The 56476-nt window shown below is 64.2% G+C and carries 55 protein-coding genes, 1 other RNA gene and 3 pseudogenes (2 of these 59 running past the window's edge); 40 read left to right on the top strand and 19 right to left on the bottom strand.

Annotation, left to right across the window (positions count from 1 at the left end):
- Positions 1-446, bottom strand: the 5' portion of a protein-coding gene (locus HND92_RS07900) for an MBL fold metallo-hydrolase (RefSeq protein WP_172206672.1). Its footprint begins 457 nt before the window's first position; only the first 446 of its 903 coding nucleotides appear in the window; its start codon is at positions 444-446; its stop codon lies beyond the left edge, outside the window.
- A 107-nt stretch (positions 447-553) separates the two neighbouring features.
- On the opposite strand from HND92_RS07900, the gene HND92_RS07895 reads away from it, so the two are divergent.
- The 4 genes from HND92_RS07895 (at position 554) to HND92_RS07880 (ending at position 2491) form a co-directional block, all read left to right on the top strand.
- A complete protein-coding gene (locus HND92_RS07895; RefSeq protein WP_047349308.1) occupies positions 554-877 on the top strand; it encodes a metalloregulator ArsR/SmtB family transcription factor in 324 nt (107 codons plus the stop codon).
- A gap of 4 nt (positions 878-881) precedes the next feature.
- Entirely contained in the window at positions 882-1325 is a 444-nt protein-coding gene (locus HND92_RS07890) for a YeeE/YedE family protein (RefSeq protein ID WP_011805641.1), read from the top strand.
- 22 nt (positions 1326-1347) lie between these two features.
- On the top strand, positions 1348-1770 hold the full coding sequence (locus HND92_RS07885; protein ID WP_088887017.1) for a YeeE/YedE family protein: 423 nt from the start codon (positions 1348-1350) through the stop codon (positions 1768-1770).
- Between the two features lie 103 nt (positions 1771-1873).
- Entirely contained in the window at positions 1874-2491 is a 618-nt protein-coding gene (locus tag HND92_RS07880; protein ID WP_253940121.1) for a DUF599 family protein, read from the top strand.
- 4 nt (positions 2492-2495) lie between these two features.
- On the opposite strand, the gene HND92_RS07875 is transcribed toward HND92_RS07880, so the two are convergent.
- From HND92_RS07875 to HND92_RS07865, 3 genes are all read right to left on the bottom strand, one after another.
- Positions 2496-3068 carry a hypothetical protein gene (locus HND92_RS07875; RefSeq protein WP_015913012.1) on the bottom strand — a complete coding sequence of 191 codons (573 nt, stop codon included), beginning with the start codon at positions 3066-3068 and terminating at the stop codon, positions 2496-2498.
- Between the two features lie 294 nt (positions 3069-3362).
- Complete coding sequence (locus HND92_RS07870; protein WP_231403305.1) at positions 3363-4481, bottom strand: IS630 family transposase; 1119 nt, start codon at positions 4479-4481, stop codon at positions 3363-3365.
- A gap of 52 nt (positions 4482-4533) precedes the next feature.
- A complete protein-coding gene (locus HND92_RS07865) occupies positions 4534-5391 on the bottom strand; it encodes a hypothetical protein (RefSeq protein ID WP_172206670.1) in 858 nt (285 codons plus the stop codon).
- Here HND92_RS07865 and istA point away from each other — a divergent pair.
- Positions 5385-6755, top strand: a pseudogene (istA, locus tag HND92_RS07860) (IS21 family transposase); the annotation flags it as partial. The gene HND92_RS07865 and the pseudogene istA sit on opposite strands and share 7 nt — an antisense overlap.
- Positions 6745-7549, top strand: a pseudogene (gene istB, locus HND92_RS07855) (IS21-like element ISThsp10 family helper ATPase IstB). The pseudogenes istA and istB, both read left to right, overlap by 11 nt.
- A 283-nt stretch (positions 7550-7832) precedes the next feature.
- Here istB and HND92_RS07850 read toward each other — a convergent pair.
- The 6 genes from HND92_RS07850 to HND92_RS07825 all read right to left on the bottom strand — a co-directional run bounded on the left by HND92_RS07850 (position 7833) and on the right by HND92_RS07825 (position 17938).
- The gene (locus HND92_RS07850; protein ID WP_135149796.1) at positions 7833-10196 is read right to left on the bottom strand and encodes a DEAD/DEAH box helicase family protein; all 2364 of its coding nucleotides are present in this window, start codon (positions 10194-10196) and stop codon (positions 7833-7835) included.
- Positions 10189-10743, bottom strand: coding sequence for a hypothetical protein (locus tag HND92_RS07845; protein ID WP_135149795.1), 555 nt, complete (start codon positions 10741-10743; stop codon positions 10189-10191). The genes HND92_RS07850 and HND92_RS07845 overlap by 8 nt, the downstream gene beginning before the upstream one ends.
- Before the next feature lie 109 nt (positions 10744-10852).
- The gene (locus HND92_RS07840; protein ID WP_135149794.1) at positions 10853-12577 is read right to left on the bottom strand and encodes a DUF262 domain-containing protein; all 1725 of its coding nucleotides are present in this window, start codon (positions 12575-12577) and stop codon (positions 10853-10855) included.
- A 15-nt stretch (positions 12578-12592) separates the two neighbouring features.
- Entirely contained in the window at positions 12593-15115 is a 2523-nt protein-coding gene (locus HND92_RS07835; RefSeq protein WP_172206669.1) for a DEAD/DEAH box helicase, read from the bottom strand.
- Positions 15112-17655 carry a site-specific DNA-methyltransferase gene (locus HND92_RS07830; protein WP_172206668.1) on the bottom strand — a complete coding sequence of 848 codons (2544 nt, stop codon included), beginning with the start codon at positions 17653-17655 and terminating at the stop codon, positions 15112-15114. The genes HND92_RS07835 and HND92_RS07830 overlap by 4 nt, the downstream gene beginning before the upstream one ends.
- A 76-nt stretch (positions 17656-17731) precedes the next feature.
- Entirely contained in the window at positions 17732-17938 is a 207-nt protein-coding gene (locus HND92_RS07825) for a helix-turn-helix domain-containing protein (RefSeq protein WP_009517698.1), read from the bottom strand.
- A 182-nt stretch (positions 17939-18120) separates the two neighbouring features.
- Between HND92_RS07825 and HND92_RS07820 the strand changes: the two genes are divergently transcribed.
- Positions 18121-18324 carry a hypothetical protein gene (locus tag HND92_RS07820; protein WP_151123374.1) on the top strand — a complete coding sequence of 68 codons (204 nt, stop codon included), beginning with the start codon at positions 18121-18123 and terminating at the stop codon, positions 18322-18324.
- An 11-nt stretch (positions 18325-18335) separates the two neighbouring features.
- On the top strand, positions 18336-18821 hold the full coding sequence (locus HND92_RS07815) for a DUF3489 domain-containing protein (protein WP_172206667.1): 486 nt from the start codon (positions 18336-18338) through the stop codon (positions 18819-18821).
- Positions 18822-19359: 538 nt separating this feature from the next.
- On the opposite strand, the gene HND92_RS07810 is transcribed toward HND92_RS07815, so the two are convergent.
- Positions 19360-19926, bottom strand: a complete 567-nt coding sequence (locus HND92_RS07810) for a hypothetical protein (protein ID WP_172206666.1) — start codon at positions 19924-19926, stop codon at positions 19360-19362.
- Between the two features lie 247 nt (positions 19927-20173).
- On the opposite strand from HND92_RS07810, the gene HND92_RS07805 reads away from it, so the two are divergent.
- The 16 genes and pseudogenes from HND92_RS07805 (at position 20174) to HND92_RS07730 (ending at position 30953) form a co-directional block, all read left to right on the top strand.
- Complete coding sequence (locus HND92_RS07805) at positions 20174-20911, top strand: hypothetical protein (protein WP_172206665.1); 738 nt, start codon at positions 20174-20176, stop codon at positions 20909-20911.
- A gap of 119 nt (positions 20912-21030) precedes the next feature.
- Positions 21031-21228, top strand: coding sequence for an AlpA family transcriptional regulator (locus tag HND92_RS07800; RefSeq protein WP_111868017.1), 198 nt, complete (start codon positions 21031-21033; stop codon positions 21226-21228).
- A 14-nt stretch (positions 21229-21242) separates the two neighbouring features.
- A complete protein-coding gene (locus HND92_RS07795; protein ID WP_253940120.1) occupies positions 21243-23054 on the top strand; it encodes a hypothetical protein in 1812 nt (603 codons plus the stop codon).
- Complete coding sequence (locus HND92_RS07790; RefSeq protein ID WP_172206664.1) at positions 23047-23316, top strand: hypothetical protein; 270 nt, start codon at positions 23047-23049, stop codon at positions 23314-23316. Before HND92_RS07795 ends, HND92_RS07790 begins: the two co-directional genes overlap by 8 nt.
- 38 nt (positions 23317-23354) lie before the next feature.
- Positions 23355-24200, top strand: coding sequence for a hypothetical protein (locus HND92_RS07785; RefSeq protein ID WP_172206663.1), 846 nt, complete (start codon positions 23355-23357; stop codon positions 24198-24200).
- Positions 24201-24366: 166 nt separating this feature from the next.
- The gene (locus tag HND92_RS07780; protein ID WP_135149788.1) at positions 24367-24810 is read left to right on the top strand and encodes a hypothetical protein; all 444 of its coding nucleotides are present in this window, start codon (positions 24367-24369) and stop codon (positions 24808-24810) included.
- 61 nt (positions 24811-24871) lie between these two features.
- Positions 24872-25120 (top strand): hypothetical protein, encoded by a 249-nt coding sequence (locus HND92_RS07775; RefSeq protein WP_135149787.1) that lies wholly within the window; start codon positions 24872-24874, stop codon positions 25118-25120.
- Positions 25121-25122: 2 nt separating this feature from the next.
- Positions 25123-25284 (top strand): annotated as a pseudogene (locus HND92_RS07770) (DUF2924 domain-containing protein); the annotation flags it as partial.
- Positions 25285-25335: 51 nt separating this feature from the next.
- A complete protein-coding gene (locus HND92_RS07765) occupies positions 25336-26454 on the top strand; it encodes an IS630 family transposase (protein WP_231403305.1) in 1119 nt (372 codons plus the stop codon).
- A gap of 141 nt (positions 26455-26595) precedes the next feature.
- Positions 26596-26685: a DUF2924 domain-containing protein gene (locus tag HND92_RS19320; protein WP_371814888.1), complete on the top strand. Its 90-nt coding sequence runs from the start codon at positions 26596-26598 to the stop codon at positions 26683-26685.
- Positions 26682-28031, top strand: coding sequence for a recombinase family protein (locus HND92_RS07755; protein WP_135149785.1), 1350 nt, complete (start codon positions 26682-26684; stop codon positions 28029-28031). Before HND92_RS19320 ends, HND92_RS07755 begins: the two co-directional genes overlap by 4 nt.
- Complete coding sequence (locus HND92_RS07750) at positions 28028-28201, top strand: hypothetical protein (protein ID WP_172204910.1); 174 nt, start codon at positions 28028-28030, stop codon at positions 28199-28201. The genes HND92_RS07755 and HND92_RS07750 overlap by 4 nt, the downstream gene beginning before the upstream one ends.
- 52 nt (positions 28202-28253) lie before the next feature.
- Positions 28254-28661, top strand: a complete 408-nt coding sequence (locus HND92_RS07745; protein WP_041835871.1) for a transposase — start codon at positions 28254-28256, stop codon at positions 28659-28661.
- Between the two features lie 20 nt (positions 28662-28681).
- On the top strand, positions 28682-28993 hold the full coding sequence (gene tnpB, locus HND92_RS07740; RefSeq protein ID WP_011804029.1) for an IS66 family insertion sequence element accessory protein TnpB: 312 nt from the start codon (positions 28682-28684) through the stop codon (positions 28991-28993).
- Between the two features lie 80 nt (positions 28994-29073).
- Entirely contained in the window at positions 29074-30588 is a 1515-nt protein-coding gene (locus HND92_RS07735; protein WP_011804030.1) for an IS66 family transposase, read from the top strand.
- Positions 30589-30617: 29 nt separating this feature from the next.
- Entirely contained in the window at positions 30618-30953 is a 336-nt protein-coding gene (locus tag HND92_RS07730) for a hypothetical protein (RefSeq protein ID WP_371814887.1), read from the top strand.
- 5 nt (positions 30954-30958) lie between these two features.
- On the opposite strand, the gene HND92_RS07725 is transcribed toward HND92_RS07730, so the two are convergent.
- The 7 genes from HND92_RS07725 to ompA form a co-directional block, all read right to left on the bottom strand.
- Positions 30959-31186 carry a hypothetical protein gene (locus tag HND92_RS07725; protein WP_135149733.1) on the bottom strand — a complete coding sequence of 76 codons (228 nt, stop codon included), beginning with the start codon at positions 31184-31186 and terminating at the stop codon, positions 30959-30961.
- 3 nt (positions 31187-31189) lie between these two features.
- The gene (locus HND92_RS07720; RefSeq protein ID WP_135149734.1) at positions 31190-31690 is read right to left on the bottom strand and encodes a GNAT family N-acetyltransferase; all 501 of its coding nucleotides are present in this window, start codon (positions 31688-31690) and stop codon (positions 31190-31192) included.
- On the bottom strand, positions 31687-31980 hold the full coding sequence (locus tag HND92_RS07715; RefSeq protein ID WP_135149735.1) for a DUF1778 domain-containing protein: 294 nt from the start codon (positions 31978-31980) through the stop codon (positions 31687-31689). The genes HND92_RS07720 and HND92_RS07715 overlap by 4 nt, the downstream gene beginning before the upstream one ends.
- 308 nt (positions 31981-32288) lie before the next feature.
- Positions 32289-32667: a transfer-messenger RNA gene (gene ssrA / locus HND92_RS07710) on the bottom strand.
- Positions 32668-32680: 13 nt separating this feature from the next.
- Complete coding sequence (locus HND92_RS07705) at positions 32681-33358, bottom strand: HAD family hydrolase (RefSeq protein ID WP_135149736.1); 678 nt, start codon at positions 33356-33358, stop codon at positions 32681-32683.
- On the bottom strand, positions 33355-34068 hold the full coding sequence (ubiG, locus tag HND92_RS07700) for a bifunctional 2-polyprenyl-6-hydroxyphenol methylase/3-demethylubiquinol 3-O-methyltransferase UbiG (protein WP_172206662.1): 714 nt from the start codon (positions 34066-34068) through the stop codon (positions 33355-33357). The genes HND92_RS07705 and ubiG overlap by 4 nt, the downstream gene beginning before the upstream one ends.
- A gap of 79 nt (positions 34069-34147) precedes the next feature.
- Entirely contained in the window at positions 34148-34804 is a 657-nt protein-coding gene (gene ompA, locus HND92_RS07695) for an outer membrane protein OmpA (RefSeq protein WP_011805663.1), read from the bottom strand.
- A gap of 226 nt (positions 34805-35030) precedes the next feature.
- On the opposite strand from ompA, the gene gyrA reads away from it, so the two are divergent.
- The 16 genes from gyrA (at position 35031) to HND92_RS07615 (ending at position 53538) form a co-directional block, all read left to right on the top strand.
- On the top strand, positions 35031-37664 hold the full coding sequence (gyrA, locus tag HND92_RS07690; protein ID WP_172206661.1) for a DNA gyrase subunit A: 2634 nt from the start codon (positions 35031-35033) through the stop codon (positions 37662-37664).
- A 69-nt stretch (positions 37665-37733) separates the two neighbouring features.
- Complete coding sequence (gene serC, locus HND92_RS07685; protein ID WP_135149741.1) at positions 37734-38843, top strand: 3-phosphoserine/phosphohydroxythreonine transaminase; 1110 nt, start codon at positions 37734-37736, stop codon at positions 38841-38843.
- A gap of 116 nt (positions 38844-38959) precedes the next feature.
- The gene (gene pheA / locus HND92_RS07680) at positions 38960-40075 is read left to right on the top strand and encodes a prephenate dehydratase (protein WP_011805666.1); all 1116 of its coding nucleotides are present in this window, start codon (positions 38960-38962) and stop codon (positions 40073-40075) included.
- A gap of 9 nt (positions 40076-40084) precedes the next feature.
- Positions 40085-40969: a prephenate dehydrogenase/arogenate dehydrogenase family protein gene (locus HND92_RS07675; protein ID WP_011805667.1), complete on the top strand. Its 885-nt coding sequence runs from the start codon at positions 40085-40087 to the stop codon at positions 40967-40969.
- Complete coding sequence (locus HND92_RS07670; RefSeq protein ID WP_172206660.1) at positions 40969-42990, top strand: bifunctional 3-phosphoshikimate 1-carboxyvinyltransferase/cytidylate kinase; 2022 nt, start codon at positions 40969-40971, stop codon at positions 42988-42990. The genes HND92_RS07675 and HND92_RS07670 overlap by 1 nt, the downstream gene beginning before the upstream one ends.
- A gap of 155 nt (positions 42991-43145) precedes the next feature.
- A complete protein-coding gene (gene rpsA, locus HND92_RS07665) occupies positions 43146-44849 on the top strand; it encodes a 30S ribosomal protein S1 (RefSeq protein WP_094766865.1) in 1704 nt (567 codons plus the stop codon).
- A gap of 121 nt (positions 44850-44970) precedes the next feature.
- Positions 44971-45282, top strand: coding sequence for an integration host factor subunit beta (locus tag HND92_RS07660; protein WP_011805670.1), 312 nt, complete (start codon positions 44971-44973; stop codon positions 45280-45282).
- Between the two features lie 122 nt (positions 45283-45404).
- Positions 45405-45743 carry a lipopolysaccharide assembly LapA domain-containing protein gene (locus HND92_RS07655; RefSeq protein WP_172206659.1) on the top strand — a complete coding sequence of 113 codons (339 nt, stop codon included), beginning with the start codon at positions 45405-45407 and terminating at the stop codon, positions 45741-45743.
- Positions 45733-46890 carry a lipopolysaccharide assembly protein LapB gene (gene lapB / locus HND92_RS07650; RefSeq protein WP_172206658.1) on the top strand — a complete coding sequence of 386 codons (1158 nt, stop codon included), beginning with the start codon at positions 45733-45735 and terminating at the stop codon, positions 46888-46890. Before HND92_RS07655 ends, lapB begins: the two co-directional genes overlap by 11 nt.
- Positions 46891-46898: 8 nt before the next feature.
- Positions 46899-47243 carry a helix-hairpin-helix domain-containing protein gene (locus tag HND92_RS07645; protein ID WP_172209201.1) on the top strand — a complete coding sequence of 115 codons (345 nt, stop codon included), beginning with the start codon at positions 46899-46901 and terminating at the stop codon, positions 47241-47243.
- A gap of 111 nt (positions 47244-47354) precedes the next feature.
- Positions 47355-50309: a monovalent cation/H+ antiporter subunit A gene (locus tag HND92_RS07640; RefSeq protein ID WP_172206657.1), complete on the top strand. Its 2955-nt coding sequence runs from the start codon at positions 47355-47357 to the stop codon at positions 50307-50309.
- Positions 50309-50674, top strand: coding sequence for a Na+/H+ antiporter subunit C (locus tag HND92_RS07635; protein WP_047349161.1), 366 nt, complete (start codon positions 50309-50311; stop codon positions 50672-50674). The genes HND92_RS07640 and HND92_RS07635 overlap by 1 nt, the downstream gene beginning before the upstream one ends.
- Positions 50671-52407 carry a monovalent cation/H+ antiporter subunit D gene (locus tag HND92_RS07630; protein ID WP_172206656.1) on the top strand — a complete coding sequence of 579 codons (1737 nt, stop codon included), beginning with the start codon at positions 50671-50673 and terminating at the stop codon, positions 52405-52407. The genes HND92_RS07635 and HND92_RS07630 overlap by 4 nt, the downstream gene beginning before the upstream one ends.
- Positions 52404-52895 carry a Na+/H+ antiporter subunit E gene (locus tag HND92_RS07625; protein ID WP_047349163.1) on the top strand — a complete coding sequence of 164 codons (492 nt, stop codon included), beginning with the start codon at positions 52404-52406 and terminating at the stop codon, positions 52893-52895. The genes HND92_RS07630 and HND92_RS07625 overlap by 4 nt, the downstream gene beginning before the upstream one ends.
- The gene (locus tag HND92_RS07620) at positions 52892-53173 is read left to right on the top strand and encodes a K+/H+ antiporter subunit F (protein WP_011805678.1); all 282 of its coding nucleotides are present in this window, start codon (positions 52892-52894) and stop codon (positions 53171-53173) included. Before HND92_RS07625 ends, HND92_RS07620 begins: the two co-directional genes overlap by 4 nt.
- A complete protein-coding gene (locus HND92_RS07615; RefSeq protein ID WP_011805679.1) occupies positions 53170-53538 on the top strand; it encodes a monovalent cation/H(+) antiporter subunit G in 369 nt (122 codons plus the stop codon). The genes HND92_RS07620 and HND92_RS07615 overlap by 4 nt, the downstream gene beginning before the upstream one ends.
- A 70-nt stretch (positions 53539-53608) precedes the next feature.
- Here HND92_RS07615 and HND92_RS07610 read toward each other — a convergent pair whose 3' ends face one another.
- On the bottom strand, positions 53609-56476 hold the 3' portion of the coding sequence (locus HND92_RS07610) for a hydantoinase B/oxoprolinase family protein (RefSeq protein ID WP_172206655.1). The gene runs 852 nt beyond the window's last position; only the last 2868 of its 3720 coding nucleotides appear in the window; its start codon lies beyond the right edge, outside the window; it ends in the stop codon at positions 53609-53611.

Genomic DNA, 56476 nt, shown 5'->3' with positions numbered 1-56476 from the left:
GTGTGGCCCGGCACATGCAGCGCCGTCAGCTCCAGGCCGCCAACATGGAAGGTCTCGCCGACCTCGAACAGGTGGTCGAACTGGCTGCCGTCGGGCAGGAAGCTGCGCTCGAAATGGAACACGCTGCGAAAGAGCTGCTGCACCGCGCGGATGTGCGCGCCGATGGCGACCTTGCCGCCGAGGTGGTGGCGTATGTGCTGCGCGCCCGAGAGATGGTCGGCGTGTGCGTGGGTTTCCAGGATCCACTGCACCTGCCAGCCCTGGCGGCGCACGTATTCAATGATGCGGTCCGATGAGGCGCTGGTCAGCGTGCCGGACTTCGGCTCGAAATCCAGCACGGGGTCGATCACGGCCGCTTGGCCGGCGTCGGTGTCTGCGAGCACATAGCTCACGGTGCCCGTCACGGGGTCGAAGAAGGGCTCGATATGCATGGAGGCGTGGGGCATGAAGGTCCTTTCGCAATGAAGACGGAAGTGCCGAAGCAGCACCACCAGCCAACAACAATTTATTTTTTGATATATTATATGAAAACATATTGTTTTGCACCTCCATCATGATTGACGACGCCACGACCCTGGACCTGCCCGCCATGCGCGCCCATGCGGGCGAAGCCGTGACCATGCTCAAGCTGCTGGGCAACGAAGACCGGCTCATGCTGCTGTGCCAGCTGACCGAAGGCGAGCGCACCGTGGGCGAGCTGGAGCAGCTCACCGGCATCGGCCAGCCCACGCTGTCACAGCAGTTGGGCGTATTGCGCCGCGACGGGCTGGTGCAAACCCGCCGTGAAGGCAAATTCATCTGGTACCAACTGGCGGACGACCGCGCACTGCAGCTGATGCAGGCCATCCATCGCCTTTTCTGCAAGCAAGGAGCTTGATCCCATGACCATCCTCTGGAATTCGTTCACCCCCTGGTCATCGCTGGCCGGCGGCATGCTGATCGGCCTGGCCGCGGCGCTGCTGATCGTGCTGCTGGGGCGCATCGCCGGCATCAGCGGCATCGTGGGCGCGCTGCTGCAGCGCAGCAGCTGGGCCAGCGTTGCCAACTGGGGCTGGCGTGCGGCCTTCGTGATCGGCATGGTGGCGGCGCCATTGGTCTGGCAGCTCATCGCCCCTCTGCCCCCCATGGAGATGCCCAGCAACCCGCTGGTCATCGTGCTGGCCGGCCTGCTGGTCGGTTTTGGCACCCGGCTGGGGTCGGGCTGTACCAGCGGCCATGGCGTGTGCGGGCTGTCGCGCCTGTCGCTGCGCTCCCTGGCCGCCACCCTGACCTTCATCGGTGCCGGCGCCGCCACGGTGTTCGTGGTGCGTCACGTGCTGGCCTGACCCCATCTCAAGGAGAAACACCATGGCTTCTGCCATCGCATCACTGCTCGCCGGCCTGGTCTTCGGACTGGGCCTGATCCTGTCGGGCATGGGCAATCCCGCAAAAGTACAGAACTTCCTGGACTTCTTCGGCGCATGGGACCCTTCGCTCGCCTTCGTCATGGGGGGCGCCATTCTTGTGGGCCTGGTGGCGTTCACCTGGGCCCGCAAGCGCAAGACCTCGCTGCTGGGAGACCCCATGCAGCTGCCCTCCTCCACCGCGGTGGACAAACGCCTGCTGACCGGCGCGGCGCTGTTCGGCATTGGCTGGGGCCTGGCGGGGTTCTGCCCCGGCCCGGCCGTGATGAACCTGGGGACGCTGCGCGGCGAGGTCTGGCTGTTCGTGGCCGCCATGCTGGCGGGGATGCAGCTGCAACACTTCTGGGATCGCCGCACGCGCTCCTGAAAAAATAGCTGGCAGCGCTTGTCATTGGCTGAATTCATTGCAGTAACGCATTGAAAACCAATACCAAAAAGCGCTATAAGCTCCTTAATTCATAGCGATGCACATGGACTCCCTGCTGTTTCTCCTCACCGCCGCGCTGCCGTTGCTGTACCTTGTGCGGCACTGGGCGTGGGCACCTTCCGCCACACGCGCCCATACACGGTTGCGGCAGGAATGGTTTGCGGCCATTGCGCAGCACAAGGGCACCGAAGTGCTGGGGGTCCAGACGCTACGCAACTCGCTCATGTCCTGCACCATGACGGCGACCACCGCCACCCTGGCCTTCATGGGCGGGCTCACGCTCACCCAGGGCCACTGGCCGTCGCAGTGGTGGCACCACGGTTTTCCACCGTTGGGCACCGACCAGGGGTTGGCCTTCTGGAACGCGTTCGCCGTGCTGGTGCTGCTGGCACTCGCATTTCTGACCTCGATGCTGGCGGCGCGCAACTACCACCACGCCGGTTTCGTGGCGGGCATGCCGGTGGAGTCCGCTGCGCGCCGGTCATGGCAGACCCTGGGCGAGCGCAGTCTGATGCGCGCGGGCCTGTACTACAGCCAGTCGCTGCGCCTCATGATCTGGGCGGTGCCGCTGGCGCTGTTCTACATCCACAGCCTGCTGGGCGCCGCCACTGCGGTGGCGCTGTTCGTGTCGATGTGGGGCTGGCTGGACGTGGACCGCTGATGCCCTATTTGCCGCCGCCCAGGCGGTCCATCAAGCCGCCGCGAGAGCTGTCGGGGTTGGCCACCTGGCCGCTGGCGGACTCCACGGCAGTGACAAAGTAGCTCATCGCCTCGACGGCCTTGCTGCGCTCCTCACCGCTGTTGAGCGTCTCATCCACGCTGCGCCCATCGGCGGTGTGAACCCGCACCCAGCTACGCGGCGTATAGGCGATCTGGTCCACCAGCCGCAAGGGCACATCGAACGCCGTGGCGGGGTAGCCCAGCGCAGCGGCCTCGGCGCGCGAACGCGACCGCACGCGCACCGCCTGCCCGCCCCCCAAATGGAAGTCCGCGCCCGTGACCTCCGCCGCCTGATGGGGCAGGCCCACGGTGAGCACCGCCTGCGCCGGCTTCGCCGCGCTCCACGCCGCCGCCAGCACGGGGCACTGGGGCCGGGAGCACGCGGCACTCGCGGGCGCCACCGTCACGGTCTTTTTCCCTTCAGATTCGCCTTGCTGAATCTGCGGCACCAGCGTTTGCTGGCTGGCACAGCCCGCCAACACCAACGCTCCAAACGCACCCGCCCGCCAGAATTTCATGGATTCACTCCCACATAGAAAACCGCATGGTGCCATGCCCGCGGGCGAGATGCGGCAACCCTCGGGATCCTTCATGGGCCCGCTCGCGGAATAAGGCATCCGTGCCGACCGGCTCCGGCGTCGCCATTGCACGCTCTGCGCCAACGCGACGGCACGCGATGCGGCGCGCGGCTTTCACCGAGGCGCGCAGGAGGCGATCCGCCACCACACTGCCGGGCATTACCGCCCCGGCAGGTCCGCTGACGGATTGCACCGCAGCCACCATGGCCGGGCTTACCACCAGTGCCCACCCTGCTAGTGTAGTGTTGCATTCTGTTTGGAACTTAATCGGCTATTGGCGCGGATGACCTTTTGCAGGATGTCGCGAGCGTTCTTGGTCCAGATGAACGGCTTGGGGTTGGTGTTGTGATGCGCGATGTACTCATCGATGGCCGAGACGAGTTCGGGCACGCTGGTGAACACCCCGCGGCGTAGCCGGTTCTCGGAGATGTCGCGAAAGAAGCGCTCGACCATGTTCAGCCACGATGCCGAGGTCGGCGTGAAGTGCATGTTGAATCTGGGGTGCTTGGCCAGCCACTCCTGCACAGCTGGATGCTTGTGCGTGGCGTAGTTGTCGGCGATCAGATGCAGCGTCTTGTCCTTGGGCGTCTCCCGATTGATTTGACGCAGGAACTTCAGCCACTCGATGTGGGTGTGGCGCTGCTGGCACTGGCCGATGACCTGACCGTTGAGCACGTTGAGCGCAGCGAACAAGGTGGTTGTGCCGTTGCGCTTGTAGTCGTGCGTCATGGTGGCCGCGCGCCCCTTCTTGAGCGGCAGCCCGGGCTGCGTTCGGTCCAGCGCCTGCACCTGGCTCTTTTCGTCGCAGCACAGCACCAGCGCATGCTCGGGCGGCGACATGTAAAGCCCCACGATGTCTTCGAGCTTTTGCACGAACTGCGGATCGCGCGAGACCTTGAAGCCGCGCACGATGTGAGGCTTGAGACCGTGGGCCTGCCAATGGCGCATCACGGTGCTGGCGCTGACGCCCAACTCAGCGGCCATCGTGCGCGTGCTCCAGTGCGTGGCCGCCTCGGGCTTGGTCTGTGTGGTTAGCTTCACAAGCTTGGCCACATCCACCTTCACCGGCGGTGCGCCGCGCGGCAAGTCGCGCTCGATACCTTGCAGCCCCAATTGCAGGTAGCGTTCACGCCAGCGCGCCACCTGCACGCGCCCAATGCCAAGCTGCTCGGCAATATCCTTGTTTTGCAGCCCCTGCGCGGCCAGCAGCACGATCTGGGCGCGCTGGGCCAATCTGACGCTGGTGCGCTTGGAGCGCGCCAGCCGGCTCAGCTCGCTTTCCTCTTCATCCGTCAACACAATCGTCGGGGCAACTCGCAATTTTTCACTCCAATGCAAACCGTAGTAGAGCATTGGAGCGTGGTTGCTCAATTAAGTTTCATTAAGAATCAAACACTACACTAGGTCAGGGCCTGGATCGTTTGCTGGCCAGCGCATCACCTGGCACGCAACGCACTGAGGCCCGCCACCCCGCTCCGCGCATGGCCGCAAGCCGGCCGGCCAAGGAGTTGCGGGTCACGATGTGGGGGACGTCGCCTCCCTCATGGCTTTGGCGAGCCCATGGTTGCCGCGGGACTCCAGTCCTTGAATCGCGCCCTCGCGGTCTTGCTCGCCGTGGTGCTGGTTCAGCTTGGCCTCCAAACCGGCGGGAGAGCGGGTCGCTGGCCTGCTGGTGTCGCGCCTCCTGGATGCCATCAAAGACCCCCATGCCCGCGCCGGTGATACCACCCAGCGCTGCTCCCATCGCCGCCGCGCCAGCAACACCCTTGCTCGGGTCGATGTTCGGGTCATAGGGCAGCGCCGCGCGCTGGCCCTCGTACTGGGTCACGCCCTCCTCGATGCCCTCCTGCAGCGCCTCGGACGCGCCAGTCTTGAGCGCGCGCGCAGCAGTGCCGCCGGCAAAACCCTTGGCGCCGGCCAGAAGCTTCTCGGCACCGAAGGCGCCGCCCACGCCGCCCACGATGGCCGGGATCACGCTCGCCTGCCGGCCCGCGGCCACCGCCTGCTCGTCTGTGGCGCCGGCCTGCGTCGCTAGATCATGCGCCGTGCCTGCCGCGTCACCGCCCGCCATCGCAGCACCCGCGGCAACGCCACCAGCACGCCCGGCGCGCGCGGCCGTCGTCGCGCCCTTCACGGCCAGGCCGGGCCCCACGAAGGAGCCGGCCGCCTGCGCCGCGGACAGTACCGGGTTGTTCACGATGTACCGCCCCACGGCGGCCACCTCGTCGCCCACGCCCTCGGCCGCGGCCAGATCGGAGTTCATCCAAGCTCGATCCTTTTGCCTTGAAGCTCTCGGGCTGGCTCAAGACGGAAGCTGGCCGATCCCGCAAGCAGCGGCGTACCGTCAAGCAGATGTACGCCGATCTGCAGGCGCTGGGCTATACCGGCTCCTACAACCGGGTCGCGGCCTTTGTCCGCCTCTGGCAAGAACAACGCCTGGTGGCCCAGCAGACCACCGGCCGCGGCACCTTTGTGCCGTTGGCCTTCGGCCCCGGCGAGGCGTTCCAATTCGACTGGAGCGAGGACTGGGCTGTCCTCGCTGGCGTGCGCACCAAGCTGCAGGTAGCCCACTTCAAGCTCAGCCACAGCCGAGCGTTCTACCTGCGCGCCTACCCCCTGCAGACGCACGAGATGCTGTTCGATGCCCACAACCATGCATTCGTAGTCCTGGGTGGCGTGCCCCGCCGTGGCATCTACGACAACATGCGCACCGCTGTAGACCGGGTGCGCCGTGGCAAGGAGCGCGACGTCAATGCGCGCTTTGCGGCCATGGTCAGCCACTTCCTGTTCGAGGCCGAGTTCTGCAATCCCGCATCGGGCTGGGAGAAGGGCCAGGTGGAGAAGAACGTGCGCGATGCCCGCCATCGCCTGTGGCAGGTGGTGCCGCCATTCCCAAGCCTGCCCGATCTCAATGCCTGGCTTGAGGAGCGCTGCGTGGCGCTGTGGCACGAGATCGAGCACGGCAAGCTGCCGGGCACCGTCGCGGATGTCTGGGCTCAAGAGAAGGCAACCTTGATGCCGATGCCCCGGCCCTTCGATGGCTTTGTGGAGCACACCAAGCGCGTCTCACCCACCTGCTTGGTCCACTTCGAGCGCAATCGCTACAGCGTGCCGGCACCGTATGCCAATCGGCCGGTGAGCCTGCGGGTCTACGCGGACCGCCTGGTGGTCGCCGCCGAGGGCCAGATCGTGTGCGAGCACCAGCGCCTGATCGATCGTAACCACCATGGTGCGGGTCAGACTGTGTACGACTGGCGCCACTACTTGGCGGTGCTGCAGCGCAAGCCCGGGGCCCTGCGCAATGGAGCTCCCTTCCTGGAGTTGCCGCCGGCCTTCAAGCGCCTGCAGGCCACCTTGCTCAAGCAAACCGGTGGCGACCGGGAGATGGTGGAGGTACTGGCACTGGTGCTGCACCACGACGAACAGGCTGTGCTCGCTGCAGTGGAGTTGGCACTGGAGTCAGGGGCTGCCAGCAAGACGCACATCCTGAACGTGCTGCACCGCCTGCTGAACGGCAAGCCCGCTCCAGCACCGGTCACATCGCCGCAGGCCCTCAAGCTGGAGGTGGAACCCCAAGCCAATGTGCTTCGCTACGACCAATTGAGGGAGGCACGCTATGCGTCATGACCCTGCCATCGCTTCCATCGTGATCATGCTGCGCGAGCTCAAGATGCACGGCATGGCTCAGGCGGTTGCGGAACTGGCTGAGCAAGGTGCACCGGCCTTCGACGCAGCGCAGCCCATCCTGTCCCAACTGCTCAAAGGCCGAGACCGCCGAGCGCGAAGTGCGCTCTGTGGCCTACCAGCTCAAGGTGGCCAGGTTCCCCGCGTATCGAGATCTGGCTGGCTTTGACTTCAACCACAGTGAAGTCAACGAAGCCCTGGTGCGCCAGTTGCACCGGTGCGAGTTCTTGGAAGATGCCAACAACGTGGTGTTGGTCGGAGGGCCAGGTACAGGTAAGACCCACATCGCCACAGCCTTGGGAGTGCAGGCCATTGAGCACCATCACCGCAGGGTGCGGTTCTTCTCCACGGTGGAGCTGGTCAATGCACTGGAAGAGGAGAAGGCCCAGGGCAAGCCGGGGCAGATCGCGCACCGCCTGGCCTACGCTGACCTGGTGATCCTGGATGAGCTGGGCTACCTGCCGTTCAGTACGTCAGGAGGAGCGTTGCTGTTCCACCTGCTGTCCAAGCTGTACGAGCGCACGAGCGTCGTGATCACCACCAACCTGAGCTTTAGCGAGTGGGCCAATGTGTTCGGAGATGCCAAGATGACCACGGCGCTGCTGGACCGACTCACGCATCACTGCCATATTCTGGAAACCGGCAACGACAGCTACAGGTTCAAGAACAGCTCCGCACAGCAACCACCACAGACCACCAAGAAGGAGAAGGCGACCAAGAACTTATCCACAACGTGAGCGTGAAGCTCACGAACCAGGGTGGGTCAAGATTCGATGGAAATGGTGGGTCAGCTTTGCGTGGAAATCAACAGCTGGCAGCCGGACTGTCGAAGTCCGCAAACCTACTCAGCGTTCCGCGCATGTTCGCGGGGTCTGGCGGGAGCACATAAGAAAAAACCCCAACCGAGAGTGGTTGGGGTTTGAATATTGGTGGCGGACGGTTGACCACCTGCTGACTGGCCTCCCGAGCTTATGAGCACTGGCGCGGGTTGCTGCGGGTTTGAGAGGAAATTTGCAGCCGTCATTCAGTCACAGCCATGTCACGACCCAATCGGTATCCCATCGCCTTGTAACCGGCCTGCCGCTTGTCCCACATCCTCAGAAGCGCCGGGTGACCGGTGTCCACGAAGTCAATAATCCGCACGTCGACCTTGGAGGCGTGCTCACGGTGCAGGCGCCCGGCGTACTGCTGGAGGGTGCCTTTCCAGGAAACCGGCATGGCCAGGACCAGGGTGTCCAACGGCGGGTGATCGAAGCCCTCGCCAACCAGCTTCCCAGTCGAAAGTAAAACGCGCGGCGCATCGGGCGATAGCGCATCAAGGTCTGCCACCAGCGCCGACCGCTGCTTCTTCGACATTCGACCGTGCAAGACGAACGGTACCGGTAGCAGGCCGTCGAGCTCGGTCTTGATGGCATCGAGGTGTTCCGTGCGCTCGGTCAGAACCAGCACCTTGCGTCCCTGACCGACTGCATCACGAACCTCGGAGGCGATGGACTCCGTTCTTGCCTGGTCATTGGCGAGATGCCGAAACACGTCCTGAATACCTGCATCGGTGGGCAGATCGATACGCGTAAAGCGTGAGCGAGGCAGCACTTCCAGGTCGTGTGGCGCGCCAGCGGGGCTGGCCGCCGTGTATCGGATCGGCCCGCACTGCATGAAGATGATGGGCTGCTGACCATCCCGGCGGATGGGCGTCGCCGTCAGGCCCAGCACATACTTGGCCTTGGTCCGCTTCAGGATTGCATCGAACGATACGGCGCCAACGTGGTGGCACTCGTCCACAATCACCTGACCGTAGTTTTCTACCAATGGGTTCACTTCGCCCTGTCGTGAGACGGACTGCATCACGGCAATGTCGATCTTTCCCGTAGGTTTGGCTTTGCCACCTCCGATGGTGCCGACTACGCCCTTTCCAACACCCAGAAAAGCCTGCAGACGTTCCTGCCATTGCTTGAGCAGTTCCGTTCGATGCACCAGCACCAGTGTGTTTACACCACGGCGAGCGATGATTGCGGCGGCAGTGACCGTTTTGCCAAAGGCCGTTGGAGCGCACAGCACGCCGGTGTCCTGATGCAGCATTCCAGCAACTGCAGCCTCCTGGTCCAGACGCAAAGTGCCGACGAAAGAGATGTCGATGGGTTCCCCGCCGAAGCGCTCATCGCGCAGGTCACAGTCGATACTGTTTTCCCGCAGCAGATCCAGCGCCGCTTCGAGGCAGCCGCGAGGTAAGGCGATGTGCTGCGGGTAGTTCTCCGCATTGCCGATGACACGGGGCTTGTCCCAGACCGACATGCGCATGGCCTGGGCTTTGTAGAACTCCGGGTTCTGGAAGGCTGCCAGACGGATCAGGCGGTTGGCCAGTGCCTGCGGCAGTTGGGCCTTCTCAAAATAAACCAGATTGGCCAGCGTCACGGTCAGCGACTTGGGCATCTGCCCAGCCAGCTTATTGGTCGCCGTGCTCTGCCGCTTCCAGGGTGTGGCCAGGTCCTCATCATCGATGAAGGTGACGTCGAGTGGATGGACGCCACCCGTGGCACGCACTATGGTCGGCTCGATGTCGTGGACCGGCATGGGCTGGATAGACGCCAGGAATCCCCACTGATCTGGATAAGGTTGCAGGTCAGCGTCGACAAACACGCTGCAGCCGCTCTCGCGAGGCAACTTTTGCAGCGGCAAAGCGATCAGGTTGCCAAAGCCGCCTTTGGGCATCATGTTTTGGTTCGGGAACAGCCGGTCGTAGGATTCCAGCTTCAGTTGCCGGGTGCGCGAGCATGTATAGCTGATGATGGCGGTGCCAAGGCGCCGGGCGTCACGTGCAGAAACACGGCTGGCGAAGAAAATCCACGCGTGGGCACCATTCCCAGACCGAGAGATTTCCAGCGCCGCTGGAACACCCAGTTCCTCACAGGATTGCATGAAGGCTCGTGCGTCGTCACGCCAGTCGGCCTCGTCAAAGTCCGCAGCGAGGAAGTAACAAGTGTCATCTTCCAACAGCGGATAGACACCGACCACGTGCTTGCCTGCAAGATGATCGTAGATCACTGCGTCGGACATTGGGATCAGCAGGCGGTTGCTGCAATCGCCGCATTTGATGCGCGGCTTTTCGCAGACCCCGGCGCGCCATTCGTTGGCACAGGCCGGTGCGTAGCCCGACTTGCCTGAGGTCTTGCCTTCCCAGCGAACTGGATAGACATCGGTGCGGCCTCGAAACAGACGGCGGAACAGCGCCACCTTTTCGGCAGTGGAAAGCCGGGACGGTTCCGGCTCCCTCGCCACGACGATAGCTGATTGCGGCGCACGCCACTCAATGCCGTGGGATTCAAGAAGTGCGATCAGGCGGGCGTTTTCGGCCTGCAAAGTTGAGATATCGGTCCGCTCAGTCATCGACCCCGTACTCGGAAAGCAACTCATCCATATCGTCGCCTACGCCGTAACCAAAGTTGTGGCTGATGTTTCGAACCACGCACAGACGTCCCCAGAGCGTGGATCGCGCCGCATCGGGTAATGCGGCAATCGCCTTCAAGGCCTGTTCGAACATTCGCACCAGTGCGTCGAAGTACCCCTCGTCCTGCATGACGATGTCGTTGCTGAATCCGGCTGCACGCTCACAGTAAAACACCATCAGTTCCGCAAGTCCGTCGGGTTGCCCGACAGCTTTCTTGTAATCCGAAATAGCCTTTTTCGCCTTGGCTACCGAGGTGTCCTGGTTCTTGAACACGTCGGGCCAGAGCCAGCGGTCGATGGCGGCCTTGTAGGGCTTGAGCACATCTTCGCCGAGTCCGAAGCGGGCGTGCAGGAATGCCTGGTTGTCTTTACTGGCGGCGTACAGGTCTTGCACAAGCCCCATCAGGCCAGCGCGGTCGAAGTCGGCCAGTTTGGTTTTAACGTCGCTCCAGCTGGGGGTCGATTTCGGAGTTTTCTTCGTTGCCACGCGCTTCACTCCCTGGGCCGAATCGTTGCGCTGTGTTTAAAAGTCGGGGCCAAGAACTCCGTCGCCAACATACGAGCGAGAATCCAGTTCCCGCCCACCAGCTGCGGAGTCATGCTTTGATCCCATATGACCCGGCCAGACGATTCAGCAAATCCTTATGCCGCACCTCTAGATCACCCAGAGTGAAGGTACCCAAGGCCAGGAGACGCTGGGAGTTTGGCAAGCTTTCAACTCGGTCCTCGAAGTAACGCACCCGTTTATCGGCAAAGTCCAGGTTGCCCAGCGACGTGTTCTTACGTCGTGACAGAAGCATCAGGTTGCCGAGCCGGTGAAGCCATACCTCACACTGCGCATCGGTGAAATCCTTGAGCCATTGGCTGGCTTTGCCCGGTGTCTGCGGCAGAATGTGCTCGACGCTGATCTCGTCGGGCAAGTTCAAGGGTGCGGCATGACTGGCCAGCAGATATTCCAAACGCAACAGCACATACCTGGCAAAGCGCCGCCCATAGATCGCACCGTCGAGCAGATCCATCAGCTGCTTAGAGTCGAAATCGAAAACCCTGCTGGCCAAGACCTCGTCTGGAGTCCTGGCTGACTCGATGGCCTTGAGCACCTCGTTCATGTTGCTGATCCGCTGGGTTGGTGTCAGCTGCACAATCCAGTCGGCCGAAAATTTGTTATCGATGCGCTCGATCAGGTCGAGCAGTTTCTGAGCCTTGAATTTGCGATACCAGGCCAGCACCGGTGGAATCCAATCGGTGGCAGGCAAGCCACGGCGCATCACGTTGATGCGGTTGCGGTACGCGTTGCCAAGGCTGGTTGGCAGGCCATCAAACTGGATTGCCTCGTCGAAAGCGTCCTTGTAGGCTTTGACAGCCTCAAAACTGTCAGTGCCCAGCGCCAGCAACGGTGGTTTGGCACCGTAGATGCGCTCGTCGAATTCCTTGAGCAGACCTTCGCGCGCCTTATCTTTCACGTAGATCGTGCGCACCAGGGATAGGAATCGGTCGAATTCATCACGACCCATCTCGCCCTCGACCTCCTCCCAGTATTCGGCCCATTTGGTGCGCTCACTGTCCTTGCTGATGGCGCCAAGGTTTTTGGCCTTGAGGATGTCGCTGTTCGACAGGGGGATGCCCCGGTCGTTAAGGATGGTGAACAGGCGGAAAGCGTCGTCCAGATCCTCGGTGGAGACATAGATGAACAGTGCGTTGTTCAGCAAATATCCGACAAAGCGGTCAAAGTCTGCCTCAGACGGAAAACGGGTGGTGTCATCAATACTGGCATGTATGGTCTGCAAGCCTGCGGCCATATTCGACAGCGACAGGTTCTTGCTGGCTGCGATGCCCAGCAAATCCGGGCTCTGAGAGCCACCATCAGTCTTGATGTAACTTTCGATGAAGGTGCCAACGTTATCGCGAATGTCATAGACGATGCGATTGCGACCGGGAATCTTCTTCCACTTGTTCTCTTCCTGGAACAGCATTTCACGGCAAGCGGCTTTAAGCTTGTCATCCGTCACTCGGTCACGGATACAGGCCAGCATCAGCATCAAAGTGGTCAGACGCTGCTGACCATCCAGCAGTTCGTACTCTTCAAAGCTCACCCCGTCGGTGGTGCGAGTCGCCTTGCGCAGCACCATCGAACCCAGAAAGTACTGCCCCTCTGGATTGTGCTCACTGGCGTAATTCACATCGTCGATGAGTTCCGAGATTTCGTCTTTGCCCCAGACGTAGGCACGCTGGTAATCCGGGATGCGGAACCAGAAGCGCGAGAACACCTCACCGATGACAATCTTGGCGCTTTCGATCTGGCCCTTCTTGCTTGAACTCATTTCCACTCCCTGGGATTACTTGGATGCACTAGCAAACAGATCATCAAGCTGCGGGTTGCTGGTGATCAGCAGCAACTTCTTGATCGTGGCGGCCTGATTGATTTCCAGGCGCGCAAAATGCTCGCCACCAGCCGAAGACTGCTTGCGGATCAGTTGGATGCGCCCGAATAACCCGCCGTGCTTTTCCGCAAACTTTGCCAGCCCGACGGCCTTCTCAAAGTTGTCACTGAGGCTGGGATCATGGGGTTCCAGAATGTCGATGGCGAATGCACTGCCAGCTTTGCGCACCACGACCAGATCCGGAAACATCGGACGCACGTCACCACCCGTTTTATACGGAATTTCCAGTGACCACGGCTTGCGATCCAGATTGCGCAACCAGCCAACCACTTCAGGCTTGGCCAGTTCTTCCTTCAACACCCCGGCTTCCCAAGTGCCGAGCTCAGCACGGAACTGGCCGTTGCCTTCCACATACAGGTGGCGCTCCCAGAGGGGATCAGTCGGCAGTCGCTTGAAGTCGATGGATGCCGGCAAATGCCATGGCACTTCGTTAGGCTTGGCCGTCGCCAGCCGCAGCTTCTCGTAATTGAGGCGCCGCTGCTCCTTGAGTTTGTAGATGGCCTTTTTGTGCTGATCGTAAAGCGCATCGAAGGCCGCTTCTGCCTTTGATTCCAGCTTGGCCATTTCTGCCGCGTTGCGAGCCAGAACGATGGCCTCAACCTTGACTTCCAGCGCATCGCGATCCGCGTGGGCGCGCCAGTACTCCATCTGCAGGCCATGGCTGAAGGCGCGACCAGCTTCTTCAAACAGCCGATCAATGTCCACGTCCGAGGCGTCGATGTGATAGTCCGCAGTCGGCTCAGCTACGCCAGCGCCGTTATTGACAGCCAAGGTCCGCAGGCCAACCTGCGTGATCGCTTTGGCCGCAGCATCGAACTGGCCTGCCGCCTTGATCGCGGCGACCTGCTGCCCCATCCACTCAACAATCTGCTGCTTGGCTTGGCCCCAGGCATCGTCATCGATCTCATCGATGGTCAGGCTGCGTGAGATGGCCATATACCGGCGCAGCGGGCTTTGTGCTCGAGCAGCATTCACGCGGTAGGTGATCACTTCATCAAGTGCCGCAAAGATGGCCTCGCAGCCTTCGCGCCGCTTGAGCACCACCAGATTGCGGCTGGAGCCCGTTTCGGCGGGCGGCACATCTTCCGCGTTGTGCAGCGAGGCCACCACGCTTTCCACGGCGCCCGTATCGAAGTAGGGCAAAAACAGATGCACATCATTGAGCGCAGCATCTTTTTCGATGCGCCGTGCCAGTGGCGTGCGCACCATCCGGCCAAGCAACTGGGCGATGTAGGTGTGATCCTCCGCACGGCGGAACGACATCATCACCTCGGCGCGCGGGCAATCCCAACCGGTGGACAGGCTGGTTTTGAAAAACACCACGCCGATATTCTTGTCCGCATCGATGCGCGAGGCTTCCACCTTGCGCACCCGGCGGCCACCCACATCCAGGTCACCCGTGTCATGCATCGCATGGGCGACCTCGCCTTCGTTCAAACGGCGGCCAATGGCGCTCTCGATTACGGTCAGCGCTGCGCCAAGATCGGTCTTGGTGAGTTGACGGTCGGAACCGTTTTCGACCTGCACCACCAGCACCGGCCAGATGATTTGCTCTTTTTCGTCATGGCAATACGCGCCCCAGGCGGCCGTCATCTGTCCCCAGCGCCGGGCGGCTTCTTCCAATAGCGCCATCTCGGCTGTCGTGGCAGCTTCAGGGTGATGAATCAGGATGCGGTCTTTCAGCAGGCCGGATTTACGCACTTCTTCTGCCGGTACGGCCACCTTGTGCGTGGTCACGGTGTGTTCGGCATTGGCAATCAAATCCAGAAACCGCTTGGGCGTAGCCGAGACGCCAATCACCATCGGCATCTTGACCAGGCCCACCTCGGGGTACCCCAGCAAGAAGCGCTGCATCAAGGTTTGCGCAGCCTGCGCTCCCTTGCCCGAGGTCATGCCGCGGTGCGCTTCGTCGATCACCACATAGAAGCGATCCGGAATCGCCCGTGCCGTATTGGTCAGCGTTTCCCAGATCAAATGCTGCCGTCCGTCGCCACGGTTGGTCAGCGGTTGATTTACGGCCAGCTTCTGCGTGTTGATGAAATAGATGCGCCCGCCATCCAGCCGGGGCGCGTCGAAATGCGCATCAATGGTGATGAGCTGATTAACCCGGTACACCTTGTCCGACTTGCTCTCGATCTTGAGCTTGGTTTGCTCGTTGAGCTCGGGCATGTCCGACACCCACAGGATGACGGCATCGGGCTGCGGCGCCCAATCCAGCGGCCAGGCCAACTGGTCATCGGGCTCATCCAGAATCGCCTCGAACAGCGCCGTCATCATGATGGTCTTGCCGCTGCCCGTAGCGGCCGAGAAGGCCACGACTTGCTGGTTATCCGGCGACACGCTCTTGCGGGCGCTCACCAAGGCATCGCGTAGTTTGCCCAGCGCGTCTTTCTGAAAATCGAACAGCGTGACCTTCATGCCCGCGCTCCCTGGATATCGGTGTGACCGGCAGCGCGGTCCTGATTCTTGTTGATCATGAAATTGAGCAGGTAATCGCGGTACAACTGCACCATCGCCAAGCCTGGGTTGGCCTTGCCCGCCACCTCGCGCACGTCCTGCGCCATGGTTTTGAAAGATTCGTCCGCGTCGGTGACGATGAACACCTGCGACAAGCCGGCACGCCCCTCCAGCGACTTCAGCAAACGGCCCATACGGGTTTCATCCAGCAACACCACGAAGTTGCTGCCTTCCGGTGCAAACAGCACTGGCTCAGGCTCGCCGCGTTTCAATTCAGGCCGCGGCCCCACCGCGCCCGCCTTCAGCCACAGCAGCGGCAAGATTTCACGAAAGGCACGGCGCAGCGAAACGCGTTCGCGCTCCAGAAAATCCAGCTTGAAGTAGGCGAGGTTGGCGGCAAAGCCCGCGCTCATCGGGCGTTTTTCTTCTTCCGGCACCAGGATCGGCCCGAGCAGTTCCACCACCTGTGCCTTCAATTGGTCGAACACGCGCTTGACGGGCGTGACGATATAGAAGTCGGTGATGTGCTCTTGTCCGTCGAGTGCCTCCAGCCAATCTTCTGCGGCTGCTGGGTCAAACAGCACGCTGGCCTTGTGGTCTTCGGAAACGATGAACCGACAGGGATCTTTCACCAGCGTTTGCGGCAAGCCGTCGATCAGTGCCAGCACCTGCTTCTTCTTGGGCAGTGTGTCGAGCTGCGCCGGATCGACAAAACCAATCTGCGTGAAGCCGCGCGCTTTCTCGCGCTCCACCGTTTTGCCGGTCAGATATTCGCCGGTCAGCACCGAGCCATCGTCGCGCTGGCCAAGGATGGTGAACTTGCTGCGCGGCCAGGTCACCGAGCGGCAGATGCCTTGCGCTTCCCATTCCGCGTCGCCGGGTTGCAGGCCGCGGGCGCTCAAGGATGCGGCCTCCTCGGCGGAGACTTCGTTGTTGGTGACCAGGATGCAGCGCCGCTGGCCGCCATCGGTGGCGTTGAGCAGGTTGACGGCATTCAACGTGGTACCGCTGCCAGCGAAGAAATCGACGACCAGGGCGTTTGGCTTGTCTTCGAGATAGAAGCGGATCGTGTCACGTACTGCGTACAGGCTCTTTGGAAACGGGAATCTTCGGTCGGGAAGAATGTCCCCGAGCAATCGGGAGCCATATTGCGTCGCGTCATGGCTTGCAATGCGCCACTGACTGCCGGGCACCGCAAGCACAAAGCTGGCATTGCTATCTTCAACGATGATTGATCCATCTGCGGCGCGTCCAGCCTCTTGGAACTCCCCGCGTTGAATTTTGGCGTATTCACCGTCTTTGAGGATGTAGATGACAAAGCTTCGCCTCGCATTCCCGCCGATGCGAACACGGCCCTGCGCCATACGTTCCTTAAGAGTCTCAGGTGTCCATTGCCAGCGACCTTCACTACCGTCCTTGCGGATTGGCAGTACGGGAACCAGCCCGGGGATGGCCTCTGGACGAGATACTCCTTCGGGCAAAGGATTACCCACATGCGCGATCCGAAGATTTTTTGGATTAATGAATATTGGATAGAAGCAACCCGGAGATTCTTTTCTTGACGAACCAATTCCCGATCGGCGTAGCAAGTCCCACCGGATACTTCCAGTGTGAGTGCGTCCCTTGGCCGATACCCATTCACGGCTCAACTGGAGCCGCGCAGGCCCTGCCTTACCAAACATGACAAAAAAGATGTATTCATCGCTGCGGCCAAAACCACCCGCGCGGGCGACATTCGCCGGGTTGATCATGGTGCTGATCATCTGAATGCGAGCTTCGGGAAAGAGTTGCTCCAGTAGCATCCCAAGGTGCAAATACTCCTTCTCGTCAATCGTCACGATCAGCACCCCGGTGTCTGGCTTGAGCAGGCGCTTGGCCAGCCTCAGCCGCTTTTCCATGAAGGCCAGCCACTTGCTGTGCCGCCACTGGTCGTTGCCGTCCACGTAGTCGTTGTTGTATTTCCAGTCGCGCGCGCCGGTGTTGTAGGGCGGGTCGATGTAGATGCAATCCACCTTGCCGGCATAGAGGTAATCCAAGAGTTGCAGCGCGTGGTAGTTGTCGGCCTCGATCAGTGTGTGCCAGGGGGCATCTGCCGGGCCGTTTTGCACGGCATCCACGGGCACCAGCGCGGGGAAGATGGGCTCGCCAAATTCACGCACCACCAGCAGTTCATCCACCGGGAATTGCACCGGCTCTGCCGCAGCGCGGGTCGGTTCGCTGGGGTGTGCCTCGTTGCTGGGCTTGACGCAGGTGGCCACACCCGCGTGGATGGACTGGATTTGCCACACGTCTTTCAACGCACCGATCTGGCCGTATACCCGGCGACACACCAGATCGCCCTTGCGTGGCTTGGCACCGTGCAGTGGCAACAACTCGGGCAGGTGATCTTCGAACACCAAACCGAATTTCTTTTCTTTCTTCGCGTTGTCCCACTCGGCAGCAAGGCGCTCGCGCAGGCGCGGATCGCTGATTTGGGCGATCAGGGTATCAATGGCGGACAAACTTCCCTCCTTTTGGCCTGCCAACCCGCGCGGGCAACAGACTCGTGTTCATTCAGCAATTCGATGGGCCCAGTCATCACGAGCCCTTTTCTTCCTGAGCCGCATGCTCATCCGCACCACCGGCGCGCACCCAGTCGTCCACCTCGGAAACCTGGAACTTCCACAACCGCCCCACGCGGTGTGCAGGCAGGCCCTTGCGGTCGATCCAGCGGTAGATCGAATCGCGCGTGACACCCAGATGCTCGGCAATCTGGTCCACGGAAACCCACGGTTCAGCGGTCATGGCAGGGCTCCGGCAGCAGCGGTTGGGGCGGCATAAAGTCGGTTTGAATCGCAAAGACTGCAATTTATCAGGTTGAAGGCCACCAGACGAGGGTTCGATGCCGTGGGCATCATCTTTTTCTTGGCTTCTTGATCGTTCAGCGCGTGAATGGTGGCGTGATCCACCAATCAAGGAGCCCCACGATGAACACCAAGACCACTGCCATCGACACCTATCTCGCCCGCACCGCAGCCATCCACATCAAGGTAGCCCGGCTGCGCCAACTGGCCGACAACCACTTCGGCCACAACCTGGACGCCATCCACTGGGGCCACGCCGGTGACCTGGGGCGGGTGGATCAGGCACTGGATGATCTGCTGGCGATCTTCGACGATCAGGCTAAGTAAGGGAGGCCACGATGGAGGCACTGCCGAAACTCTCCCCAGCCCAAGCCCTGTTGCTGCGTACCGCCACTCGCCGCGCTGATGGGCGCGTGATTCCGCCCGAAACCCTGCGCGGCGGCGCGCGGGTCAAGGTACTGGCCGCGTTGCTGCAGCGTGGCTGGATCGAGCCTGCCGACGACGGCCACGTGATGACCGACGCGGGCTACGCAGCCATCGGTCTGCAGCGCCCCGCACCGCTGGATGACGTCCAGTCGATGGACACCACCGACGACCTCCAACTTCTGGAGGGCATCCCGGTGCGCCCTGGCACCAAGCTTGCCGCACTGGTGATGGTATTGCGCAGCCCGCAGGGGGCGACCAGTCTCCAACTGATGCTGGCCACCGCCTGGCAGCCGCACACGGTGCGCGGGGCGATTTCCGGGTTGCTGCGCAAGAAGCTGGGCCTGAACGTGGTGCTGGCTCACAACGACAGCGGCGAAAGGGTGTACCGGGTGGTCTGATAGGTCGCCAAGGGTGTCCAGTTTATGGAGGCCCTTGCCCATACCCCGGCGCTTCTGACGCATCGGACACAGGTTGTCGTAACTTCCCCTGAGGCGCGCACACGCGCACGCGTATAGAGAGTTACGTAGAGATGTGTCCGATGCGTCAGACGGTGCGCAAAGCGCTCGTGGGCCGATTTCTGCAATCCAGGCAGCGAATCAGCCGCAAACCCGCACCAGCATTGAGTTTTCGTCCCTGGCCGTTTTCGTTTGGCCGGGGTGCAAACCTGCAAACCGGGTACGCACCCTGGTTCGCACCTTTCCCATTACTCACCATCCCGCATAGGCCCGCGCTGGCCGGGCTTTCGGCCCGCTGGCCCACACCGTCGGGTGCGAACCGCAAACCCTGCAAATCTTGTTTCCTAGCCAGACGGTGGCGAAATGCTGCGCTCGCGCCCCCCGTATTGGATTATCGCCAGGAAGGACCCCTTTCGCCTGGGGCATGTATGCGTGCGCCGACCATAACAATAGACGCTGACCATCACCATCGTCACAACCATCACGGCCGGACTGGTCTGCGGTGCAGGTCTGAGTCCAGAAGGTGCAGTCGAATACGCTCAAAGCTCTGGAACATCTTGTGAGCTGACCGCTGCAAGCGTCTGAAATCAACCCACGTCTCCGGATCTGGCGCAGCGCCTGCCTTGTAGGATGAATGCGCGCCGTCAGGGTAGCGAAACACCGTGGACTTCGGGTCAAGCCGGTCGAATTCTGCGATCCGATCAAGGAGCCAACTGACCTGATCTGCCGGATATCTGCTTTCGATATGTGGCTTCAAAGAGTTTGCCAAATCACCCAGCCTGTGGCCATGCCTTTGATTGGGCATGAGCGCTTTGAGATACAACTCAAGGGCGTGCCGGTAGCAAAACAGGATCGGGTAGGCGGCTTCCCACGATTCGCGCCGCTCGGCCGCCGTAGCCAAAAGTCCGTCGGCTGCTTTGCCAAATGCACGGGCCACTTGGAATTCATTCATGCCTCCCGCGCCGACCGCGAACGTTCCAAAGTGAAACTCGTACTCCCCGAGCTCGTCTGGTGGCTCGGTGAAGATGTTGTGCTGATCGTCGCTCATTGCTTGCTCCGTACTGCGGGTCTCGAGACCCTTGATGGTGACGATTGTTTGATGATGTCGTTCGCCCGGTGTGACAGTGGTGATGGTCGTGACGGTCGCCGCTTATTGTTTACACCGGCGAAAGCACAGATATGCCCTCGGCACGATCATCACGCTGGGAACGCAGCGATGGATCGTACTGAGCGATGGCGAACCAGCATGGATGAACGTGGACGGTGTTGGACCACCCTCGGTAGACTGATGGGCAATGAATCCACATCTGCTCACCCTGGCCCTGACCACACCGCTCGAACAACTGCTGGAGTTGCCGAACGCGGTGCGGATTGCTGCCTGCGCCCGAGAAGATTTGCAGCACTTCAGCGCAGAGCAGTTGGCGCAGATGTTGGCCAGCATGGATGCCGCCATCACCGATACCGTGACATTGGCGCAAATCAAGTACGGCGGCGAACTGATCGACCGTTACGAGAAGCGCGACCTGGACTGGTTCATCGAGGTCGCCAATCAAGCCGAATGGCCGCGCCTGAGGTCAGCACCTGCAACGGATCGGGATTACCTCCGGCTCTTGGCGCTGTACAAGTTGGGCGTGGTGATTGAGGCCACAGCAGATACCCCGTCAGGGATCATCATCAGGCCGGCGGTCGATGCGCTGATGGAATCGTTGGAATCCTTGGTGGTGGCCGATCTGTTGCCGGAACCGCCATCAATGGAACAGCTCATCGAGGAAGCGTGGAAGGCCGGACTCACGCCGGAGCCCGTTGCCGCCGACGAAGTGCGCAAGGCCCAAAGCCAGGCAGTCAGACGGGCGGCCGATGCTCGACACGCCAGCAACCGGGCCGCAAGGCAAAAAGCCCTGGAACTGTTCGCTTCGAACACCTACCGCACCAAAGAAGAGGCCTACCGCATCATCGGCGCGCAGGTCTGCAAGGCACCGGGCACGATCAAGAATTGGATCGCGGGCATTCCAAAAGACTCGCCGCCCAAGTAATTTCACTGCGAACCTTCACGCTGCGCGCAGCGTGATCATCGTGCGCGCACCGTGTCTATGAATGCCAATTCTTGTGGCATTCAATACAGAGCATCCCCAAACGACCACGGATGCTCGCCATGTACCAACCCCGTCCTGCTCTGCCCGAAACCGGCTTCGTTCGGTTGCCGCAGATTCTGTCCCTGATCCCCATCAGCCGCTCGGCCTGGTGGGCGGGTATCCGGGAAGGCAAATTCCCCCAAGGCATCAAACTCGGCAGTAAGACCACGGTCTGGCGCGCTGAAGACATTCGCAATCTCATCGAACGCTCTCGCTGATTCGGGCGGTGACGATGAGCGCGCCCATCCCTTCTCCGGACGGAGTAGTAGAGAACGACCGTCACCACCATCACGACCATCACACGGTCGAGATGGATGCCGCGGCCACTCCGGCACCGACACCTGACACCGATCCCGTTGGCGTGATCGAGGCGGCGCTGGTCCGTCTGGTCGATGACGTGGGCGTGCTGGCCGAGGAAGACGTGGTGCGCGCCTTCTCGATCCTCAAGGCCACGGACCTGCCCGGCTACTTGCGCCTGCGCCAAGCTGCCAAGAAGGCCAATCGCGACTGCTCGGTGACGGTGCTCGACAAACTGGTGCGAGACGAACTGCCCGGCAGCGACGACGACGCCAGCGCGCTCGATGAACTGGTCGCCCTGGCCCGGGCGCAGTGCCAGTTGCACCACGATGCCGACCGCAATGCGGTCGCCGTGATTCCCATGCCCAGTCGGCGCGAAGTGTGGCGGGTGTATTCCTCAGGCTTCGAGGAATGGCTGCGGGCCGCGTACTGGCGTGCCAAGGAAATGGGCGTGCCGGAGACCACGATGAAATCGGCCCTGGCCACGCTCGCCGCTGCAGGCATCAACGATGGCGACGAGATCGAAGTCCACGTCCGCGCCGCCCGTTGCGACGATGGCTACCTGATCGATCTGGCCGATGAGCAGTGGCAGGCCATCCACGTCACACCCCAGGGCTGGCGGGTGGTGAACGAGTCGCCGGTGTATTTCACCCGCACGCCTTCGATGCGCCCGCTGCCTATGCCGGTGGCCCATGGCGATGTCGGATTGCTCTGGCAGCACACCAACATCCCGGCGCACAGCCGGGTGATGATGCTGGCGTGGCTGCTGGACTGTTTCCGCCCGGACACCCCCTTCCCGGTGCTGGAACTGGTGGGCGAACAAGGCTCGGCCAAGTCCACCACGCAATTCGTGCTGCGCAGCCTGGTCGATCCGAACAAGGTGATGCTGCGCGGGCGGCCCAAGACGGTGGAGGACGTGTTCGTCGCCGCCGCCAACAACTGGCTGGTCAGCTACGAGAACCTCTCTGGCCTCACGCCTGAGCAGCAGGATGCCTTTTGCACCCTGGCCACCGGCGGCGGCTTTGCTTCGCGCCAGCTCTACACCAATGGCGAAGAGCACGTCATGGAAACCAAACGGCCTGTGGTGCTCAACGGCATCGCCGTGGTTGCCACGCGCCCCGACCTGATCGACCGGGTGATCCACGTCGATCTGCCGACTATTCCCGCCGATGCCCGGCGCGACGATGCCGACACGTACGCGGGCTGGGAACGTGATCAATCCAAGGTGTTCGCTGGGCTGCTCGATCTGTTCTCGGCGGCGCTGGCCATTCTGCCAACGGTCAAGCTGACCCAGAAGCAGCGCATGGCTGATTACGAGCGCCTGGGCGAGGCAGTAGCCCGCGCCATGGGCTTCGCCGCTGGTGAATTCCAGCAGCAGTACGCCGAGCTCGTGCGCGCGGGCATCGACCGGGCCTTGGAAAGCAACGCCGTCGCGCAGGCACTGGACAGGTACATCGCCGAGCGCGTGCTGCCCTTGAACTGGCAAGGCACCGCCGGCCAGCTCTACGACCTGCTGAACACCCACAGCATCCCCGACCGCAGCAGTTGGCCGCGCTCGCCCAAGGGTCTGTCGGATCAGTTGCGCCGCATCGCCCCGGCCTATCGCGCCAAGGGCATCGACATCACCCACCTCGGCCACAGCCGGGAGGGGGCGCGCTGGCGCATTGCCCGGACCCGTTCCCAAACCAATCCTGCCACGCCACCCGGCATCGAGGGTGGCACTCGATATGGAGCTCACCGTGAGTAATCCCAACTTGCATCCCATCTGGGCCAAGGTTCTCGGCATCACGCCGCAGACCACCAGCCCATCCACCTCTGCCGAAACGCAGCTGTCCCCGCTGGCTGCCGCGATTGCGGCGATGACCGGGCAAACCAACTCCCACCAGGGTTGGCAGGCCACCAGCCATCCCCGCCGCCCCGGCGCGCCCGTCGGCATCAAAAAGCAAGTCGGCCCAGGCCTGTGGGTCAGCACCGTCGCACGGCCCGGCGACGCCCTGTATCCCGCTTGACCCCCGTCCATCCCTGATCAAACCTGGAGACCATCACCATGAAACTGAACCCGTCCAGCAAGAAGTCCAACCGCTACCTCGACAAGATCAAGGCCGAGCACGACGCGCTCAACCAAGAGCTCACGCCCCTCAAAGCCGAATTGGCTGAGGCTGAAGCGGAGCACGCTGCGGCACGCGAGAAGCAAACCCGGCTGCGTGATGCCGCTGGCTCGATGTCGATGAACACGCCATCGGCCGCCAAAGCCCACTGGCCCATCCTGTGTGAGGCGAACCAGCGGATGGAAAGGCTCAAGTCGAAGGTGTCCAACCTGGAGAGCCAACTGCGTCCGCTGCAGCAGGTCCTGGCCACGCCCGAGCGCTTTGCACTGGCCCGCAAGCAGCTTGACGATCTGATGGCACAACGCAAGGCGCTCACCGCTGAGGTGCAGACGGTCGATGGCCAACTGACCAAGATCGCCAAGCGGCTGGCGGACCTCGAAGCGCGCATTGCTGTCGAGACGAAGTCGGCATCTCGGGCGCTGCTGGACACCGAAGCGGAATTCGTGGCGCCTGAAACCTTGACCAAGCTGGAGATGGAGCTGCGCATCACCCGGGCATCGCAGGTTGAACTCGAGCGCCAGCGTGATGCGATTCAAGGTCAACTGGCTGGCCTGCCCGATGCCGCGCGCAAGGCGCGGGACCACTTCATCCACTGCCGTGCGGCAATGGCCGAAATCGAGCTGCACGAACAGTTGATGCCGGTCATGAACGCACTGGCTCGCGCCTCGGCGGCCCGGCGCCAGATCAACTACCACCACGACGAAAGTCGCTTCCCGGTTGAGATTCCACGCGATCTGATCGAAGCAGCCAGCGATGCACTGGCGGCAGAAATGCCAGCGGCTTGACCGTCACGCGACCTGCCCACAGGCGAATTGGGTCCTTCCTCGCCATAAAGCAATACGGGGGGCGCGAGCGCGCTGCCCCGCTACCGACAGCCCCCGAAACGGGTTACCAGTTACCACCCCGGTTACCGCCCGGCACCGTGCCGGGTTACCACTCAAGGAGCTTTTGATGAACCACTCGACAGAACCCCAAGCCAGCGATGGCGCCCGCCACGTGCCCGTTGAACGCCTGCAGCACTACAACCCCGAAGTCGAGCAGCGCGTGCAAGGCTGGTTTGCCAGCGGCCAGCCGCTGGTCTGGATTCCCATCCTCAGCCAGGAGAACTTCCCGGACGTGCCCCAGCAACTCCTGGAGTTTGCCGACCACTACCAGGAGGCCATGCGCTGGCCTGTCCACCGGATGGAAGACCTGCTGCAGTTGCCCAATGGCATCACCGGCTGGTTGATGCCGGCCACGGCCAGTGACACCGACGTGGCCTGCGGGGTGTGGGACGGTGAGATCTACATCCTGGGCATCAAGGACCGGCGCACCGGCAAACCGCAGACGCTGCTGGGAGAGCGTGTCGATGTTGCGACAGGGCAAGCCGACGCCCCCGAACAGAGCGCGGTTTGACTTGGCTTCTGGTCGCCACAGCGCGTTCATGGAGGTCCGCAAACCCCTCTCGGAGAAAGCAATGAGCACCCATCAAACCCTGCGCGTGCAGGTCACCGACACCAACCAGCGCCCGCGCGGCGTGATGACCATCGAGGCCGATTTCGACCACGTTGGGCCCTACCGCGTACAGCACGATGGCCACACCTACTGGTTCACGGGCAAATCCGGCACCCACCGCGCCAGTGGCGTGGCCACCCGCGAAATGGCGACCGCTGACGATGCCCGCCTGTGGATCACGCTCGGTGGCACCGCGATCTGGGAGGACTGAGGATGGCCACCGAACAGCAACACACCATCGCAGCGCAGTTGGCGGCGTTGCCCAATCTTCCAATGACTGACCTCTGGGCACTTTGGGATCAGCACTTTCCCCGGAGGCCCAGCCACCGCAATCGCAACTACGTGGAATCGCGTCTGGCCTACCGCATCCAAGAGCTAGTGTAGTGTTTGATTCTTAATGAAACTTAATTGAGCAACCACGCTCCAATGCTCTACTACGGTTTGCATTGGAGTGAAAAATTGCGAGTTGCCCCGACGATTGTGTTGACGGATGAAGAGGAAAGCGAGCTGAGCCGGCTGGCGCGCTCCAAGCGCACCAGCGTCAGATTGGCCCAGCGCGCCCAGATCGTGCTGCTGGCCGCGCAGGGGCTGCAAAACAAGGATATTGCCGAGCAGCTTGGCATTGGGCGCGTGCAGGTGGCGCGCTGGCGTGAACGCTACCTGCAATTGGGGCTGCAAGGTATCGAGCGCGACTTGCCGCGCGGCGCACCGCCGGTGAAGGTGGATGTGGCCAAGCTTGTGAAGCTAACCACACAGACCAAGCCCGAGGCGGCCACGCACTGGAGCACGCGCACGATGGCCGCTGAGTTGGGCGTCAGCGCCAGCACCGTGATGCGCCATTGGCAGGCCCACGGTCTCAAGCCTCACATCGTGCGCGGCTTCAAGGTCTCGCGCGATCCGCAGTTCGTGCAAAAGCTCGAAGACATCGTGGGGCTTTACATGTCGCCGCCCGAGCATGCGCTGGTGCTGTGCTGCGACGAAAAGAGCCAGGTGCAGGCGCTGGACCGAACGCAGCCCGGGCTGCCGCTCAAGAAGGGGCGCGCGGCCACCATGACGCACGACTACAAGCGCAACGGCACAACCACCTTGTTCGCTGCGCTCAACGTGCTCAACGGTCAGGTCATCGGCCAGTGCCAGCAGCGCCACACCCACATCGAGTGGCTGAAGTTCCTGCGTCAAATCAATCGGGAGACGCCCAAGGACAAGACGCTGCATCTGATCGCCGACAACTACGCCACGCACAAGCATCCAGCTGTGCAGGAGTGGCTGGCCAAGCACCCCAGATTCAACATGCACTTCACGCCGACCTCGGCATCGTGGCTGAACATGGTCGAGCGCTTCTTTCGCGACATCTCCGAGAACCGGCTACGCCGCGGGGTGTTCACCAGCGTGCCCGAACTCGTCTCGGCCATCGATGAGTACATCGCGCATCACAACACCAACCCCAAGCCGTTCATCTGGACCAAGAACGCTCGCGACATCCTGCAAAAGGTCATCCGCGCCAATAGCCGATTAAGTTCCAAACAGAATGCAACACTACACTAGCCTACGGCACGCTGCCAACCAACATCCGCAAGATGCTGGTCGAGGCCGGTGCCAAGCATTCCAAGATCAAATCCGCCGCCGGTCGTAGCGCGCAGACCCTGCTGATGCCCGGCACCACGCTGATCCGGGAATGGGAAGAGCCTGTCGGCGGCGGCCCGCCACATCACCGGCACGCGCTGGAACGGGCCGAAGTTCTTTGGTCTGCGCGATGGCAAGGGGGATAGTCAATGAACGCGCCGTTGCTCGTGCCACCCAAGCGCTGCGCAGTGTATTGCCGCGTGTCCAGCGACGAAGGGCTGGACCAGTCCTTCAATTCCATCGATGCCCAGAAGGAAGCCGGGCACGCTTTCATCAAGAGCCAGAGCCACGAGGGCTGGATCGCCGTGGCCGATGATTACGACGATGGCGGCTTCTCTGGCGGCAATATGGATCGACCCGCCCTGCGCCGACTGATGGCAGACATAAAGATGGGCAAGGTCGACATCGTGGTGGTTTACAAGATCGACCGGCTGTCGCGCTCGCTGGCGGATTTTGCGCGGATGGTCGATGTGTTTGACCGCCACCGGGTCAGTTTCAGCGCCGTCACGCAGCAGATCAATTCGGCCACGTCGATGGGCCGGTTGATGCTCAACGTTTTGCTGTCCTTCGCACAGTTCGAACGGGAAGTGACTGGCGAGCGCATCCGCGACAAGATCGCGGCCAGCAAGGCCAAGGGGATGTGGATGGGTGGACCGCTGCCGCTGGGGTACGACGTGCGCGACCGGCAACTGATCGTCAACGACACCGAGGCGGCACTGGTGCATCGCATCTTCGACGACTTCGTGACGATGCGCTCGGCCACGCTGATGGTGAAGGCCTACGGCGCGGAAGGCGTGGTCACCAAGGGTGGCAAGTCTTTCACGAAGCAGACCATCTACAAGATGCTGCACAACCGGATGTACCTGGGGGACATCGTGCACAAGGGGCAGGCTTTTCCGGGTCAGCATCAGGCCATCATCACCCAGGAGCAGTGGGATGCTGTGCACGCCCTGATCGCCACCGATGGCATCGAACGGCGGCGCGAGACCAATGACCGCCAGCGGGAACCGGTGTTGCTGCGTGGCCTGCTGTTCACGCCCGATGGTGAACGGCTGGTGCCCAGCTACACCGTCAAGAAGGGCAAAACCTACCGCTACTACACACCGATCAAGCACCGGCGCTTTGGCGCCTGGGCCAGCAGCCACGGGCCGTTGCCAGCGGCGCCCATCGAGGAATTGGTGACCCAGCAGATCGTAGCAGCGCTATCAGCACCGCACATCGTGCAGTCGGTGTGGGATCGGATTCGGACAACCCGCCCAGACCTGTCGGAGCCTGAGGTCGTGCTTCCGATGCGAAATCTGGCGGGCCTGTGGCAACACCTGTTCCCCGTTGAACAGTGTCGACTGGCGCAGCTGCTGATCGAGCGCGTGGTGATTGCCGACGGCGGGCTGGAAATCATCTGGCGCGATCAGGGCTGGCAGGAACTGGCCGGGGAACTGATGCCCGGCACCATCGGCGCGGAATTGCAGGAATGGGAACAGCAGGAGGTGGAGGCATGAAGCCGAAAGTGCAGCCGTTGGGGGCAGCAATCGCCCGCGAACGCCGGGATGGCGGCCAGGTCAAGCTGTCCACCTTCATCCCGCTGAAGATCAGGAAGCGCGGCGCCAGCAAGGTGGTGGTGCGACCAGATGGGGCGGTCGAGTGTATCCGTCCGGTGACCCCATATTGAACGCGCCGTGAGAAGCGGGCATCGTGCCCACGATTGGAGGATCGTGGAGACGATGGAACAGGTTTCAAGCGAAGGCCGGCCGCGCCGGCGTGAATACAGCAAAGCGTTCAAGGCACAGTTGGTGGCTGCGTGCGCGCAGCCCGGTGCCAGTGTCGGTGGTGTGGCCTTGTCGCACGGGCTGCACGCGAACATGGTGCACCGATGGATTCGGGAGGCGGGCCCTGTGCGCGCTCAACCGGGCGTTTGTTCGGATGCTGAGCCCGGCTTCATCTCGCTGCCGCTGACGGCAATGGCGGACAGCACCCATGAGGAGCAGGCGCTGGCTGCATTACCGCCATCCGCGCCTTTACCGCTGCCGTCTGCGCCAGTCCATGTGCGCCTGCAACGCGGCGAACTGGTGGTCAGCCTGCAGTGCCCACTGGGCCAGTGCGGGGCGCTCTTGCGCGAGGTGTTGCGGTGATCCGGGTCGATGCGGTCTGGATGTCCACGCAACCGCTGGACATGCGCGCCGGCCCCGAGACGGCCCTGGCCAGAGTGGTGCAAGTCTTTGGCGCGGCCCGCCCGCACCACGCTTATCTCTTTGCCAACGCACGGGCCAACCGCCTGAAGGTACTGGTGCACGATGGCTTTGGCGTCTGGCTGGCCGCAAGGCGCCTGAACCAGGGCAAGTTTGCCTGGGGCGATGAGCGCCTGGGTCCTCGGCTCACACTCAGCGTCGAACAACTGCAAGCCCTGGTCACGGGCTTGCCCTGGCAGCGCCTGGGAGAAGACGCTGTGATCACGGTGCTGTGATGTTGGTCGCCCCTGGGGCGGCGTTCAATTCGTGGATATGCCAGTAGGCGGCTGCCCACCCATCGGGGATGATGACGGCCATGAACGAACCGGTGGATCTGCAGAGCATGGACGAGGCGCAAATGCGCCAGATGCTGCAGCACCTCATGAGCGAGCTCAAACACAAGCAGACGCTGCTGGACAAGCTCAGCTACGAGATGGCCATCCTCAAGCGGCTGAAGTTCGCCGCCAAGACCGAGGCATTGAACGCCGATCAGCGCAGTCTGCTGGAAGACGCGCTCGAAGAAGACCTGCAGGCGGTGGATGAGGAGATCGAGCAGCTGCGCTCGGCTGAAGAGCGCAGCCCACGCCAGCAACCCAAGCGCCTGCCATTGCCGGCACAACTGCTGCGCCAGGAATTCACACACGAGCCCGAGGTGACTGAGTGCTGCGGCCAGGCCATGCGCCGCATGGGCGAGGACGTGGCCGAGAAGCTCGACTACACGCCCGGCGTGTTCATGGTGCACCGCCATGTGCGCGGCAAATGGGTGTGCGCGTGCTGCCAGACGCTCAAGCAGCAGCCGGTCGAGGCGCACATCATCGACAAGGGCCTGGCCACCACCGGCTTGCTGGCCCAGGTGCTGGTGGCCAAGTACGCGGACCACCTGCCCCTGTACCGCCAGGAGAGCATCTATGCCCGTGCTGGGGTGCCGCTGGCACGCTCGACCCTGGCGCAGTGGGTGGGCAGCTGCGGCGTGCAACTGCAGCCGCTGGTCGATGCGCTGCGTCAGGAGGTGCTCGCACACAGCATCGTGCACGCCGATGAGACCCCGGTGCAGATGCTCAAGCGCGGCAGCGAGCGCGATGGCAAGACGCACCGCGCCTACCTGTGGGCCTACACCCCGGGGCGGCACGAAGACCTCAAGGCCGTGGTCTACGACTTCTGCGAAAGCCGCGCGGGCAAGCACGCCGGTGAATTTCTCAACGGCTGGCGCGGCACGCTGCTGGTCGATGACTTTGCGGGCTACAAGCAGCTCATGGGCGAGCACATCACCGAAGCGGCTTGCTGGGCGCACGCCCGGCGCAAGTTCTTTGAGCTGCACGCAGCCAACAAGAGCCAGATCGCCGAGCAGGCGCTGGTGCAGATCGGGCAGCTCTACGAGGTGGAGAGGCAGGCGAGCAATGTCGATGGCACCGAGCGGCTGCGAATGCGCCAGCAGCACAGCCGCCCGATCGTGGACAAATTGCACGCCTGGCTGAGCGAGCACCGCAGTAAGGTACCCGAGGGTTCAGCCACGGCACGGGCCATCGACTACAGCCTGCGGCGCTGGCAGCCGCTCACGCGCTTGCTGGACAACGGCCAACTGCCGATCGACAACAACTGGATCGAGAACCAGATGCGACCGGTCGCGCTCGGTCGTAAGAACTGGTTATTCGCCGGGTCGCTGCGGGCGGGACAGCGTGCGGCTGCCGTGATGAGCCTGATCCAGTCGGCCAAGCTCAATGGCCACGACCCACACGCTTACCTCAAGGATGTGATGACCCGACTGCCCACACACAAGGACAGCCGCATCGGGGAACTGTTGCCGCATCGGTGGCAGAGCGCCACGATCTGAGTCTCAGTCATGACCGCCGGCGACGGTCAATATGGGGTGGCCGGACGGATACGGTCGAGTCGCCGGGCAAAGTCGCCAACCAGATCGACCAGCCCTTACTGGTGGCCCTGACGCGGGCCTTCTACTGGCAGCAACTGCTCGACGACGGTGTGGTCGGCAGTGGCAGCGAGATCGCCCAGCGCGAAGGCCTGCACCACTCGACGGTCAACGAGCTGCTGCGTCTGACGCTGCTGGAGCCGGCCATCATCCAGAGCATCCTTGCCGGACAGCAGCCCAAGTGCATGAGCCTGCTGTGGTTCCAACGGAACCCACTTCCGACCGACTGGGTGGCGCAGCGGGAAGTGGTGGCGGGGTTCGACGCCTGACCGAGTTACGAGCCCTCGATGACCCGTGCCACATCACTGCGGCATTCGGCGCACTTGCCCAGCAGCAGCAAGTCGCCACCCTTGATGGTGCCGCTGAAATTGGTGATCGTGGTTTCGTGACGGCACTGGCCGCACCAGACGTTGGACAGCAGCCGCTGGCGAATGTCGGCAGGGATGGACTCCCAGCGCTGGCGGGCCGGCTTGGTAAAAGTGGGCAGTGATTCGATGGTCATGGTTCAGAGGACCCAGCGACGGGCGTCCTTCAAGAGCAGCAACAATTGCTGTTCGCGCAGCGGTGACGCGATGAACCCGAACCGGGTGTAGAACCTCGCCGCTTCTTCATCGATGGGGTGGGTCAGCATGGCACGGATGCCGGCCTGTTCGGCAATCAGCATCGTGCGGCGAATCGCGTCCTGCAGCAGGCCAAAGCCGATGCCTCGCCCCTGGTCCACCACCGAGACAGCGAGCCTCGCCAGAATCACCACCGGCAACGGGTATTGCCCCATCCCCTTGCGAATGCGCTCCGGCGCCTCCAGCGTGTCGACTTGTCCCACGGTCAGGCTAAAGTAGCCCGCCACGCGGCCATCGTCCACGGCAACGACAAAGGTCTTGGCCGAGCCACTGCCCTGCGCCTGGCGGGCGTGGCGCAACAGCCAGTCATTCAACGCGGGCTTGCCGCAATCAAAACCTTCCAGCCGATGCTGCGCGGCCAGAGGCTCCGGTGCGCGCAACGTCACTTCGTATCCCAGGGCGCCTTGCGGGCAAACAGGTCACGCAAACCTTCATTGGTCTGTTCGGGGCGATCCAGCAGATCCATCAGGGCCTGGTACTGGCTACCCGAGACCATGAACAACCGCTGATCGAGCAGGGTCTGCTCGGCGGCCAGGCACGCGCTGTCGAGGATGAAGTCTGTCAGCGATTTGTGGGCCACCTCGGCGGCACGGCGCAGCACCACCTCCTGTTCGGGGGTAGCGCGCAGCCCAAGTCGGGAAGAACGGGCGGAAGGCGACGATGCAACGGCAGTCATGGCAGCACCTCTTTTGTTAGATCAACTGCCGCAATGTTAGTACAAGTGACGCACGCCGTCTAGTTGCGGTGGTGACCGGCGGCCTTGGTTGACGATGAACCGACGCGCGTAAGTTGTTGATTTTGCTAGGCCACCATCTGCGCCTACCCGCAGGCCAAACGGAGAACAGAGACAGCTCCGGCCGAGAAAGTGGCCGATTTCGGGCGTTTCGGCAGCAGGCCACCCGCAGCACAGACGGCCGGAACCCCGCGTGGTGCGGGGATTTCGGGCAAGAAAAAGGGCCCGGAGACTATCCGAGCCCTTGTGTATGGTGGAGCTGGCGGGAATTGAACCCGCGTCCGCAAGCCTTCTTCGGGCAGATCTACATGTTTAGTGCTCTGTTTTCATTCTTGCATCTCACGTCGCGCAGGCACACGCTACGCAAGATGCCAGCACCCTTGAATCTCGTGCCATGCCAAGGTGCCCGGCATGCCACCAGCTGATGTAAATTCCCTTGCAGCCGGGAGGCCTTGCGGCCCCCTTGCCCAGCCCATCAGCGTACTGTTGCAAGGCTCACCGGTATTTAAGCGGCGAGTGCGAAACGTTCGTCGTTTGCAGTTAGTTTAGTGAATGGAGATTTACGAGCGTCACTCAAGCTCGACATGCACCGCTCCGATTCCGAACCCACGTCGAAACCGGGACAGCCCCTTGGATGACTATTTTAGTCCAGGCCCATCAATTTCAAGAGGTCAAGGGGGGAATAAATCTCTGCATCCGCGCCCCACCTCTTCGGGGAGGCGCCCGAGCCAAGATAGCCGTACATGGCCACCACGGTTTTCATGCCTGCGGCTTGCCCTGCCTGAATATCTCTTTCGTCGTCACCGACGTAAATGCACTCGTGCGGCTCCAGCCCCAGGCGCCGTGCAGCCTCCCACAAAGGCTCTGGGTGAGGCTTGGAATACGCAGTGGTGTCTCCACTGACGATGGCCCCCGCGTTGGCGAAAAGCGCCACGCGCTGGGCGATGAGCGAGGTAAAACGCTCCACTTTATTGGTCACCACACCCCATTTCAACGGACGATGCTCAAGAGTAGCCACCAATTCCTGGATGCCAGGAAACAATGCCGTTTGATCGTGGATGCATTGCTCGTAGTTGGTGAAAAACTCTTCCCTCAAGCCGGGAAAGTCCGGATGGTCCGGCGTGATACCGAATGCCACCGACAACATACCCCTCGCGCCCGCGCCAGCCAGGGGGCGATAGGCCTCCAGCGGCAGCGAAGGGAGCCCGCGGACGGACCGCAACTGGTCCGCAGCAAAGCCCAGGTCAGGCGCACTGTCGATCAAGGTGCCATCCAGGTCGAACAACACCCCGCGCACCGCCGTGAAAGACAACTCGCTCATGCAGTGGGCCGCCTGGTAGCGAACAGGTAATTCACATCGGTGTCCCCGCTCAGCCAATAGCGGCCGGTTACGGGGTTGTACTGCATGCCGCGCGTATGCAACACATCAAGGCCCGCCTGGCGGCATGCGGATGCCAGCTCACTGGGGCGGATGAATTTGGCGTACTCGTGCGTTCCCTGGGGCAGCATCTTGAGCAGGTATTCCGCCCCCACGATCGCCAACGCAAAGGACTTCGCATTCCGGTTGATCGTAGAGAAGAACACCCATCCGCCTGGCTTGACTAGGCGCGCGCATGCGGCCACAACCGACTGGGGATCGGGCACATGCTCCAGCATCTCCATGCAGGTGACCGTGTCGAACGACCCAGGACACTCGTTTGCCAACTCTTCGACGCTGATCTCCCGGTACTGTACGCGCGGCGTTTCCGCCTCCAGGGCATGAAGCCGCGCCACGCGCAATGCCTTGGACGCCAGGTCGATCCCCGTGACCTCTGCCCCCTTGCGGGCCATGGAGTCCGACAGAATTCCCCCGCCACACCCCACGTCGAGAACCTTGCGCCCTTCCAGAGGCGAGAGTTGATTGATCCAATCCAGCCGCAACGGATTGATTTGGTGCAGCGGACGGAATTCGCTGTCGGGGTCCCACCAGCGATGGGCCAGTTCCGAAAACTTGGCCAACTCAGCGGGATCGGCGTTTACAGAAACAGTCATGTTTTCATTGTCCCATCTGCAACGAGCAAGGCATAAAAAAAGCCCCGTTGCCGGGGCTTTTTTGTGACCGATGGATCGATCAGTTGGCGCGGGTACCAACCACTTCGATTTCCACACGGCGGTTCTTGGCGCGACCTTCCTTGGTCTTGTTGTCCGCCACGGGCTGCTTTTCGCCCTTGCCTTCGGTGTAGACGCGGTTCTTTTCGATGCCCTTGGACACCAAGTAAGCCTTCACGGCTTCAGCGCGACGCACGGACAGCTTCTGGTTGTAGGCGTCGGTACCGATGGAGTCGGTGTGACCCACGGCAATGATCACTTCCAGGTTGATGCCCTTGACCTTGGAAACCAGGTCGTCCAACTTGGCCTTGCCTTCGGGCTTGAGGACGGACTTGTCGAAGTCGAAGAAAGCGTCGGCTGCATAGGTCACCTTGCTAGCGATAGCAGGTGCGGGGGCCGGAGCGGCAGGAGCTGCGGCTGCAGGAGCGGGTGCAGCTGCGGGAGCAGGAGCAGCAGCCTTCACCAGAGCGCCGTCGCAACCTTCAGCAGCGGTTGCGGGGGTCCAGTTGGCGTCGCGCCAGCACAGTTCATTCGTGCCGTTCTTCCAGACCAGCTCGCCCGAGCCGTTTTGCCAGTTATCGATGACCTTACCGCCGTCTGCCGCCTTCACTTGAGCAACAGCCGAGGTAGCAAGCACAGCAGAGGCCAACAACATCGCCACTTTGTTCAGTTTCTTCATGGTTCTCCTCTTGGGGAAAAAGCCGCAGCCGCGCTGCGAATCAGGGACGTCGTCAGTGACCATCACCAAAAACGTTGAAATGATTGTGCCATACGTAACAAGGCCGGGGCTGCTTTGACGAGGTGCAAACCGTAGGACAAAAGCGCAATCCCAGGGATGTGTTGCTCAGCTACTACAGGGCGTTGCACCTAAAATGGCCGCTTCCTGCCGCCACCCCTCCGTCGACATGACCCAGTTTGCCAAAGAAACCCTGCCCATCAGTCTCGAAGAGGAGATGCGGCGCAGTTACCTGGATTACGCGATGAGCGTGATCGTCGGGCGCGCCCTGCCCGACGCGCGGGATGGCCTGAAGCCTGTGCACCGGCGCGTGCTGTTTGCCATGCACGAGCTCAACAACGATTGGAACCGGCCTTATAAGAAGTCCGCCCGTATCGTCGGTGACGTGATCGGTAAGTACCACCCCCACGGCGACAGCGCGGTATACGACACGATCGTGCGCATGGCGCAAGACTTCTCTCTGCGCCACATGCTGGTGGACGGCCAGGGCAACTTCGGCTCGGTGGACGGCGACAGCGCCGCGGCAATGCGCTATACCGAAATCCGCCTGTCAAAAATAGCGCACGAGATGCTGGCGGACATCGACAAGGAAACGGTCGATTTCGGCCCGAACTACGACGGCAGCGAGAAGGAACCGCTGGTGCTGCCGAGCAAGCTGCCCAACCTGCTGGTCAACGGATCGGCCGGCATCGCGGTGGGCATGGCAACCAACATCCCGCCGCACAACCTCAATGAGGTGGTGGATGCCTGCTTGCACCTGCTGCGCCAGCCTGACGCGACGGTGGACGAACTCATGGAGATCATCCCCGCGCCCGACTTCCCCACGGCCGGCATCATCTACGGCATCAACGGGGTCAAGGAAGGCTACCGCACGGGCCGCGGCAAGGTGGTGATGCGCGCCAAGTGCCACTTCGAGGACATCGACAAGGGCCAGCGCCAGGCCATCATCGTTGACGAGCTGCCCTACCAGGTCAACAAGAAGACGCTACAGGAGCGCATGGCCGAGCTGGTGCACGAGAAGAAGCTCGAAGGCATCAGCCACATCCAGGACGAGTCGGACAAATCCGGCATGCGCCTGGTGATCGAGCTCAAGCGCGGCGAAGTACCCGAGGTGGTGCTCAACAACCTGTACAAGCAGACCCAGCTGCAAGACACCTTTGGCATGAACATGGTGGCGCTGGTGGACGGCCAGCCCAAGCTGTGCAACCTGAAGGACCTGATCGAGGTCTTCCTGCAGCACCGCCGTGAAGTGGTCACGCGCCGCACGGTGTTCGAGCTGCGCAAGGCCCGCGAGCGCGGCCACGTGCTGGAAGGCCTGGCCGTGGCGCTGGCCAACATCGACGAGTTCATCCGCATCATCCGTGAGTCGCCCACGCCGCCCGTGGCCAAGGCCGAACTGATGGCGCGCTCCTGGGACAGCCAGTTGGTGCGCGAGATGCTCACGCGCACGCGCGTCGATGGCGGCGTGGTCAACGCGGACGACTACCGCCCCGAAGGGCTGGAACGCGAGTTCGGCATGCAGGATGGCGGCCTGTACCGCCTGTCGGACACGCAGGCCCAGGAAATCCTGCAGATGCGCCTGCAGCGCCTGACGGGCCTGGAGCAGGACAAGATCGTGGCCGAGTACAAGGACGTCATGTCGGTCATCGAGGACCTGCTGGACATCCTGGCCAAGCCCGCGCGCGTGTCCACGATCATCGGCGAAGAGCTTTCCACGCTGCGCCAGGAGTTCGGCCAGTCCAAGGTGGGTGCGCGCCGCAGCACCATCGAGCACAGCGCCCAGGACCTGTCCACCGAGGACCTGATCACGCCCACCGACATGGTCGTCACGCTGTCGCACACCGGCTATATCAAGAGCCAGCCACTGTCCGAGTACCGCGCGCAAAAGCGCGGCGGGCGCGGCAAGCAGGCGGCGGCGACCAAGGAAGACGACTGGATCGACCAGCTCTTCATTGCCAATACGCACGACTACATCTTGTGCTTTTCCAACCGCGGCCGGCTGTACTGGCTCAAGGTGTGGGAAGTGCCCTCCGGCTCGCGCAACTCGCGCGGGCGCCCCATCGTCAACATGTTCCCGCTGGCCGAGGGCGAAAAAATCAACGTCGTGCTGCCCCTGACGGGTGGTATGCGCACCTTCCCCGCCGACCACTATGTGTTCATGGCGACCAGCATGGGCACGGTGAAGAAGACCGCACTGGACGAGTTCAGCAACCCCCGCAAGGGCGGCATCATCGCGGTGAACCTGGATGATGGCGACTACCTCATCGGCGCGGCGCTGACCGACGGCCAGCACGACGTGATGCTGTTCTCCGACGGCGGCAAGGCCGTGCGCTTCGACGAGAACGATGTGCGGCCGCTGGGCCGCCAGGCGCGCGGCGTGCGCGGCATGATGCTGGAGGACGGCCAGAGCGTGATCGCCATGCTGGTGGCTGAGGATGAGAACCAGAGCGTGCTCACCGCCACCGAGAACGGCTACGGCAAGCGCACGAGCATCGTCGAGTACACCCGCCATGGGCGCGGCACCAAGGGCATGATCGCCATCCAGCAAAGCGAGCGCAACGGCAAGGTCGTGGCCGCCACGCTGGTGCATGCCGACGACGAGATCATGCTGATCACCGATACCGGCGTGCTGGTGCGCACCCGCGTGTCCGAGATCCGCGAACTGGGCCGCGCCACGCAGGGCGTGACGCTGATCTCGCTGGACGAAGGCGCCAAGCTCAGCGGACTGCAGCGCATCGTGGAGAACGACGCGAACGCCGCCGATCTCGATGCAGCCGACGCCCCGCCGCCTGCTGACGCCTGAAAACGCTTCCAAAACGATAGCTGCCAGCGCTTGTCAGTCAAGCGCTGACAGCACATTTGACCCATGACCATGAATCGCCCTTACAACTTCTCGGCCGGTCCGGCCGCCATCCCTGAGGAAGTGCTGCAGCAGGCCGCCGCCGAGATGCTGGACTGGCACGGCAGCGGCATGGGCGTGATGGAGATGAGTCACCGCGGCAAGGAGTTCATCGCGATCTACGAGCAGGCCGAAGCCGACCTGCGCGAGCTGCTGGCGGTGCCACCAGAGTTCAAGATCCTGTTCATGCAGGGCGGTGGCCTGGCGGAGAACGCCATCGTGCCGCTGAACCTCTCGCGCGCAGCCACCGTGGACTTCGTGGTCACCGGCAGCTGGAGCCAGAAGTCGCGCAAGGAGGCAGCCAAATACGCCGCCGAGGTGCGCACCGCGGCCTCCGGCGAGGATGGCCAGTTCACCACCCTGCCCGACCCGGCCGGCTGGCAGCTGAGCCGCGGCGCCAGCTACGTGCACATCTGCAGCAACGAGACCATCCACGGCGTGGAATTCCAGGAGCTGCCCGACCTGCGCGCCCTGGGCAGCGATGCGCCACTGGTGATCGATTTCTCCTCTCACGTGGCGTCGCGCCCCGTCGACTGGAGCCGCGTGGGTCTGGCCTTCGGCGGCGCGCAGAAGAATCTGGGCCCGGCAGGCCTGACGCTGGTGGTGGTGCGCGAGGACCTGCTGGGCCACGCCCTGCCCGCCTGCCCCAGCGCCTTCGATTACAAGATCGTGGCCGAGAACCACTCCATGTTCAACACGCCCCCCACCTGGGGCATCTACATGGCCGGCCTCACCTTCCAGTGGCTCAAGCGTCAGCGCGAGGGCGCGGCCAGCGGCGTGGCCGCGATGGAGCAGCGCAACATCGCCAAGGCGCGGCTGCTGTACGACTTCATCGACCAGTCGCAGTTCTACGTGAACAAGGTGGCGGCCAACTGCCGCTCGCGCATGAACATCCCCTTCTTCCTGCGCGATGAGTCGCGCAACGACGCCTTCCTGGCCGGCGCCAAGGAGCGCGGCCTGCTGCAGCTCAAGGGCCACAAGTCCGTGGGCGGCATGCGCGCCAGCATCTACAACGCCATGCCTCTGGCGGGCGTGCAGGCGCTGGTGGACTATCTGCAGGACTTCGAACGCACCGCTGCCTGAAGCCACGGCACGGCCCTTTCATAAAAATGTGAGCTGTTCGCGCTTGACGTATCTGGGTTTGAGATAGCTTCTCCACTCAAACACAGAACAGACAAGCGCGGGCAGCTATCAAATCCATGGCAGACAACGCTTCAAGCCCCACACCCCAGGCCAGCCCCGCGCTGGCCGATCTGCGCGTGCAGATCGATTCGCTGGACCACCAGCTGCTGCAGCTTCTCAACCAGCGCGCCCGCGTGGCCGAGCAGGTGGGCGAGCTGAAGAAGCGCGAGGGCACGCCCTACTTCCGCCCCGACCGCGTCGCCCAGGTGATCGAGAAGATCACCAACGCCAACCCCGGACCGCTCAAGGGCGCACACGTGTCCGCCATCTGGCGCGAGATCATGTCGGCCTGCCTGGCGCTGGAATCGCCCCAGCGCGTGGCCGTGCTGGGCCCCGAGGGCACGTTCTGCGAGCAGGCAGCCATCGAGTACTTCGGCGGCGCGGCCGACCTGATGTACTGCAACAGCTTCGACGAGGTGTTTCACGCCACGGCCGCGGGCAGCGCGCAGTACGGCGTGGTGGGCGTGGAGAACTCCAACGAGGGCGTGGTCACGCGCTCGCTGGACATGTTCCTGCACACCCCCTGCCATGTGGTCGGCGAGGTCAGCCTGCTGGTGCGCCACAACCTGCTGCGCTCCACCAACAGCGCCGAGCACATCGAGGCCGTGTTGGCCCATCCCCAGGCGCTGGCACAGTGCCAGGGCTGGCTGTCCAAGCACCTGCCCCACGCCGAGCGCCGGCCCGTGTCCAGCAATGCCGAAGGCGCACGCCTGGCCGCCACCAACCCGGCGTGGGCCGGCATCTCCAGCGAGCGCGCCGCGCAGCAGTTCGGCCTGCATGTGGTGGCCCACGCCATCCAGGACGACGCCTACAACCGCACGCGCTTTGCCGTGATCTGCCTGCCGCACACGCTGGCCACGCCCGCGCCCACGGGGCGGGACTGCACCAGCCTCATCATCTCGGTGCCCAACCGCCCCGGCGCGGTGCACGACCTGCTGGTGCCCCTGAAGAAGCACGGCGTGTCCATGACGCGCTTTGAATCCCGCCCCGCGCGCACCGGACAGTGGGAGTACTACTTCTACATTGACATCGAAGGCCACCCCGCCCAGCCCAACGTGGCTGCCGCGCTGGCCGAGCTGCAGCAGCTGTGCGCCTTCTACAAGGTGCTGGGCACCTACCCCGTTCCGGCGTGAGGGGGCAGCATGTTTGAACAACTGGGACTGATCGGCTGCGGCCTGATGGGCGGCTCCTTCGCCCTGGCATTGAAGAAGGCGGGGCTGGTCAAGCGCGTCGTGGGCTACAGCAAGTCGCCCTCCACCACCGATCGGGCGCGCCAGCTCGGCGTGATCGACGTTGAGGCGCCCTCCGCGCTGCTGGCCGCCGCGGGTGCCGACATCGTGCTGCTGGCCGTTCCCGTGGCCGCGACCGAATCCACCCTGAAGGCCATCAAGCACCTGGTCACGCCGCAGATGCTGCTCATGGACGTGGGCTCCACCAAGGCCGACGTGGTGCAGGCCGCGCGCCGCGCGCTGCGTGACCAGATCGGCTCGTTCGTGCCGGCGCACCCGATCACGGGGCGCGAGGTGTCGGGCGTGGAACATGCCGACGTCGACCTGTACACCGGCCGCCAGGTGATCCTGACCCCCACCGAACGCACCCTCACCGCCCAGCTGCACCGCGCGGAGGAAGTGTGGCGCGCCCTGGGCTGCCACGTGAGCAGCATGTCGCCCGAGGCGCACGACGCCAGCTTCGCGGCAGTGAGCCATCTGCCGCACATGCTCGCGTTCGCCATGATCTCGGGCATCACCGCGCAGCCCAACGCGGACGAACTGCTCGCACTGGCCGGACCCGGCTTTCGCGACTTCACCCGCATCGCGGCCAGCGACCCCAAGATGTGGCGCGACATCCTGCGCGCCAACCGCGACGAGGTGCTGGCCCAGTCGCGCGTGTTCAAGCAGGCACTGCAGACGCTGGAGGAGGCCATGCAGGCCGACAACGACCAGGCGCTGGAAGACCTCATCACGCTCGCCAGTCACACCCGCGCGCACTGGCGCATGGGCGCGCCCCGCAAGCACAAGGACCACTGATGTTCTCCACCGCGTTCCTCGACCTGCCGCCCCTGGCCAGCGTGCAGGGCAGCGTGCAGCTGCCGGGCTCCAAGAGCATCTCCAACCGCGTGCTGCTGCTGGCCGCGTTGAGCCAGGGCACGACCGAGGTGCGCGACCTGCTGGCCTCCGACGACACGCGCGTGATGCTGGATGCGCTGCGCCAGCTCGGCTGCACGGTCGACGAAGCCGGTGGCGGCACCGTGCGCATCACGGGTTTGGGATCGTCCACGCCGCCCTCGCCCACGCAGCTCTTCATGGGCAACGCCGGCACGGCCATGCGCCCGCTCACCGCGGCACTCGCGCTGCTGGGCGGCGAGTACGAACTGTCGGGCGTGCCTCGCATGCACGAGCGTCCCATTGGCGACCTGGTGGACGCCCTGCGCCAACTCGGCTGCCGCATCGACTACCTGGGCAACGAAGGCTTTCCACCGCTGCGCATCGCCCACGCGGACGGCCTGCCGCCGCTGCAGCTGCAGGCGCCGATCCGCGTGCGCGGCGACGTGTCCAGCCAGTTCCTCACCGCGCTGCTGATGGCGCTGCCGCTGGTGGCCCGGCAGCAGGACGTGGTGATCGAAGTCGTGGGCGAGCTGATCTCCAAGCCGTACATCCACATCACGCTGGAGTTGCTGGCGCGCTTTGGCATCGCCGTGCGGCACGAGCAGTGGCAGCGCTTCACCATTCCCGCGGGCAGCCGCTACCAATCGCCGGGGCTGATCCATGTGGAGGCGGATGCATCATCTGCTAGCTATTTCATAGCTTCTGGCGCAATCGCCGCGGGCGATAGCGGCCAAAATGGCATCAAGATCCTGGGCGTCGGACTGGATTCGATCCAGGGCGACATCCGCTTCGTGGAGGCCGCACAAGCCATGGGCGCACGCGTCACCGGCGGCCCCAATTGGCTGGAGGTGACCCGCGACACCTGGCCGCTCAAGGCGATCGACCTGGACTGCAACCACATCCCCGATGCAGCGATGACCCTCGCCGTCATGGCGCTGTATGCGCGGGGCACGACCGTATTGCGCAACATCGCAAGCTGGCGCGTCAAGGAAACCGACCGCATCGCCGCCATGACCTGCGAGCTGCGCAAGCTGGGCGCCACGGTGGAGGAAGGCGCGGACTACCTGTGCGTCACGCCACCCGCCCAGTCCGGCGACTGGCGCGCCGCCAGCATCCACACCTACGACGACCACCGCGTGGCCATGTGCTTTTCGCTGGCGGCCTTCAACCCGGCCGGGCTGCCCGTGCGCATCGAAGACCCCAAGTGCGTCGCCAAGACCTTCCCGGATTACTTCGAGGCCCTGTTCCAGGTGGCGCAGACGGACGAGGACCGCATCCCCGTGATCTGCATCGACGGCCCCACGGCCTCGGGCAAGGGCACGGTGGCCGCTGCCGTGGCGCGTGCGCTGGGCTACCACTTCCTGGATTCGGGGGCGCTGTACCGCATCACCGCCCTCGCGGCGACCCGTGCGGGCCTGGAGATCAGCCCCGACAACGAGCCGCGCATCGCCGAACTGGCGCGGCAACTGCCCGTGCGCTTCGCGGGCAACCGCATCTGGCTGGGCGAGGAAGAGGTCACCGACGCCATCCGCACCGAGCAGGCCGGCATGAACGCCTCGCGCGTGTCGGCGCTGCCGGCGGTGCGCGGCGCCCTGGTCGCGCTGCAGCATGGCTTTCGCCGCCTGCCGGGCCTGGTGGCCGACGGGCGCGACATGGGCACGGTGATCTTCCCGCAGGCACCGCTCAAGGTCTTCCTCACGGCCAGCGCTGCCTGCCGGGCCGAGCGCCGCTATAAGCAGTTGATTTCCAAGGGAATTTCCGCTAATATCGCCGACCTTCGCGCAGACTTGGAAGCGCGGGACGCGCGGGACGCAAACCGCAGTGCCTCGCCCCTGAAGCCCGCGCAGGACGCCCTGGTACTGGACAACTCCGAGCACACGATCGACGAGGCCGTGATGCAGGTGATTGACTGGTGGCAGGCTCGCCAGCCGTTCGGCGCGTAAGTGCTGACGGCCGGTACATGGCCCACACGGCTCCCGCCGCGCCCTGACTGCGCACTGGCCGTGTGGTTCTTACAACCTCAACCCCGCGGTGTGATGCCGCACAACCTCCGCAAGCAGTCTTAGAAACGAAGGCAATGGTGCCGTCGGAAACCTGCATGCGGGCAAGGAACTACATGTCTGAATCTTTTGCCGCCCTTTTTGAAGAGTCGTTGACACGCACCGAAATGCGTCCCGGCGAAGTCATCACCGCTGAAGTCGTGCGCGTGGAGCACAACTTCGTCGTGGTGAACGCTGGCCTGAAGTCGGAAGCCTATGTGCCGATCGACGAATTCAAGAACGACCAGGGCGAGATCGAAGTCCAAGTGGGCGACTTCGTGTCCGTGGCCATCGGCTCCATCGAAAACGGCTACGGCGACACCATCCTGTCGCGCGACACCGCCAAGCGTCTGGCCTCCTGGCTGTCGCTGGAGAAGGCGCTGGAGTCCGGCGAATTCGTGACCGGCACGACCTCCGGCAAGGTCAAGGGCGGCCTGACGGTGCTGGTCAACGGCATCCGCGCCTTCCTGCCCGGTTCGCTGATCGACACCCGTCCCGTCAAGGACCTGACTCCGTACGAAAACAAGACCCTGGAGTTCAAGGTCATCAAGCTGGACCGCAAGCGCAACAACGTGGTGCTGAGCCGCCGCGCCGTGGTGGAAGCATCCATGGGCGAAGAGCGCGCCAAGCTGATGGAAACGCTGAAGGAAGGCGCCATCGTCAACGGCGTGGTCAAGAACATCACCGAATATGGTGCGTTCGTGGACCTGGGCGGCATCGACGGCCTGCTGCACATCACCGACATGGCATGGCGCCGCGTGCGCCACCCCTCCGAGGTGGTCACCGCCGGCCAGGAAATCACGGCCAAGATCCTCAAGTTCGACACCGAGAAGAACCGCGTCTCGCTGGGCCTCAAGCAAATGGGCGACGACCCGTGGCTGGGCGTATCGCGCCGCTACCCCTCGGGCACGCGCCTGTTCGGCAAGGTCACGAACATCGCCGACTACGGTGCGTTCGTCGAGCTGGAGCCCGGCATCGAAGGCCTGGTGCACGTCTCCGAAATGGACTGGACCAACAAGAACGTGGCTCCTTCCAAGCTCGTGTCGCTGGGTGACGAAGTCGAAGTCATGGTCCTGGAGATCGACGAAGACAAGCGCCGCATCAGCCTGGGCATGAAGCAGTGCAAGGCCAACCCCTGGCAAGAATTCGCGCAGGACACCAAGCGCGGCGACCGCGTCAAGGGCCCGATCAAGTCGATCACCGACTTCGGCGTGTTCGTGGGCCTGGCTGCCGGCATCGACGGCCTGGTGCACCTGTCCGACCTGTCCTGGAACGAGCCCGGCGAATCCGCCGTGCGCAACTACAAGAAGGGCCAGGAAGTCGAGGCGATCGTGCTGGCCGTGGACGTGGACCGCGAGCGTATCTCCCTGGGCATCAAGCAGCTCGACGGCGACCCGTTCACCACCTTCGTGACGGTGAACGACAAGGGCCAGACGGTGACCGGCAAGGTCAAGACCGTGGACGCCCGTGGCGCCGAGATCGATCTGGGCGAAGACATCGTGGGCTACCTGCGCGCTTCGGAAATCTCCCGCGACCGCGTGGAAGATGCCCGCAACGTGCTGAAGGAAGGCGACGAGGTCACGGCCGTGGTGGTGAACGTGGATCGCAAGACCCGCAACATCCAGCTGTCCATCAAGCAAAAGGACATGGTTGACCAGCAGGAAGCCATGGCGCACCTGTCGGCCCAGTCCGCGAAGGAAAACGCCGGTACCACCAGCCTGGGCGCCCTGCTGCGCGCCAAGCTGGACAACTCCGACAAGTAATCCGTCGCGGCCTGCCCTGCAGGCGCCGGTGTGCCTCCACCTGCGGGTGGCGGCACACCACACACAGCGGGCGCTCTGGTAGCGTCCGCTGTCACATCAACCTCTGCCCGAATGCCGTCCCATGACCCGATCTGACCTCGTCGAAGAACTGGCTGCCCGCTTCGGGCAGCTCACCCAGCGCGACGCCGAATACGCCGTCAAGACCATTCTGGACGCCGTGAGCGATGCACTGGTGCGCGGGCACCGCATCGAGATCCGCGGCTTTGGCAGCTTCTCGGTCAACCGCCGCCCCCCGCGCATGGGCCGCAATCCGCGCAGCGGCGAGGCGGTGCATATCCCCGAAAAGCGCGTTCCCCACTTCAAGCCCGGCAAGGCCCTGCGCGAAACTGTGGACCAGCGCACCGCTGAACTGCAGGGCGTGCAGGCGCAATAAAACCATAGCTGTTCACGCTTGCTGGGCAGGCGCTAGAGCCGTTTTCGGCTTGAGGCCAACGGATGGCCTGCCGCTCAGGCCGCTACGCTGCCCGTAGAATCTCGCCACCACTGGGGAGATGCATGAAATACCTCCTGTGGCTGCTCAAGGCAGCCATTTTTTTTACCCTGTTCGCGTTCGCGCTGAACAACCAGCAGGACGCCACGGTGTACTTTTTCTTCGGCACGCAGTGGACGGCACCGGCCGTGCTGATCGTGCTGACGGCCTTCGCGCTTGGCGTGGCCGTAGGCGTGCTGGGCATGGTGCCGCGCTGGTGGCGCCACCGCAGCGCCGCGCGCCGCGCGCACCAGGCCTTGCCGCACCCCGCCGCGCCCACCGCCGCGCCCACCGCCGCATCCGCTGCCGCATCTCCGGCGGCGGTCGACCCCGCCCTGCCGCAGCCACCCGTCCATGGAATTTGACCTGAGCTGGATCTTCCTGGGGCTGCCGCTGGCCTTCGGGCTGGGGTGGTTCGCCTCGCGTTTCGACCTGCGGCAGATGCGCGAGGAGAACCGCCGCGCACCCAAGGCTTACTTCAAGGGCCTGAACTACCTTCTCAACGAGCAGCAAGACCAGGCCATCGACGCCTTCATCGAGGCGGTGCAGAACGACCCCGACACCACCGAACTGCACTTCGCCCTGGGCAACCTGTTTCGCCGCCGCGGCGAGTACAACCGCGCCGTGCGGGTGCACGAGCACCTGCTGTCGCGCGGCGACCTGAGCCGCGCCGACCGCGAGCGCGCGCAGCATGCGCTGGCGCTGGACTTCCTCAAGGCAGGCCTGCTCGACCGCGCGGAAGACGCACTGCGCCGCCTGGAGGGCAGCGCCTTCGAGGGCCAGGCACGCATGGCCCTGCTGGCCATTTACGAGCGTTCGCGCGACTGGCCACAGGCGTCGGACATTGCACGGCGCATGCACGATGCGCAGCAGGGCGACTTCAGCACCCGGCTGGCGCACTACCTGTGCGAGCAGGCGCTGGCGCTGGCAGCCCATGGCAAACTGCCCGCCGCCCAGGCGCTGCTGGAGCAGGCCCTGGCCACGGCGCCCCAGGCGCCGCGCGCGCGCATCGAGCTGGCGCGGCTGCAGCAGCGCCAGGGCCAGCCCGAAGCGGCCTTCGACACCCTGCAAGCGCTCGCCCAGGCCGCACCCGCCGCGCTGCCGCTGGCCGCACCGCTGCTGGTGGAGACCGCCACCGCCACGGGACAAGCGCCGCAGGCCCAGGCGCTGCTGCAGCACCACTACGAGGACATGCCATCCCTGGATCTGCTGGAAGCCGTGGTGGCGCTGGAGGCTGCCAACGCGAACACTGCGGCCGTTGGGCGCGAGTGGTACGTGCGCCACCTGGAGCGCGAGCCCTCCCTGGTCGCCGCGACGAAGTGGCTGGCAGGCGAGACGCTGACCCATGAGCAGTTCCACCCGCAGATCCAGCGCGCGCTGGAGCAGGCGGCAAAGCCGCTCACGCGCTACCGCTGCGCAGCCTGCGGGTTCGAGGCACGCCAGCACTTCTGGCAATGCCCGGGCTGCCAGACCTGGGACAGTTATCCGGCACGGCGCGTCGAGGAGCTGTAGCCGTGCGCATGCCCCCGGCCCTGCGGCATGCGAGCGTAGCGCTCGTGCTGCTGCATGCCGCCGTCGCGCTGGCCGGCGTGGACGTGAACCACGCACGCGAAGCGGACCTGGATGGCGTCAGGGGCATTGGGCCGGCAATGTCGTCGCGCATCCTGGCAGAGCGGGCACGCGGGCCCTTCCAGGACTGGAGCGACCTGATCGCACGCGTGAAGGGCATCGGCCCCGCGGCCGCCGCCCGGCTGTCGGCGCAGGGGCTCACCGTCAATGGCGCCGCCTATCCAGCCGTAGCAACGCCCGCGGGCGCGCCTGCAGCCTCCGGCGCGGGGGTTGGCGACAGCCCCTCCTCACGCTGACACACACCGGTAGCCGCGCGCCATAACGCGCTGGACGGCAGCGTAATCGCCGCCACTTGCTCGGGTTTTCATAGCACGCGGGAAAGGGCGACGCCCTAGAATCAGACGCAGATGCCTCTGACCCTCCTCATTCTTCTTCCCTTTGTGGGCAGCTTGCTGGCGGCCGTGCTGCCCGCGAATGCGCGCAATACGGAGTCCACGCTCGCGGGCCTGGTCGCGCTGTTTTGCACGGTGCAAACGGCGCTGTACTTCCCCCAGATCGCCGAAGCGGGCGTGTTGCGCGAGGAGATCACCTGGTTGCCTGCCCTGGGCCTGAACCTGGTCATCCGCATGGACGGGTTCGCCTGGATGTTCAGCATGCTGGTGTTCGGCATCGGCACGCTGGTGGTGCTGTATGCGCGCTACTACATGTCGCCGGCGGACCCGGTGCCGCGCTTTTTCTCGTTCTTTCTGGCTTTCATGGGCGCCATGGCCGGCGTGGTGCTGTCGGGCAACATCATCCAGCTGGTGTTCTTCTGGGAGCTCACCAGCCTGTTCTCGTTCCTGCTCATCGGCTACTGGCACCACCGTGAAGACGCCCGCCGGGGCGCGCGCATGGCCCTCACCGTGACGGGCGCGGGCGGACTGTGCCTGCTGGCAGGCATGCTGGTGCTGGGCCACATCGTGGGCAGTTATGACCTGGACCGCGTGCTGGGCGCAGCCGAGCTGGTGCGCGACCACCCCATGTACCTCACGGCGCTGGTACTGGTGCTGCTGGGGGCGTTCACCAAGAGTGCGCAGTTTCCGTTCCACTTCTGGCTGCCCAACGCCATGGCTGCGCCCACGCCCGTGTCGTCGTACCTGCACTCGGCCACCATGGTGAAGGCGGGCGTCTTCCTGCTGGCACGGCTGTGGCCCGTCATGGGCGGCACCGAGCCGTGGTTCTGGCTGGTGGGCGGCGCGGGCCTGGCCACGCTGCTCATCGGCGGCTACGCGGCCATGTTTCAGAACGACCTCAAGGGCCTGCTGGCGTATTCCACGATCTCGCACCTGGGCCTGATCACGCTGCTGCTGGGCCTCAACAGCCCTCTGGCCGCCGTGGCCGCCGTGTTCCACATCATGAACCACGCCACGTTCAAGGCGTCGCTGTTCATGGCCGCGGGCATCATCGACCACGAAAGCGGCACGCGGGACATACGGCGCCTCTCGGGCCTGCGGCGCATGATGCCCGTCACCGCCACGCTGGCCACGGTCGCCAGCGCCGCCATGGCGGGCGTGCCGCTGCTCAACGGCTTCCTGTCCAAGGAGATGTTCTTCGCGGAGACGGTGTTCTTCGACGCTGCGCCGGCCGTGGCCCAGATACTGCCGATCGCGGCCACCGTCGCGGGCATGTTCAGCGTGGCCTATTCGCTGCGCTTCATCGTCGATGTGTTCTGGGGCCCCCCCGCCACCGACCTGCCGCACGAGCCCCATGAGCCGCCGCACTGGATGCGCGTGCCGGTGGAGCTGCTGGTCTGCGCCTGCCTGGTGGTGGGCGTGCTGCCCGCGTGGTCGATCGGCCAGTACCTGAATGCCGCGGCGCTGCCGGTGGTGGGGGGCGAACTGCCGGCCTTCAGCCTGGCGGTCTGGCACGGCTTCAACACGCCCTTCATGATGAGCCTGGTGGCACTGGTCGGTGGCACCGCCCTGTACATGGTGTTGCGCTGGGAGCGCAAGCAAGGCCGCATCAACGCCGCCCCACTGATGCACCGCGTCAGCGGACGCGGCGTGTTCGAGGCAGTGCTGGTGCAGATCACGCGCTGGGGGCACAGCGGGCGGCGCCTGCTGTCCACGCGCCGCCTGCAGTGGCAGATGCTGTGGCTGGTGCTCGTCACGCTCGTGGGCGCCGCCATGCCGCTGTACACACGTGGCTTGCAGCTGGGAGACCGGGGCACGCTGCCGCTGTCGCCCGCTTTCGTGCTGATCTGGGCGTTGGGCATGGTCTGCGCCGTGGCCTCGGCCTGGCAGGCCAAGTACCACCGCCTGGCCGCGCTGACCCTCATGGGCGGTGCAGGGCTGTGCGTCTGCATCACCTTCCTGTGGTTCTCCGCGCCGGACCTCGCACTCACCCAGCTGGCCGTGGAACTGGTCACCACCATCCTGATCCTGCTGGGCCTGCGCTGGCTGCCCAAGCGCGACGAAAGCCTGCCCGCCTCGCCCGCCAGCGCCGCGCTGGCGCGCACGCGGCGCGTGCGCGACCTGCTGCTGGCCGTCGCCGCGGGCGGCGGCATGGCGTGGCTGGCATTTGCCATGATGAGCCGGCCCTTCGCGCAGAGCACCTCCACGTTCTTCCTGGAGCGCGCCCTCACCGAGGGCGGCGGCACCAACGTGGTCAACGTCATGCTGGTGGACTTCCGCGGGTTCGACACGTTCGGCGAGATCGTGGTGCTGGGCATCGTGGCGCTCACGGTGTATGCGCTGTTGCGGCGCTTTCGCCCCGCGGTGGAGACCATGGACCTGCCCGAGCAGCAGCGCTACCTGCCGGCCGATCTACAGACCGACCTGCTGAACCCGCGCAACGCCACCGACACGGCCGTCGGTTACCTGATGGTGCCCGCGGTGCTGGTGCGGCTGCTGCTGCCGTTCTCGGCCCTGGTGGCCTTCTACCTCTTCATGCGCGGGCACAACCAGCCGGGCGGCGGCTTCGTGGCGGGCCTGGTGTTCTCGGTGGGGCTGGTGCTGCAGTACATCATTTCGGGCACATCGTGGGTCGAGGCGCACCTGCCCCTGTATCCGCGGCGCTGGATTGCCTCCGGCCTGCTGCTGGCGCTGGGCACCGGACTGGGCGCCGTGGCGCTGGGCTATCCGTTCCTTACCAGCCACACCGCGCACCTGCACCTGCCGCTGATCGGGGACCTCCACGTGGCCAGCGCCATGTTCTTCGACATGGGCGTGTTCGCGCTCGTCGTCGGCTCCACGCTGCTCATCCTCACTGCCATCGCCCACCAGTCGGTGCGCAGCCACCGTTACCACGCCCGTCTCATGGAAGAAGAACAACAAGCGGCCAGCGAGCAAGCAGCCGTCCCGGCCACACAAGGAGTCGTCTGATGGAAATCGTGCTGGCTCTGTCTATCGGCGTGCTCACGGGCTCGGGCGTCTGGCTGCTGCTGCGCCCCCGCACCTTCCAGGTCATCATGGGCCTGTCGCTGCTGTCGTATGCCGTGAACCTGTTCATCTTCAGCATGGGTCGCCTGGGCCTGGCCGTGGGCAAGGAGCCCGTGCTCGTGCCCGGCGTGCCGCAGGATCTGCAGCATTACGCGGACCCCATGCCCCAGGCGCTGGTGCTCACCGCCATCGTGATCGGCTTTGCCATGACCGCACTGTTCCTCGTCGTGCTGCTGGCTTCGCGGGGCATGTCGGGCACCGACCACGTGGACGGCTCGCACTCGCGTGAAACGCAGGAGATGCCATGAGCCGCATCGCGGAGCTGACCTCCCTGCTCATGCCGCACCTGATGCTGGCGCCCATCGGGCTGCCGATGCTCACGGCCGCTTTGCTGCTCACCATGAAGGAAGAGCAGCAGCGCCTGAAGCTGGGCCTGAACATCCTGTCCACCCTGCTCGGGCTGCTGGTGGCCGTGGCGCTGCTGCTGTGGTCGCACGAATCCGGAGCGCCCGCAACCATGGGTGTGTACCTGCCGGGCAACTGGCCGGCGCCGTTCGGCATCGTGCTGGTGCTGGACCGGCTCTCGGCCATGATGCTGCTGCTGACGGGCTTCGTGGCGCTGTGCTCCATTGTGTTCGCCGGTGCGCGCTGGCACCGAGCCGGCGTGCACTACCACACGCTGTTCCAGTTGCAGCTCATGGGACTGGGGGGCGCCTTCCTCACGGGCGACCTGTTCAACCTGTTCGTTTTCTTCGAGATCCTGCTGGCAGCCTCGTACGGCCTGCTGCTGCACGGCGCCGGCCGCACGCGCGTGCAGGCCGGCCTGCACTACATCGCCATCAACCTGGCGGCGTCCTCGCTGTTCCTGATCGGCGCGTCCATGATGTACGGCATCACGGGCACGCTCAACATGGCCGACCTGGCGCAGGCCATCCCGCAGGTGTCGGCCGCCGACCGGGGGTTGCTGCACTCGGCGGCCGCCATCCTGGCCACGGCGTTTCTCATCAAGGCGGCTGTGTGGCCTCTGAACTTCTGGCTGGTGCCGGCCTACAGCGCGGCCACGGCGCCCGTGGGCGCGCTGTTCGCCCTGATGACCAAGGTGGGCATCTACACGCTGCTGCGCCTGTGGACGCTGATGTTCAGCAGCGAGGCTGGTCCCTCCTCCCTGTTCGGCAGCCTGTGGCTGATCGGCGGTGGCATGGTCACCATGGCCTTCGGCGCCATCGGCATGATGGCCTCGCAGCGCCTCACCCACCTGGCCGGTCATGCGGCCGTGCTGTCGTCGGGCACGCTGCTGGCGGCAGCAGGCTTCGGGCAGAACGCGCTCACTGCCGGGCTGCTGTACTACCTGCCCAGCTCCACGCTGGCCGTGAGCGCGCTGTTCCTGCTGGCCGACCTGATCGACCGCTGGCGCAACGATGGCGCGTCGCTGGCGCCTTACGAACTGGACGACGTGGCCCCCTTCCTCACCCCCGAGCTGATGCCCACCACCGGCCTGAACCTGGACGAGGACGAGGAAGTGCTGGTCGGCCGCGTCATCCCCGCCGCGGCCGCGTTTCTGGGTCTGGCCTATATGGCCTGCACGCTGGTGATTGCGGGCCTACCGCCGCTGTCCGGCTTCATCGGCAAGTTCGCGATGCTGACGGCGCTGGTAAACCCGCTGGGGCTCGGCTCTTCGGCCGGCACACAGCCCGGCCTGCCGGGCTGGACGTTGATCGCGCTGATGATCGCCACGGGTCTGCTGGCGCTGTTGGCGCTCACGCGCTCGGGCATACGCCACTTCTGGGCCGCGCACGACCGCCCCACGCCCCAGTTGCGCGTGATGGAGGGGCTACCCATCGCCATACTGCTGGGGGCCTGCGTGGCGCTCACCCTGCAGGCCAACGGCGTGATGCGTTTCACCGAGGCAACGGCCAACGGGCTGCATGCGCCGGGCACGTATGTACGCGCCGTGATGACGGCCGCGCCCATTCCCGGCCCCACCACGACGCCGACGCCTGAGCGCGCGGAAAGCTCTGCCACCACGAAGGCCGCACCATGATGAAGAAGCTGCTGCCCGCCCCGCTGGTCTCCCTGGGTTTGTTTGTGATGTGGCTGCTGCTCAACCACACCACCAGCATCGGCCATGTCCTGCTGGCACTGGTACTCGCATGGGGCCTGCCGGTGCTGTTCAGCGAATTGCGCCCGCAGAAGGTGCGCGTGCGCCACCTCGGCACGATCATCCGGCTGTGCTTCACGGTGATGGTGGACACCACGCGGTCCAACCTTGCCGTGCTGCGCTTTCTGCTGCTGCCGTCACAGCGCCGCCACCCGCCGGACTTCGTCAAGATTCCGCTGGAACTGCGCGACCCCAACGCCCTCGCCGTACTGGCCATGATCGTGTGCATAACCCCTGGCACCTCCTGGGCCGAGCTGTCGTTGGACCGCAGCCTGCTGATGCTGCATGTGCTGGAGGTGGGCGATGCGCAGGCCATCATCGACCACGTCAAGGCGAGCTACGAGCGCCCGCTGATGGAGATTTTCGAATGACCGGTTCCGTACTGTCCTGGGCGCTGCCCATCGCCATGTTCCTGCTGGCCGCGGCCATGGTGCTGTGCCTGGTGCGCCTGCTCAAGGGCCCCGCCGCGCAGGACCGCGTGCTGGCGCTGGACTGCATGTACCTCAACGGCATGCTGCTCATGCTGGTACTGGGCATCTACTACGGCAGCACCAACTACTTCGAGGCCGCCATGCTGATCGCGCTGCTGGGCTTCGTCAGCTCCACGGCCATGGCCAAGTTCCTCTTGCGCGGCGAGGTGATCGAATGAGCGACGCACTGCCGCTGTGGCTGGACATCGTGCTGTCCGCGCTGGTGCTGTGCGGCGCGGCCATCGCGTTCATGGGGTCACTGGGGCTGCTGCGCCTGGCCACCTACTTCGAGCGCGTGCACGCACCGTCCATCATCGCCACCATGGGCTGCTGGTGCATCATGCATGCCACGCTGGTGTACTTCTCCGTGACGGGCAACGGCCTGGCGCTGCATGCGTTGCTGATTGCCCTGTTCATCGCCATCACCGTGCCCGTGACCAACATCTTCCTGATGCGCGCCGCGCTGTTTCGCGCGCGCCGCGCGGGCGAGAAGGTGCCGCCCAGCCTCAGCCGCGTGGCGGACAGCAGCACGCTCGACTCGTGATTTGCTATTGAAAATATAGCTACTAGCGCTTGACCAGCAAGCGCTAGAGCCTTATTTCACTCAAACCCACTCAGCGTCCACCAAAGCCACCACCGCCCGGCGTTTGGATCTCGAACACATCCCCCGCTTCCATTTGCGCCTGCCCGATGTGCTGCAGCGGCTCCGCCCGGCCGTCCGCACGCACGACGCGGTTGACGCCGGGCATGCCCGGCTGCCCACCCGCCATGCCGAAGGCGCCGTGCACCCGGCCGTTGGACAGAATGCTCGCGGTCATGGGCTCCAGGAAGCGGATGCGGCGCACGCCGCCATCGCCGCCCTTCCAGCGGCCGCCGCCGCCCGAACCGGCGCGGATGGCGTAACTCTCCAGCCGCACGGGGAAGCGGAACTCCAGCACCTCCGGATCGGTCAGGCGTGAATTGGTCATGTGCGTCTGCACCACGCTCGTGCCATCAAAGCCCCCCACCAGCGCGCCCGCGTCGTCGAACTGGCCGCCCGCCCCGCTGCCGCCCGAGATGGTCTCGTAATACTGGTAGCGCGCGTTGCCGAAGGTGAAGTTGTTCATCGTGCACTGGCTGGCCGCCGACACGCCCAAGGCGCCCAGCAGCGCGTTGGTGATGCAGCTGGAGGTCTCCACGTTGCCCGCCACCACCGATGCCGGCGGGTTGGGGTTGAGCATGGAGCCCGGCGGAATGATGACCTGCAGGGGCTTGAGACACCCGGCGTTGAGCGGAATGTCGTCTTCAACCAGCGAGCGGAAGACGTAGAGCACCGCGGCCATGCACACCGCCGTGGGCGCATTGAAGTTGTTGGACTGCTGCGCACTGGTGCCGGTGAAGTCGATCACCGCACTGCGCGTGGCCGCGTCGATGCGCACGGCCACGGTGATCTGCGCGCCGTTGTCCAGCGGCAGGGTGAAATGCCCGTCCTGCACGCGCGCGGCCAACCGCGTGATGGCGCGGCGCACGGACTCCTCGGCGTTGTCCTGCACATGCTGCATATAGGCCTGCACCACGCTCAGGCCGAAGTGCTCCACCATGCGGCGCAGCTCCTGCACGCCCTTCTCGTTGGCGGCGATCTGCGCCTTCAGGTCGGCCAGGTTCTGCTGCGGGTTGCGGCTGGGGTACTCGCCACTCTCCAGCAGCGCAATCATCTCGGCCTCGCGCAGCACGCCGGCATCCACCAGCTTCACGTTGTCGATCTGCACGCCCTCTTCCTCGATGCGTGTGGAAAACGGCGGCATCGACCCCGGCGTGGTGCCCCCCACGTCCGCATGGTGGCCGCGGCTGCCCACGTAGAAGGTGGGCTCGGCCGCTTCACCGTGGTCGTCGCCGATGTAGACCGGCGTGATCACGGTGATGTCCGGCAGGTGCGTGCCGCCGTGGTATGGGTCGTTCAGCACGAACACGTCGCCGCGCCGCATGCGGCCACGGTTGCGCGCGATCACGGTGCGGATGCTCTCGCCCATGGATCCCAGGTGTACCGGCATGTGCGGCGCGTTGGCAATCAGCTGGCCCTCGGCGTCGAACAGCGCGCAGCTGAAGTCCAGCCGCTCCTTGATGTTCACCGAGTACGCGGTGTTCTGCAGCTGCAGCCCCATCTGCTCGGCAATGTTCATGAACAGGTTGTTGAACACCTCCAGCAGCACCGGGTCCACCTGCGTGCCCGCGGCATGGCGCTGGGCGCGCGGCAGGTGGCGGTGCAGCACCAGATGGTCCAGGGACGTGAGCCGTGCCTGCCAGCCCGGCTCTACCACCGTGGTAGCGTTCTTCTCGGCAATGATGGCCGGGCCCTGCAGCAGGTCGCCGGGGCGCATGTCTTCGCGCACCACCAGCGCGGCGTCGTGCCAGGCCGGTGTGCCGTCCGTGCCCACGGTGAACATGCGCACGGTGTCGCGCCGCGGCACTTCGCGCTCGGGCTGCAGGTCCTGCGCGTGCTCGACCGGCGCATCACCCGCCACCACGGCTTCCACCGACACCGCCTCCACCATCAGTGCCTTGCCCAGCATGAGGAAGGCAAACCGCTGGCGGTACGCGGCCTCGAAGCCCCGCGTGATCGCCTGCAGGTCGCCAAAGGGCACAGCCAGCGCCGAATCGGTACCCTCGTAGCGCACATGCACGCGCCGACGCACCACGATGTCGCCGCCCGAGAGGCGCTCTTGCGCCATCTCGGCCTCGGCGGCCTCGGCCAGTGCATCCAGCGTGGCGGTGATGCCGGGCAGCGCCTCGGGTGTGAGGCGTGCCTCCACTGCCTTCTCACGCATCACGTTCTGGTCGGCCAGCCCCATGCCGTAGGCCGACAGCACGCCCGCCAGCGGATGCACCAGCACCTGCTGCATGCCCAGCGCATCGGCCACCAGGCAGGCGTGCTGGCCGCCCGCGCCGCCAAAGCACTGCAGCGTGTAGCGCGTGACGTCGTAGCCGCGCGCCACGGAGATCTTCTTGATGGCGTTGGCCATCTGCTGCACCGCGATCTGGATGAAGCCATGCGCGCAGGCCTCGGGCGTCAGCGCGGCTGCGCCATCCGCCGCGCCTGCGGTCAGGCCCGCCAGCGCCGCAAAACGCTCACGCACCACGACCGCGTCCAGCGGCTCGTCGGCGCCATGGCCGAACACACGCGGGAAGTACGCGGGCTGGATCTTGCCCACCATCACGTTGGCATCGGTCACGGCCAGCGGGCCGCCGCGGCGGTAACTGGCGGGACCGGGGTTGGCGCCGGCGCTTTGGGGACCTACGCGGAAACGGGCGCCGTCGAACTCCAGGATGGAACCGCCGCCCGCGGCCACCGTGTGAATGCTCATCATGGGTGCACGCATGCGCACGCCCGCCACCTGGGTCTCGAACTCGCGCTCGAACTCACCCGCAAAATGGCTCACGTCGGTGGACGTGCCGCCCATGTCGAAACCGATCACGCGCACCGGCGGCTGCGTGGCGGCCGCACC

The organism is Diaphorobacter sp. JS3050 (assembly GCF_013154915.1).
Lineage (GTDB): Bacteria > Pseudomonadota > Gammaproteobacteria > Burkholderiales > Burkholderiaceae_C > Diaphorobacter > Diaphorobacter nitroreducens.
The sequence above is the reverse complement of the archived record's forward strand: the minus strand, read 5'-3'. Positions and strand labels throughout refer to the sequence as shown.

Coding starts and splice junctions, on each gene's coding strand:
- HND92_RS07815 (WP_172206667.1), top strand. CDS start 18,336: ATGGAGGCACTGCCGAAACTCTCCCCAGCCCAAGCCCTGTTGCTGCGT.
- HND92_RS07725 (WP_135149733.1), bottom strand. CDS start 31,186: ATGACCATCGAATCACTGCCCACTTTTACCAAGCCGGCCCGCCAGCGC.
- ubiG (WP_172206662.1), bottom strand. CDS start 34,068: ATGACTGTTTCTGTAAACGCCGATCCCGCTGAGTTGGCCAAGTTTTCG.
- HND92_RS07620 (WP_011805678.1), top strand. CDS start 52,892: ATGACCGGTTCCGTACTGTCCTGGGCGCTGCCCATCGCCATGTTCCTG.
- HND92_RS07635 (WP_047349161.1), top strand. CDS start 50,309: ATGGAAATCGTGCTGGCTCTGTCTATCGGCGTGCTCACGGGCTCGGGC.
- HND92_RS07870 (WP_231403305.1), bottom strand. CDS start 4,481: ATGCTCTACTACGGTTTGCATTGGAGTGAAAAATTGCGAGTTGCCCCG.
- HND92_RS07825 (WP_009517698.1), bottom strand. CDS start 17,938: ATGACCGCTGAACCGTGGGTTTCCGTGGACCAGATTGCCGAGCATCTG.
- HND92_RS07865 (WP_172206670.1), bottom strand. CDS start 5,391: ATGAACTCCGATCTGGCCGCGGCCGAGGGCGTGGGCGACGAGGTGGCC.
- pheA (WP_011805666.1), top strand. CDS start 38,960: ATGGCAGACAACGCTTCAAGCCCCACACCCCAGGCCAGCCCCGCGCTG.
- HND92_RS07795 (WP_253940120.1), top strand. CDS start 21,243: ATGAGCGCGCCCATCCCTTCTCCGGACGGAGTAGTAGAGAACGACCGT.
- HND92_RS07670 (WP_172206660.1), top strand. CDS start 40,969: ATGTTCTCCACCGCGTTCCTCGACCTGCCGCCCCTGGCCAGCGTGCAG.
- HND92_RS07775 (WP_135149787.1), top strand. CDS start 24,872: ATGAGCACCCATCAAACCCTGCGCGTGCAGGTCACCGACACCAACCAG.
- HND92_RS07755 (WP_135149785.1), top strand. CDS start 26,682: ATGAACGCGCCGTTGCTCGTGCCACCCAAGCGCTGCGCAGTGTATTGC.
- HND92_RS07655 (WP_172206659.1), top strand. CDS start 45,405: ATGAAATACCTCCTGTGGCTGCTCAAGGCAGCCATTTTTTTTACCCTG.
- HND92_RS07750 (WP_172204910.1), top strand. CDS start 28,028: ATGAAGCCGAAAGTGCAGCCGTTGGGGGCAGCAATCGCCCGCGAACGC.
- HND92_RS07890 (WP_011805641.1), top strand. CDS start 882: ATGACCATCCTCTGGAATTCGTTCACCCCCTGGTCATCGCTGGCCGGC.
- HND92_RS07810 (WP_172206666.1), bottom strand. CDS start 19,926: ATGAGCGACGATCAGCACAACATCTTCACCGAGCCACCAGACGAGCTC.
- gyrA (WP_172206661.1), top strand. CDS start 35,031: ATGACCCAGTTTGCCAAAGAAACCCTGCCCATCAGTCTCGAAGAGGAG.
- HND92_RS07675 (WP_011805667.1), top strand. CDS start 40,085: ATGTTTGAACAACTGGGACTGATCGGCTGCGGCCTGATGGGCGGCTCC.
- HND92_RS07715 (WP_135149735.1), bottom strand. CDS start 31,980: ATGACTGCCGTTGCATCGTCGCCTTCCGCCCGTTCTTCCCGACTTGGG.
- HND92_RS07705 (WP_135149736.1), bottom strand. CDS start 33,358: ATGAGCGAGTTGTCTTTCACGGCGGTGCGCGGGGTGTTGTTCGACCTG.
- ompA (WP_011805663.1), bottom strand. CDS start 34,804: ATGAAGAAACTGAACAAAGTGGCGATGTTGTTGGCCTCTGCTGTGCTT.
- HND92_RS07785 (WP_172206663.1), top strand. CDS start 23,355: ATGAAACTGAACCCGTCCAGCAAGAAGTCCAACCGCTACCTCGACAAG.
- serC (WP_135149741.1), top strand. CDS start 37,734: ATGAATCGCCCTTACAACTTCTCGGCCGGTCCGGCCGCCATCCCTGAG.
- tnpB (WP_011804029.1), top strand. CDS start 28,682: ATGTCCACGCAACCGCTGGACATGCGCGCCGGCCCCGAGACGGCCCTG.
- HND92_RS07835 (WP_172206669.1), bottom strand. CDS start 15,115: ATGAAGGTCACGCTGTTCGATTTTCAGAAAGACGCGCTGGGCAAACTA.
- HND92_RS07780 (WP_135149788.1), top strand. CDS start 24,367: ATGAACCACTCGACAGAACCCCAAGCCAGCGATGGCGCCCGCCACGTG.
- HND92_RS07765 (WP_231403305.1), top strand. CDS start 25,336: ATGCTCTACTACGGTTTGCATTGGAGTGAAAAATTGCGAGTTGCCCCG.
- HND92_RS07615 (WP_011805679.1), top strand. CDS start 53,170: ATGAGCGACGCACTGCCGCTGTGGCTGGACATCGTGCTGTCCGCGCTG.
- HND92_RS07850 (WP_135149796.1), bottom strand. CDS start 10,196: ATGACTGAGCGGACCGATATCTCAACTTTGCAGGCCGAAAACGCCCGC.
- HND92_RS07800 (WP_111868017.1), top strand. CDS start 21,031: ATGTACCAACCCCGTCCTGCTCTGCCCGAAACCGGCTTCGTTCGGTTG.
- HND92_RS07630 (WP_172206656.1), top strand. CDS start 50,671: ATGAGCCGCATCGCGGAGCTGACCTCCCTGCTCATGCCGCACCTGATG.
- HND92_RS07820 (WP_151123374.1), top strand. CDS start 18,121: ATGAACACCAAGACCACTGCCATCGACACCTATCTCGCCCGCACCGCA.
- HND92_RS07735 (WP_011804030.1), top strand. CDS start 29,074: ATGAACGAACCGGTGGATCTGCAGAGCATGGACGAGGCGCAAATGCGC.
- HND92_RS07745 (WP_041835871.1), top strand. CDS start 28,254: ATGGAACAGGTTTCAAGCGAAGGCCGGCCGCGCCGGCGTGAATACAGC.
- HND92_RS07660 (WP_011805670.1), top strand. CDS start 44,971: ATGACCCGATCTGACCTCGTCGAAGAACTGGCTGCCCGCTTCGGGCAG.
- HND92_RS07895 (WP_047349308.1), top strand. CDS start 554: ATGATTGACGACGCCACGACCCTGGACCTGCCCGCCATGCGCGCCCAT.
- HND92_RS07805 (WP_172206665.1), top strand. CDS start 20,174: ATGAATCCACATCTGCTCACCCTGGCCCTGACCACACCGCTCGAACAA.
- HND92_RS07645 (WP_172209201.1), top strand. CDS start 46,899: ATGCCCCCGGCCCTGCGGCATGCGAGCGTAGCGCTCGTGCTGCTGCAT.
- HND92_RS07840 (WP_135149794.1), bottom strand. CDS start 12,577: ATGAGTTCAAGCAAGAAGGGCCAGATCGAAAGCGCCAAGATTGTCATC.
- rpsA (WP_094766865.1), top strand. CDS start 43,146: ATGCGGGCAAGGAACTACATGTCTGAATCTTTTGCCGCCCTTTTTGAA.
- HND92_RS07880 (WP_253940121.1), top strand. CDS start 1,874: ATGGACTCCCTGCTGTTTCTCCTCACCGCCGCGCTGCCGTTGCTGTAC.
- lapB (WP_172206658.1), top strand. CDS start 45,733: ATGGAATTTGACCTGAGCTGGATCTTCCTGGGGCTGCCGCTGGCCTTC.
- HND92_RS07625 (WP_047349163.1), top strand. CDS start 52,404: ATGATGAAGAAGCTGCTGCCCGCCCCGCTGGTCTCCCTGGGTTTGTTT.
- HND92_RS07885 (WP_088887017.1), top strand. CDS start 1,348: ATGGCTTCTGCCATCGCATCACTGCTCGCCGGCCTGGTCTTCGGACTG.
- HND92_RS07875 (WP_015913012.1), bottom strand. CDS start 3,068: ATGAAATTCTGGCGGGCGGGTGCGTTTGGAGCGTTGGTGTTGGCGGGC.
- HND92_RS07640 (WP_172206657.1), top strand. CDS start 47,355: ATGCCTCTGACCCTCCTCATTCTTCTTCCCTTTGTGGGCAGCTTGCTG.